This window comes from uncultured Draconibacterium sp. (assembly GCF_913063105.1).
In the GTDB taxonomy this organism is placed as follows: domain Bacteria; phylum Bacteroidota; class Bacteroidia; order Bacteroidales; family Prolixibacteraceae; genus Draconibacterium.
The window spans coordinates 57,672-115,342 of record NZ_CAJXYQ010000012.1 but is presented as its reverse complement, the minus strand read 5'-3'; the positions used below and the strand labels follow the sequence as shown (position 1 = coordinate 115,342).

At 41.0% G+C, this 57,671-nt stretch carries 36 protein-coding genes (2 of these 36 cut by a window edge); 25 read left to right on the top strand and 11 right to left on the bottom strand.

The genetic code is table 11. From position 1 onward, the window contains the following. Positions 1 to 1,332: the final stretch of a CARDB domain-containing protein gene (locus tag QZ574_RS12720; RefSeq protein WP_297090037.1), read on the top strand. Its footprint begins 8,868 nt before the window's first position; only the last 1,332 of its 10,200 coding nucleotides appear in the window; its start codon lies off the left edge, out of view; its stop codon occupies positions 1,330 to 1,332. A gap of 653 nt (positions 1,333 to 1,985) precedes the next feature. Here QZ574_RS12720 and QZ574_RS12715 read toward each other — a convergent pair. Continuing rightward, positions 1,986 to 2,306, bottom strand: coding sequence for a hypothetical protein (locus tag QZ574_RS12715; RefSeq protein WP_297090035.1), 321 nt, complete (start codon positions 2,304 to 2,306; stop codon positions 1,986 to 1,988). A gap of 475 nt (positions 2,307 to 2,781) precedes the next feature. On the opposite strand from QZ574_RS12715, the gene QZ574_RS12710 reads away from it, so the two are divergent. Next, positions 2,782 to 3,759, top strand: a complete 978-nt coding sequence (locus QZ574_RS12710) for a sugar phosphate isomerase/epimerase (protein ID WP_297090034.1) — start codon at positions 2,782 to 2,784, stop codon at positions 3,757 to 3,759. Between the two features lie 114 nt (positions 3,760 to 3,873). Here QZ574_RS12710 and QZ574_RS12705 read toward each other — a convergent pair whose 3' ends face one another. From QZ574_RS12705 to QZ574_RS12695, 3 genes are all read right to left on the bottom strand, one after another. Continuing rightward, positions 3,874 to 5,763: a S9 family peptidase gene (locus tag QZ574_RS12705; protein ID WP_297090033.1), complete on the bottom strand. Its 1,890-nt coding sequence runs from the start codon at positions 5,761 to 5,763 to the stop codon at positions 3,874 to 3,876. Positions 5,764 to 6,136: 373 nt separating this feature from the next. Continuing rightward, on the bottom strand, positions 6,137 to 7,405 hold the full coding sequence (locus QZ574_RS12700) for a replication-associated recombination protein A (RefSeq protein ID WP_297090031.1): 1,269 nt from the start codon (positions 7,403 to 7,405) through the stop codon (positions 6,137 to 6,139). Between the two features lie 209 nt (positions 7,406 to 7,614). Beyond that, on the bottom strand, positions 7,615 to 9,585 hold the full coding sequence (locus tag QZ574_RS12695) for a tetratricopeptide repeat protein (RefSeq protein WP_297090029.1): 1,971 nt from the start codon (positions 9,583 to 9,585) through the stop codon (positions 7,615 to 7,617). Positions 9,586 to 9,786: 201 nt separating this feature from the next. On the opposite strand from QZ574_RS12695, the gene QZ574_RS12690 reads away from it, so the two are divergent. The 6 genes from QZ574_RS12690 (at position 9,787) to QZ574_RS12665 (ending at position 14,918) form a co-directional block, all read left to right on the top strand. Next, complete coding sequence (locus QZ574_RS12690) at positions 9,787 to 10,368, top strand: DNA-3-methyladenine glycosylase I (RefSeq protein WP_297090027.1); 582 nt, start codon at positions 9,787 to 9,789, stop codon at positions 10,366 to 10,368. A 129-nt stretch (positions 10,369 to 10,497) separates the two neighbouring features. After that, complete coding sequence (locus QZ574_RS12685; protein WP_297090025.1) at positions 10,498 to 11,700, top strand: C1 family peptidase; 1,203 nt, start codon at positions 10,498 to 10,500, stop codon at positions 11,698 to 11,700. A gap of 163 nt (positions 11,701 to 11,863) precedes the next feature. After that, positions 11,864 to 12,763: a hypothetical protein gene (locus QZ574_RS12680; RefSeq protein WP_297090023.1), complete on the top strand. Its 900-nt coding sequence runs from the start codon at positions 11,864 to 11,866 to the stop codon at positions 12,761 to 12,763. A 112-nt stretch (positions 12,764 to 12,875) separates the two neighbouring features. Then, entirely contained in the window at positions 12,876 to 13,823 is a 948-nt protein-coding gene (locus tag QZ574_RS12675; protein ID WP_297090021.1) for a glycosyltransferase family 2 protein, read from the top strand. A 75-nt stretch (positions 13,824 to 13,898) separates the two neighbouring features. After that, a complete protein-coding gene (locus QZ574_RS12670; RefSeq protein ID WP_297090019.1) occupies positions 13,899 to 14,579 on the top strand; it encodes a TonB-dependent receptor plug domain-containing protein in 681 nt (226 codons plus the stop codon). Between the two features lie 111 nt (positions 14,580 to 14,690). After that, complete coding sequence (locus tag QZ574_RS12665) at positions 14,691 to 14,918, top strand: DUF2007 domain-containing protein (RefSeq protein ID WP_297090017.1); 228 nt, start codon at positions 14,691 to 14,693, stop codon at positions 14,916 to 14,918. A 46-nt stretch (positions 14,919 to 14,964) separates the two neighbouring features. Here the strand turns inward: QZ574_RS12665 and QZ574_RS12660 are convergent, their stop codons facing one another. The 7 genes from QZ574_RS12660 to QZ574_RS12630 form a co-directional block, all read right to left on the bottom strand. After that, positions 14,965 to 17,715: a prolyl oligopeptidase family serine peptidase gene (locus QZ574_RS12660; RefSeq protein ID WP_297090015.1), complete on the bottom strand. Its 2,751-nt coding sequence runs from the start codon at positions 17,713 to 17,715 to the stop codon at positions 14,965 to 14,967. A gap of 137 nt (positions 17,716 to 17,852) precedes the next feature. Beyond that, positions 17,853 to 18,257, bottom strand: coding sequence for a hypothetical protein (locus QZ574_RS12655; RefSeq protein WP_297090013.1), 405 nt, complete (start codon positions 18,255 to 18,257; stop codon positions 17,853 to 17,855). Positions 18,258 to 18,331: 74 nt separating this feature from the next. Then, on the bottom strand, positions 18,332 to 19,465 hold the full coding sequence (locus tag QZ574_RS12650) for a saccharopine dehydrogenase C-terminal domain-containing protein (RefSeq protein WP_297090011.1): 1,134 nt from the start codon (positions 19,463 to 19,465) through the stop codon (positions 18,332 to 18,334). A 120-nt stretch (positions 19,466 to 19,585) separates the two neighbouring features. Next, positions 19,586 to 20,233 carry a response regulator transcription factor gene (locus QZ574_RS12645; protein ID WP_297090009.1) on the bottom strand — a complete coding sequence of 216 codons (648 nt, stop codon included), beginning with the start codon at positions 20,231 to 20,233 and terminating at the stop codon, positions 19,586 to 19,588. Between the two features lie 76 nt (positions 20,234 to 20,309). Continuing rightward, positions 20,310 to 21,347 carry a response regulator gene (locus QZ574_RS12640; RefSeq protein WP_297090007.1) on the bottom strand — a complete coding sequence of 346 codons (1,038 nt, stop codon included), beginning with the start codon at positions 21,345 to 21,347 and terminating at the stop codon, positions 20,310 to 20,312. Positions 21,348 to 21,588: 241 nt separating this feature from the next. Continuing rightward, on the bottom strand, positions 21,589 to 22,191 hold the full coding sequence (locus QZ574_RS12635; RefSeq protein WP_297090005.1) for a hypothetical protein: 603 nt from the start codon (positions 22,189 to 22,191) through the stop codon (positions 21,589 to 21,591). 332 nt (positions 22,192 to 22,523) lie between these two features. Further along, the gene (locus QZ574_RS12630; RefSeq protein ID WP_297090003.1) at positions 22,524 to 23,453 is read right to left on the bottom strand and encodes an AraC family transcriptional regulator; all 930 of its coding nucleotides are present in this window, start codon (positions 23,451 to 23,453) and stop codon (positions 22,524 to 22,526) included. Between the two features lie 219 nt (positions 23,454 to 23,672). On the opposite strand from QZ574_RS12630, the gene QZ574_RS12625 reads away from it, so the two are divergent. From QZ574_RS12625 to QZ574_RS12545, 17 genes are all read left to right on the top strand, one after another. Further along, positions 23,673 to 24,302 (top strand): L-rhamnose mutarotase, encoded by a 630-nt coding sequence (locus tag QZ574_RS12625; protein WP_297090001.1) that lies wholly within the window; start codon positions 23,673 to 23,675, stop codon positions 24,300 to 24,302. Between the two features lie 41 nt (positions 24,303 to 24,343). Next, positions 24,344 to 26,629 carry an alpha-xylosidase gene (locus tag QZ574_RS12620; protein WP_297089999.1) on the top strand — a complete coding sequence of 762 codons (2,286 nt, stop codon included), beginning with the start codon at positions 24,344 to 24,346 and terminating at the stop codon, positions 26,627 to 26,629. Between the two features lie 11 nt (positions 26,630 to 26,640). Beyond that, positions 26,641 to 27,705, top strand: coding sequence for a hypothetical protein (locus QZ574_RS12615; RefSeq protein WP_297089997.1), 1,065 nt, complete (start codon positions 26,641 to 26,643; stop codon positions 27,703 to 27,705). A gap of 47 nt (positions 27,706 to 27,752) precedes the next feature. Further along, complete coding sequence (locus tag QZ574_RS12610) at positions 27,753 to 28,814, top strand: Gfo/Idh/MocA family oxidoreductase (protein ID WP_297089995.1); 1,062 nt, start codon at positions 27,753 to 27,755, stop codon at positions 28,812 to 28,814. 228 nt (positions 28,815 to 29,042) lie between these two features. Further along, positions 29,043 to 30,470 carry a DUF1593 domain-containing protein gene (locus QZ574_RS12605; protein WP_297089993.1) on the top strand — a complete coding sequence of 476 codons (1,428 nt, stop codon included), beginning with the start codon at positions 29,043 to 29,045 and terminating at the stop codon, positions 30,468 to 30,470. 42 nt (positions 30,471 to 30,512) lie between these two features. After that, positions 30,513 to 32,567, top strand: a complete 2,055-nt coding sequence (locus QZ574_RS12600; protein WP_297089991.1) for an alpha-glucuronidase — start codon at positions 30,513 to 30,515, stop codon at positions 32,565 to 32,567. A gap of 129 nt (positions 32,568 to 32,696) precedes the next feature. Beyond that, the gene (locus tag QZ574_RS12595) at positions 32,697 to 36,614 is read left to right on the top strand and encodes a two-component regulator propeller domain-containing protein (protein ID WP_297089989.1); all 3,918 of its coding nucleotides are present in this window, start codon (positions 32,697 to 32,699) and stop codon (positions 36,612 to 36,614) included. Between the two features lie 305 nt (positions 36,615 to 36,919). After that, positions 36,920 to 38,650: a glycoside hydrolase family 43 protein gene (locus QZ574_RS12590; RefSeq protein ID WP_297089987.1), complete on the top strand. Its 1,731-nt coding sequence runs from the start codon at positions 36,920 to 36,922 to the stop codon at positions 38,648 to 38,650. A 223-nt stretch (positions 38,651 to 38,873) separates the two neighbouring features. Beyond that, entirely contained in the window at positions 38,874 to 42,014 is a 3,141-nt protein-coding gene (locus QZ574_RS12585; protein ID WP_297089985.1) for a TonB-dependent receptor, read from the top strand. Between the two features lie 11 nt (positions 42,015 to 42,025). Further along, positions 42,026 to 43,927: a RagB/SusD family nutrient uptake outer membrane protein gene (locus QZ574_RS12580; protein ID WP_297089983.1), complete on the top strand. Its 1,902-nt coding sequence runs from the start codon at positions 42,026 to 42,028 to the stop codon at positions 43,925 to 43,927. Positions 43,928 to 43,983: 56 nt separating this feature from the next. After that, positions 43,984 to 46,821: a SusC/RagA family TonB-linked outer membrane protein gene (locus QZ574_RS12575; protein WP_297089980.1), complete on the top strand. Its 2,838-nt coding sequence runs from the start codon at positions 43,984 to 43,986 to the stop codon at positions 46,819 to 46,821. A 25-nt stretch (positions 46,822 to 46,846) separates the two neighbouring features. Next, positions 46,847 to 48,604, top strand: a complete 1,758-nt coding sequence (locus QZ574_RS12570) for a RagB/SusD family nutrient uptake outer membrane protein (RefSeq protein ID WP_297089978.1) — start codon at positions 46,847 to 46,849, stop codon at positions 48,602 to 48,604. Positions 48,605 to 48,624: 20 nt separating this feature from the next. Further along, positions 48,625 to 49,656 (top strand): DUF5627 domain-containing protein, encoded by a 1,032-nt coding sequence (locus QZ574_RS12565; protein ID WP_297089976.1) that lies wholly within the window; start codon positions 48,625 to 48,627, stop codon positions 49,654 to 49,656. A gap of 16 nt (positions 49,657 to 49,672) precedes the next feature. Continuing rightward, a complete protein-coding gene (locus QZ574_RS12560) occupies positions 49,673 to 51,835 on the top strand; it encodes an endo-1,4-beta-xylanase (RefSeq protein WP_297089974.1) in 2,163 nt (720 codons plus the stop codon). A 90-nt stretch (positions 51,836 to 51,925) separates the two neighbouring features. After that, entirely contained in the window at positions 51,926 to 54,799 is a 2,874-nt protein-coding gene (locus QZ574_RS12555) for a hypothetical protein (RefSeq protein ID WP_297089971.1), read from the top strand. Between the two features lie 321 nt (positions 54,800 to 55,120). After that, positions 55,121 to 56,773, top strand: a complete 1,653-nt coding sequence (locus QZ574_RS12550; RefSeq protein ID WP_297089969.1) for a hypothetical protein — start codon at positions 55,121 to 55,123, stop codon at positions 56,771 to 56,773. Between the two features lie 95 nt (positions 56,774 to 56,868). Then, positions 56,869 to 57,671: the 5' portion of a glycosyl hydrolase 115 family protein gene (locus QZ574_RS12545; RefSeq protein WP_297089965.1), read on the top strand. The gene runs 2,074 nt beyond the window's last position; only the first 803 of its 2,877 coding nucleotides appear in the window; it begins with the start codon at positions 56,869 to 56,871; its stop codon lies off the right edge, out of view.

Sequence of the window (57,671 nt, the reverse complement as noted above, 5' to 3'; positions counted from 1 at the left end):
AGCAATTTGGAAACACTTGCAAATGGAAGTACCGATAATTACGACTCATTTAGCGATCTGATTATAAGTGCCAACCCAAATCGTTTTGATTGTGATGATGCAGGAAAATCAATACCTGTTACTTTAACTGTAACCGATGGATGTGGAAATTCTTCAACTTGTATAACAAGTGTAAATGTGCTGGATAATTCAGATCCTGTTGTGAGTACAATAGCTGATGTAATTGTAAAACTTGATCCTGGTACTTGTGAAACAAAAATTAGTTATCCTCAAATTACTGCAAGTGATAATTGTTCGATAACTAAAGAACTGATTACAGGCTTAGGCAGTAATGGTACTTTCCCGATAGGTACCACAACCGAAAAATGGTCGGTAACTGACAAATCGGGAAATGAAACAATGCTTTCTTTCAAGGTTATTGTGGAACCGACCAACGACGCTCCATCAATTGATTCGATAAACGATATTGATATATTTGAAGGAGAAGGTGAGATAAATGTTGAATTACATGGTATATCTTATGGTCATGATTGTGAAAATCAATCTGTCGAGGTTTCTGCTACATGTGCGAACACTGATTTAGTTACAAATATTGATGTAAACTACTTACAAGGAGAAGAGGAAGGATCAATCGATGTCCAACTCGCCCCAAATGTTATTGGTGAAGGTAATATTACAGTGATTGTTGAAGATAGTGAAGGAGCAAAGGCTACTCAAATATTTAAGCTAGTGGTGAAAAGCCAGCCAACAATCCCGGTTGTTATCCAGTCGATTCCGGACACATCATTTTATTCGAATGAAACTGTAACCATTTCGATTAGTTCCAAACTTGGAGAATATTTTAATGATTCTGGTAGTGATTCAATTACTATTTCTGTTGTAGAACAATCAACAATGTCTTTACCTGATTGGATGTCTTATGAGAATGACTCGTTATTAATTACTCCCGGTTCTTCAGATACTTTATGTTACAACATGATTGTTACTGCAACTAATCTCTTTAGTAATTCAGTTTCTGACACTTTTACGGTTTGTATAAAATCATCAGAAATTAATGTGTCTATTGAGACAATTGAAGAAGGACTGTTTGAAGTGAGTATGTATCCTAATCCATCATCAGGTATGGTTAATATTAAATTTGGTGACGTTGGTACTAATAATATTGAGTTGTTTGTTTATAACATTAATGGAGCAAGAATATTACATAAACAATATATGCCATCAGAACTAATCAGGTTTGATTTAGCTGATAAAGTAAGCGGAATATACTTTGTAAAAATAATATCAGATGATAGAGAGGTTGTAAAAAAACTAGTACTCAAAAAGAACTAAGCAGCATTTCAAATCGTAATTCGTATTTCACTCACATTCAAAATCCCCGTTGTTTTTAACGGGGATTTTTTATAGATAATTTCGCTGTATTAGTAGTAAATACAGTGCTTTCAAGCCATGAGCGATACACTAATTCCGGCATCCCAGCAATTTTCTCCTGTTCCCAAAAGCTCCGGGTATACTCCCAGAACAGCATCCCCTTGTGGATTACTATCGTTCCCTATCCCCGAAGCCTTGGGGAATGCCCCCAAAGGACCGTACCCTTTGCCCTAAAGCCGTGGGCACACTCCCAAAGGATGCTACCCTGTTCCCGAAAGCCTTGGGAACATGCCCAAAGGCTTCGGGGGTATACCCTAGCATTAGGGGAGTTATTTGCAATTGTTATTTCGAACTTTGGTTGTTACACTTTTCATATATCACTGATTAAATTGTAAAATATTCAAATCAACTTCAATTTCATGCGTTTTGTATTGTTCTACATTGGATATTCGTTATTGTATAGTGATCATTTTTCTTGTTTTCAGAATTTGTATTTAGTTATAGATGGCAGCCTAAACTTATGCGAGACAAGAAGGAACTTTTGAGCATAAAAAAACCGTTCTTTCGGGATTTCTCCTTTCCGAACGGCTTCTCTCTTTCCCCACGTTTAACTGTTATTTACGTAACTTCTTTATTTCAAGCAGCAAGTTATCATCCTTGCCCAATAAGCCCGAAATCAGGTCGACTGTAGCTGAACCGTTTCGGTAAGCTACATCCAAAGTTTTCTGGGCTTGCTTTGTTGCATCTTTAGCTGCAGCTTTTGCCTCGGTTTGTTTTGCCTCGGCATCGTCGGCATCAGAGAGCTGTGTTCTTAATTCTTCTATTTTATTCTCAGGATTATATCCTTTGTCGCTAAACTGCTGGGCATTTTGCTCCAACAGTGTAATCATTTGCGATACAAAATCGCGTTTTTTACTTTCAGATAATGTTGCCATCTTTACTTTGTTTTAATGTTTATACTTAAATGTTATAACGGGCCACCTGTCTGCTTGCCGGCGCAGGTGGTTTTTTTATATGGGGAAATAAATTTTAAATTATCGCTTAATGCATGTCCGGATTAATTTTAATTTGTTTTAGGTATTTGTGTTTTTGATTTAATTTCTTTCAAATTACAAAAAATATAGACTTAAGTCAATAACAAGGTTTTGCAACAGAGCTCGTATTTCGGAAAATAATTCATCCAATCATAAAAACAGAGGGTTAAATAAATAAGTTATGGAAGCAGCTTCAATTCAGTAAAATCACTCTATTTTCGTGCTGTTGTCAAAAAAAGAATGTCCCTTTTTAATGTACCCAATACCCAAACGTACATCGGATAATTCAGGCCTCGCTATCGTGAGGCTTTTTTTATTGTTACTTGCACAATTGTTTTTAAATTTAAACCACAAGAACCAACTTATAAAATAAACCATGATTAAAAAGAATCAAACATCAAGACGAAATTTTATTCGAACAACAGCTGCCGGTACTACTGCATTGGCTTTCGCACCATTGGCTTTTAGTTGTACACCAAAAAATGCAGGATCAACCTTTGGTGGTGTGCCTGTTGGGGTGATTACCTACAGCTGGCGTAGTATGCCCGATTCGGTTGAAGAGATAATTGCCTATTGCAAAGCTGCCAATATTACCTCGCTTGAATTAATGGGGTATACCGCCGAAGAATGGGCAGGTGCACCGGCAACACCGCGTTGGCCCGGACGCGACGCTACCGAAGAAGAACGTATCGCTTTTAGAATAGCCAGGGAAGAAGCCACAAAAAAGCAGAAAGAGTGGCGGGCAACAGTGGATGTTGAAAAATACAATGCGCTTAAAAAGTTATTTGATGATGCAGGTATCCATGTGCATACCGTAAAGTTTGCACCTGCCAACTGGAGCGACGATGAAATTGACTACGCTTTTAAAGCGGCAAAAATACTGGGAGCCGGAGCCGTGACCAATGAGATTGGTGATGCGGCCTGCAGAAAACTGGGTAAATTTGCCGAAAAGCATGGAATGATTGCTGCCTACCATAACCACGCGCAGCCGGGAGAGCCCGGCTTTGATTTTGAGGAGTTCCTGGTACATTCCCCTGCCAATAAACTTAACCTCGACGTGGGGCATTATTTTGGTGCTACCGGTAAACACCCCAATGAATTAATTGAAAAATTGCACGACAGAATTTACAGTATTCATCTTAAGGATAAAACGGGTATAAACTCGGAGCCTGCCAATACCAACCAGGTTTGGGGCGAGGGTGAAACTCCGCTGTCCGATATTCTGGGTTTAATAAAAGAAAAAAAATGGAATATCTATGCCGATATTGAGTTAGAATATCCAATACCCGAAGGATCGGATGCTCAGCAGGAAATTGTAAAGTGTGTGGCGTTTTGCAAGAATATTTTGAGCTAATTTCAGGGAGCAAAGGGCAGATAAAAGTGTAAAAAGGGATGGCATCTTTTCTGAATTTGACCAGATGAAAGACGCCATCCTTTTTGTTGTTTGACCATAGTTTAAAGAAAGTATCTATTGCTCTGTTGTTTTTAGGTGTTCATCCAGAAACGTGATCATACTGCGATAAAAATCAAAGCGGTTTTCTTCGTTTCTAAAACCGTGTCCTTCATTTTCTTTAACCATATAGTCGACATCGATGCCACGTGCTTTTAAGGCATTAACAATCTGATCCGATTCATCAATGTTTACACGCGGGTCGTTTGCGCCCTGCGCCACAAAGAGAGGTGCTTCAATTTTATCCACATGGTAAACCGGCGAGGCTGATGCCAATAGCAAACTGTCTTCGACCGGATGTCCAACCATCTCGTAAAGCATTTCTAACATTGGTTTCCAGTAGGGAGGAATGGTGTTTAAAAACGTAAACAGATTTGAAACGCCAACATAATCTACACCTGCCGCATAAAGTTCAGGGCTAAAGCATAAGCCAGCCAGTGTTGCATAGCCACCGTAACTGCCGCCGTAAATAGCAATACGTTCCGGGTCAGCAATTCCCTGGTCGATTAACCAGTTAACACCATCAGAGATATCATTTTGCATTGTTTTCCCCCACTTTTTAAACGACGATTGCCAGAACTCTTTTCCAAATCCGGTTGATCCTCTGAAATTCATTTGAAGAACCGCATACCCATTATTAGCCAGAAATTGTACCTCCGGATTAAATCCCCAGTAATCGCGCGCCCAGGGCCCGCCGTGCGGATTAATAACTACCGGTAAATTTTTAGGTTCGTATCCTTTGGGAACAGTAAGGTAGCCATGAATGGTTAACCCGTCGCGCGAAGTATATTGTATCGGTTTCATGCTACACAATTCGTTTTCGTCTAACCACGGGCTCAATTCTGCCAATTTAGTTAGTTCATCGCTGTTTTTATCGAATAGGTAATAGGCTCCCCTCGATTTATCGCTGAAAGTGCGTATCATAAATTTATCCTCTGCTTTATTGGCACTTGCGAACCGCACCTCGTACCCAGGAAGTTGCTCTACAATTTTATTAAAAAGCGCCTCTGATTCCGCATCAAAAAAGTGAGTATTTCGAGTGGCTACGTAATAGTTGGCGGCTATTAATTTCTTTTCTTTTTTCGAATAGTCCACCCCACTAACATCGGCTTCATCGGTAGTAAAAAGAACTTCTGCCTCTTCTCCTTTGACAATATCGAATTTAACAAGGGCTTGTTTGTCTCGACCTAAATCCGACAAGGCGTAAACCATTTTATTATCAAAAGTGAAAATCACCGGATTGAGGTTTTCTTTAAAACTTGTGGTAAAAACCATTCTAAATTCATTTGCCTCGGTTTCGCGGTACAAATGCGATATGTTTACGCCATCAGATACAACCGCTAATCGTAATTTCCCTTCGTGGTCGGTCATCCAACCCACAATGTTTCCCGGATTTTCGGCCAACATTTCCATTTCTCCGGTTTCTACATTTAAGCGGTACGGATCAAATACCTGGGGGTTTCTTTTGTTTAAACCAATTAAAATCTCATCATCAATATTCTCAAGTTCGTCAATGATTTGAGTTCGTACCTTATCAAGAACAGTTAAACCGGTTAGTTTTGTGCCGTCGATATTTACGCCGTATAAATGGAAGTTTTCATCCCCGCCGGTATCTTTAAGGTATAATATCCTACCGTTGTTGGCCCATAAGTATCCAGCAATATCTCGTTCAGTTTCACTGGTAATTCTAATGGCATCGTCTTCTCCAATTTTTTGGATAAAAACATTTAAGCGCGATTCATAAGGCGCCAGATACGAGAAGTAATCACCCTTTGGTGATAATTGGAACGCAGTTTTTTCAGGATTTTTAAAAAAATCTTCGAGTGGGACAGGAGCTGATTTCTGCATTTGACTTGATTGGCAAGCCACAAAACAAAACAGAATAAGAAAATAAACGATTTTTTTCATAATGAAGTTTTTTGGAATGATGATAGTAAAACGAAAATCATAACTATAAGTTACGGATATTGGGTTATATATCAAAGTATTAGCATTGTGAAAACAATACTTGTTGTTTGAACGTTGCCCAATGAAGAGCTAATAGCTTTGTTAAAAATAACTGCTGGAGAGGTAAAAATATCAATTGTTTCAGGTTGGCGTGCCCGGTAGATTATTAGGCCGGTTTAATGAGCCGGGCAAAATAGTAGCGTATATTTCTAATTTCCCGAATGATTAATAATGGAAAAGGAACCGCATTTCAATTAGTGGATTGAAAATGAAAAGTTACAATGCTTTTTACCGAAGCTTAAAGCGGGCCGCAAAGTTGATTGCGGACGAATGACTAAAATCGATTTCCCCACCATTTACGCAAACGCTCCAATATTTTTGCTTCGGCAGCGTTATTTTGTGGCTGGTAAATGCGCTTGTTTTTAATCTCTTTGGGTAGGAAATCCTGTTCAACAAAATTACCGTCGTAGGCGTGGGCGTATTTATAATCTTTTCCGTAGCCGATTTCTTTCATCAGCTTGGTTGGAGCATTGCGGATGTGCAGGGGCACAGGCAAATCGCCGGTTTGTTTTACCAGAGCAATGGCATTGTCGATGGCTTCGTAAGCCGAATTACTTTTTGGCGAGGTAGCCAGGTAAATGGTACACTCCGAGAGGATAATGCGCGCTTCGGGCATCCCTATTTTATGCACAGCATCAAAGGTGTTCTGTGCCATCAGCAGGCCATTGGGGTTGGCCAGTCCCACATCTTCGGCGGCAAGAATCAGCAAACGGCGGGCAATAAATTTTATGTCTTCGCCACCTTCCAGCATTCGGGCAAGCCAGTACACTGCAGCTTCGGGATCGCCACCACGAATACTTTTTATAAAGGCCGAAATAATGTCGTAATGCATTTCGCCTTTTTTGTCGTAAATGGCAAGATTTTTCTGTAGCTTGTCGGTAACTTTTTTATCGGTAATTACAATATTTTTTGCATCCTCGCCCAGAGTTACCAGTTCAAGTACGTTTAGCAGTTTGCGGGCATCGCCGCCCGAGTAACGAAGAATGGCTCCATCTTCGCGAAGTGTAATTTTTTTCTCCTTAAGTACCGTATCTTTTTTTGTGGCCTGCTTAATAATTCTCAGTAAAGCAGCTTTATCCAGATGTTCAAGAATATATACCTGACAACGCGATAATAATGGCGAAATAACTTCGAACGAAGGATTTTCGGTAGTTGCACCAACCAGGGTAATAGTGCCATCTTCAACTGCTCCCAGCAGCGAATCTTGTTGCGATTTACTAAAACGATGTATCTCGTCGATAAACAGAATGGGATTGGGCCGACTGAAAAACTGTTGCTTGCGGGCTTTGTCAATCACCTCGCGAATATCTTTAACACCCGAGTTTATGGCACTTAAAGTAAAGAAAGGCCGTTCAAGTGTATTGGCAATAATACGGGCAAGGGTGGTTTTGCCAACACCCGGAGGCCCCCACAAAATTAAAGACGTGATTTTTCCCGAATCGATCATTTTGCGCAGAACAGCATCTTTACCAACAAGGTGTTCCTGACCGATATAGTCGTCTAAAGTTTTTGGTCGTAAACGTTCTGCAAGTGGTTGATTCATAATTCAAGAAAAAAGTGTAAAGGTAAAAGTAAAAAGTATAAAGTAAAAAGTGCAAGGCAAAAGTGGAAAATTGAGAACAGTTGTGCCGGGCGAATTGAAAATTGGCAGCACCATGCCCCTCCCGGCATTTTATCAGTTTTTCAATAGCCAATTAAGCAAAATCAAGCTATTTATTAGCTCTCAAAATCAGTACTTCCATTCTTCAATCCTTAATTACAATACCGTACAATAATATTATAGGCACCATGTATTCCGAGTTCTCCGGCGCGGCTCAGGTCGAGTGCGCCTCCTTCAATATCGTCGAGAAAAATTTTTGTAAGGCCCCGGTTAAAATAGGCTTCAGCAAATTCGGGTTCAAGGTCGATTGCCCGGTTTAAGTCTTCAACAGCGCTGCGGTATTCGCCCAGACGTAGTTTTATAAAAGCCCGGTTGTAATAGCCAAAAAAGAAATTCGGGTCGAGAAACAGCGTAACGGCATAGTCGTCCAAAATATCCTGGTATTCAATGGTTGATGGTTTGATGTTGCTGTTATCGTTAATTTTTCCTTCACGCAAAGTAAGTGCAGCAGGCGAGCTTGTTCCGGCAAGGAGTTCAACCTGTTCTTTTAGTTTATAACGGGTGTTGGCACGGGTATAATAGGCGATAGTTGTTTTTTCATCCAATTCAATGGCCTTGTCAAGATCGGCAAAGGCCTGGTTGTAATTTCCGGTTAAACTGTAAAATATGCCCCGGTTTAAATAGTTGTGGGCGTTTCCCTGGATGGCAATTTTTTCGTTAAAAAACAGAATAAAATTCTCGAAAACCGATTGGTAAGTGGTTACCGGTTTGTTGGTTATCGATAGCAAGGGGTCATAATTATTTAGGGCATTCAGTTCGTCAATTAGAATATTGTAATACTGAAACCGATCGTAATCAACCGAGTTTTTCTCAAAGGCCGAAATGAAAAACATAGGTTGTAAATCAATAACAATATTTTTATTCTGAATGCGTCCATCGTCAACATCCATTTCTTCTTCCTGCGGAATATCGCGGGTATCTTCAACCACTAAATCCATACGCATACGTCGTCGGCGCTTTTCTTCCTCCAGCTCTTTTTTGCGTTCTTCTTCCAGCTTCTGTGCTTTTTCTTCGGCAGATAATTCTTCTTGTTTTGGAGGTGGTGCAGCTTGTGCGGTTGGCGTTACTGTATTGTTTTGTTGACTGGCTTGCGAATTTTGGTTTTGTTGTTTTTGCTGATTTTTTTGTTGGTGCTGCTGATAGGCCAGCTTTTCTGCATCCAGGCGTCTGGCATCTAAATCAAACTGAGGATTTAGCTGGGCTGCAATCCGGTAATCTTCTTCAAAACCGGGGCGGTTTAAAATTTCGCGCGCCATAGCACGGTTAAAATACGCACTTGCCATTTCAGGATTTAACTGTACAGCCATGTCGTAATCCATAATAGCACTTTCATAATCTTCTAATTTATGTTTAACAATTCCCCGGTTATTAAAAGCCAGTGCATTTTTAGGATCAAATTTTATACTCTGGTCGTAATCGCGCAAGGCCGATGCATAATCTTCCAGCTCAAAACGTGCCAGTCCACGGTTTAAATAGGCAGCTGCATAATGTGGCCTGATAATTATTACCTCGTTCAGATCTTTAATGGCGCCTTTTATATCGCCGCTTACAATTTTTGCGTTGCTGCGGTTCATAAGGGCGTGTGTCGATTTCGGATTCACTTCCAATGCCCGGTTGTAATCTTCAACTGCTCCTTCCATATCTTTTAACGCCAGTTTGGCAATACCCCGGTTGTTGTATATCGATTCATCGCTTGCATCAAATTCCAATGCCCGGTCGTAATCTTCAATGGCCCGCTCGAAAAGTCGTAGGTTGTGGTAAGCCATGCCCCGGTTATTATAGGCACGTGGGTAATACGGTTTAATTTCAATGGCTTTGTCGTAATCGGCAATCGCACCGCGGTAATCTTCAAGCGAGTGTTTGGCTGTGCCCCGGTATAGGTATGCCTCGGCCAGGTAGGGTTTAAATTCAATAACAATATTAAAATACTCGATGGCCCCGGTGTAATTCCCAATAGAAATACGGGTTCGGCCAACCCGAATAAAGTGGTTGATGTTTAACTGAGCCTCAGCTAAAAAGCTTAGCGACAGTAGTAAGGCAAAAAGTATCGTAAGTTTCTTCATTTTTCTACAGTACAGAGCATTGAGAAAATAGCACTGAGTATTGAGATTTTTTCAGCTTTGTAACAAATCATAAGCCAGTTTCTCATTACCTACTATTTCTTTCTCATGGTCTTTTTTCTAAACAAACAAAAATAGTATTTTCATAGTTTGAAGTAATAGTTTGTTAGGTTTTTTAACGAATACCCACTCAAATCTAAAATTATGTGTAAACGATGCAACTGGGGAACAAAAAACGAGCTGATGCTCAGGTATCACGATGAAGAATGGGGTGTGCCTCTTCACGATGATAATAAACTCTTTGAGTTTTTTGTGTTGGAAGGATTTCAGGCCGGATTGAGTTGGCAAATTGTGTTAAACAAACGCGAAAACTTCCGGAAGGCCTTTGATAATTTCAATCCGCAAAAGGTTGCTGCCTACAACGAGGAAAAAATTCAGCAGCTGATTGCGGATAAGTCGATAATCCGCAATCAACAAAAAATAAGGGCTTGTGTAAATAATGCACAGTGTTTTTTGGAAATTCAGAAAAAGTATGGAAGTTTTGATGCATACATTTGGAAATTTGTGGACCACCAACCCATTCAGAATACATTTGAAACGCTTGCTGAATTGCCTGCCAAAACCAAACTTTCGGATGCAATTTCAGCCGACTTAAAACAACACGGATTTAAGTTTGTTGGCTCCACAGTTATTTATGCCCATATGCAAGCTACCGGTATGGTAAACGATCATTTGGTAAGTTGTTTTCGGTACAAACAGGTGCGGGCCTTGGTCGATGGAAATTAAGAAAGAACTGATTTTTATCAGTTTGTAACCAAAAAACCTTAACTCTGTATTAAATTTTCTTTCTGAAAAAAAATTAATTGTTAATTTTGAGATCTATTCAAAAAGAAGGGTAAAATATTATTTATTAGTATGAAGTTGCGTTTGATTTTTACCGCATTGATTGTGGTATATGCGTTTAGCGTATTTGCAGAGAGCGAGAAGAAGGAAGAGGCGAAAGGTTATGTTTTCGAAGATGAAATTGAACTGGCAGCAACGCCTGTAAAAAATCAGCACCGCTCGGGTACCTGTTGGTCGTTTTCCGGACTTTCATTTCTTGAATCGGAGATGTTGCGTTTGGGAAAACCCGAAGTTGATCTGTCGGAAATGTTTGTGGTGTGGCACACCTATTCTGAAAAAGCAAGAAAACATGTGCGCGTGCATGGAAATCTGAATTTTGCAGCAGGTGGCGCATTTCATGATGTTACCAACATGATTCGTGAATACGGAATTGTTCCGGAATCAGTTTACTCGGGCTTAAACTATGGCGAAGATCAGCATGTGCATGGCGAAATGGACAACGTTTTAAAAGAACATGTGGATGCCGTTGTACAGAATAGAAACCGCAAACTGAGCACCGTTTGGCACGAACCCATCGAGGCCACTTTAAATGCCTACCTCGGCGAATTACCACAAAAATTTGAATACGAAGGAGAACACTATACTCCGCAGCGTTTTGCCAGCGACTTTGTGGGTTTAAACATGGACGATTACGTTGAAATTTCGTCGTACACCCATCATCCGTTTTACGAAAAATTTATTTTGGAAGTGCCCGATAACTGGTCGTGGGACGAAGTGTACAATGTACCCCTTGACGAGTTTGAAGCCATTATGGATTACGCATTGGGTAACGGTTTTACCATTGCATGGGCTGCCGATGTAAGCGAAAAAGGATTTGCTACCAGCAATAAAGGTGTGGCTGTTTTGCCGGCAGCCCCCGACCAAAATATGGACGATGCGGAGATTGCAAAATGGGAAGCCCTTCCGCAAAAAGAAAAAGAAAAAGAGTTGTACAAACTGGATAAACCGGTTCCGGAACTGGTAGTATCGCAGGAAATGCGTCAAACAGCATTTGATAACTACCAAACTACCGACGACCATGGTATGCATATTATTGGCACTGCCAAAGATCAGAATGGCCATGTTTTCTACAAAGTGAAAAACTCGTGGGGCGATTACAATAAGTACAAAGGTTACTTTTACGCCTCAAAACCTTATGTGAATTACAAAACAATGTGCATTATGGTGCACAAAGACGGCATACCCCAAAGTATAAGAGAGAAACTTAAACTTTAATTTGTAAGCCCTTCAGTTTGCCTGAGGGGCTTATTTTTTTGCTATTTTTCCCGCTAAACCATTTTTTGCATGGTGTCCATAAAAATTTCGTTTACATTTGGTAGCTCCTTACTTTACTAAAGAAGGTTGTAGTTAATTACAGTACAAAAGGGCAACATTTTCCATGAAGAAAATTTTCATCCTATTTCTTTTTTTAGTGTTTATGCAGCATATTGCATTAGCACAAGAAGACTGGTCGTGGTGGAACGATACCCATGGGTGGGAAGTGGGAGACCCGGGCTGGCGAAACTGGCTGATTATATCTCCCGGATATTTAGGACCTAATGCATTGCCGGTACCCGCTGTTAAACGAGGCATACTTGAAGGGAAAACCGAACTGGAAGTTACGGCATCCGTTCATTTTCATTCGGGCGATCCAACACAGGATATCTCCGGAAGAGCTTACGTTCCGTTTGCAAAAAACCGTATTGCCATTGAAATGTACGGCGTATTATTGGAACATTACGCTTATACTACCGAAATTCGTGATGAGCGATACTCGCGCGATCGTGACGGGAAAGGTTATGCTGTAGGAGATTTCTATTTCACCACCCTGGTGCAATTGGTTAAAGATCGAAAATTTCCAAACACCTTGTTCAGGGCGCTGTTAAAAACAGCCTCGGGGTCTAATTTAAAAGGAGCTCGTTATGCCGATACCCCTGCCTATTCATTTGACTTTAGTTTCTCAAAAGATATGGGAGAAAAGGAAACAATCCTTTTAAGGCCACACCTGATGTTGGGTTTTTACAGTTGGCAAACTAACGATGAGCTAAATTTGCAAAACGATGCTTTGCTTTATGGACTGGGTACCGATATTGAAAAACAAAATTGGCGTTTTACCAGCACATGGTCGGGCTATTACGGCTACAAAAACAATGGAGACCGCCCCATGCAACTTAATTTCGAACTTCGAAAAGATTACGATAATAAAGCCTTTGCGGTTAATTATCAGCATGGTTTGCACGATTGGCTGTACAATACATTACGTTTTTCTTTTATCTGGAAACTTAATGGCGTAGAGTAAGTTCCGGTAAAACATAATTTATACCTTTGCACACGTTATTAAACATTGTTTTGAATAGTTAAGCAGCTATTTATACAATATTGATAAGCAGGATAACAGGTAAAAACAGACAATGAAAAAGCTTTCACTCGTAATTTGTGTTTGGAACGAAGAACCAAACATAAAACCATTATCAGAACAAATTAAAGCAGCCCTTGAAGGGATTGATTACGAAGCCATTTTTGTAGATGATGGGTCTACAGATAAAACTCGCGAAGAGATCAGGAAGATTAACGACGACAGGTTTTTGCTTGTTGAGTTAAAACGGAATTACGGACAAAGTTCGGCTTTGCAAGCCGGTATCGATCAGGCTGCAGGCGATTTTGTAGCATTAATTGATGGCGACCTGCAAAACGACCCGGCAGATATTCCGATGATGCTGAAAATGATTGAACAGGAAGAATGGGATATGGTTGCCGGCGTGCGGGCTAACCGAAAAGACGGTATGTTTTTACGCAAGGTTCCTTCAAAAATTGCCAATTACCTTATTCGACGTACCACCGGGATTTACATGAAAGACCTGGGTTGTACTCTAAAGATTTTTACTAAAGATACGATTAAAAGCATTCATATTTACGGCGAATTGCACCGTTACATACCTGCTCTGGTAACGCTTGAAGGCGCAACAAAAATTACACAGGTGGATGTTAATCATCGTCCGCGCGAATTTGGAAGCTCGAAATACAACCTGAGCCGTACTACACGTGTTATGAGCGATTTGGTATTGATGTTATTCTTTAAAAAGTACCTGCAACGACCCATGCACTTTTTTGGCAATATTGGCATATTTACACTCGGCATAGGAGTGCTTATTAATTTTTATCTGCTGATATTAAAAATTCTGGGTAACGATATTTGGGGGAAACCTCTATTGTTGCTTGGTATTCTGCTGGTTCTTGGAGGAATTCAGTTTATAACAACTGGTATTATTGCCGAACTTCAGATGCGTACTTATTTTGAATCGCAAAAGAAAAAACCGTACCGGGTAAAACGGGTGATAACAGCCAAAGAAACTTTATAAAGCTGGGTTTTTTCCTGTTGGCAATTTGTTGTTTTATTGTACCTTTAACTACAATAATTAACAAAAGCCATTGCGATGAAAACTAATCTTTTTACCCTGTTTGTAGTATTGTTTTTTGTTTTTGGAAGTGCCGGTGTTTCTGCACAGGAACGATATATCGACGGAATAGTAACTACCTTTGACAGCATTGCAGTAATTGGTGCCGATGTGTGGGTGAAAAGCTCGAAAACGGTAATTAAAACCGATACACTCGGACGATTTAAAGTGGCTGTTCTTCCTGGCGATAAATTAAAAATAAGTGCAAGAGGCTTTGTAAGCAGGAGTGTTAAACTGGAAGATAATACTAAAATTGTTGCCGTAAACCTAAAACTTAAGCCTGGCGACAAATCGCGTGAGTATGCTATTGGCTATGGCTATGTAAAAGACGGCGAAAAGCTGAATGCTGTAGCTCAAATGACCGACGATGATGTGGATTTTGCGCAATACTCTAACATGTATGACCTGATTAGGGGACGTTTTGCCGGAGTACAGGTTGCCGGTGGCGAAATAATTATTCGCGGCGTTAACTCAATAAACTCTAGCAGTGCAGCCTTAATAGTTGTTGATGGAATAACAGTTGATGGTAGTATTTTGGGCGTGTTGTCGCCAGTGCAGGTTAAAAGCATAAATGTGATTAAAGATGGTGGTGCTGCTATTTATGGCTCACGAGGAGCAAACGGGGTGGTAATTATCGAAACAAAAAGGGGGAACGACTAAAGTTCAAAAAAATAGTGTCAGCTTTTTCATTTAGGAAATGAGTTGATAAAACCGGTTCGGATGGATTATGGTGTTTCCATTCCCTGAGCTATAAAATGAAAAAAGAATACAATGAATAAAGCAGTAACCATAGCCACATTTACAAGTAATTTTGATGTTAAATACATGCTTTTTAAAGAAATGCTTGAAGAAGCCGGTATTAAATTTATGACGGTAAACGAAATAACAAGTACTGTTGATGGCATATTTAGTGGTAGTCCAACAAATATTGGTATTGAGATTCGGGTGATCGAAGAAAATGCCGAAGAAGCTTTGGAGATTTACAACTCGATAAAATAAGTTGACCTGCAACACCTGGTAACAGTAAAGCCAATATGTATGGCTTTTACTCCACCAAATCATATCCAAAATCAATTCCTTTTTTCACTGCAGGTAGGCCTTCGTCCATCCATTTAGGCATGGGTTTTTCTTTTAGGTAATGGTCGAAAAACTGTGCGAGACGGATTTGAAAATCATGTTTGTCTGCCAATCGGGTTGGCCAATGATCGGCCTCGTTGTAGTTTAACAGCCAGCAGGGTTTTTGTAAACGTCGCAGGCCAATAAAAAACTCAATGCCCTGGTACCACGGCACAGCCCCGTCATCGTCGTTATGCATAATTAGAATGGGGGTGGAAACTTTGTCAAGTGTAAATAGCGGCGAGTTTTCCATATACCGCAATGGTGCTTCCCAAATTGTTTTACCAATGCGGCTTTGTGTGTGTTCGTACTGAAATGAACGGTTTAAACCCGATCCCCAGCGGATACCACCGTAGGCACTGAACATATTTACCACCGGAGCTCCCGATTCAATGGCGGCAAACATATTGGTACGAGTGGCCAGATAAGCAACCTGGTAGCCGCCCCAGCTGTGGCCCTGGGCGCCAATGTGGGTTTCATCAACAAAACCTTTTGAAATAAGTAAGGTAACGCCGGGCATAACACAATTAAACGCCGATTCTCCCGGGTAGCCTTCTTTGTAATAAACATCGGGATTAAAAACGATGTAGCCATTGCTGGTGTAGTAATGGTAATCAATGGTTGAACGGTGGTTTTCAGGCATGCGGTAACTCAGCAGGTTTTGCGAACTTTTTTCGTAAAAATTCACAATCATCGGGTATTTCTTCGATGGGTCAAATCCCTCGGGTTTATGTAATGTACCTTCCAGAATTAAACCATCAAGCGATTGCCAGCTTACCAATTCGGCCGAGCCCCACAAAAAATCTTTTTGTTGTGGAGCCGCATCACTTATTTGCACCGCTTTTTTAAAGTGCAAATTTGTTGCAATCAGGTTTGGGTAAGTCTCAAAATCTTCTTTAGTAAAAACAATAAGGTCCTTGTTTTTGGCTTTTATCGGCCTTGAGAGTTTGTAATTTTCAGCATAAACTGTTTCAGGAATTTGCGTTTTCCTGAGATCAAAAGAATAGTAGGCATCTGCTCGCGTAATTTCATTATGTCCATGCAGCAATACCGTTTCTTCCGGGTCAATACCCGATTCTGGTTCCGGATTAAAGCGAACCAGGCGATAGTTGATTTTTTTCTCCCTTCCGTTTTGGGTAAGCCTTATTGGTGCTGTGCCGTTAACCGGATCAACTTTCCAAATATCATAACGGTCGTAAATCAACAGTGCTTCATCGTTTTTTAACCAGCCGGCACTGCCATATGCACCGGGCAACATAGGGCGGTCGTTTAACTCGTCAGCTGCCTGAATGAGGCAGGGGCTTGTAAGGGTGTATTCTTTTCCACTTGCAATTTCATAGGTATTCCAGGTTGTATCAATGGCATTAAACCAATATAGAAACTTTCCATCAGGAGAAACTGAAGGAGTGGCACGACAATCGGTTTTTATTTTTTCGGCCTTGCCCGAATGTATATCTATAAGAAAAAAATCGTTATGGTAAGGGCCACCTTCCCACATGCTTTGTACAGCGTATGGCCGATTACTGATGGCCAATATTTTATCAGCATCACCTTTTTTAATTTTTCTTATTTGGGTAAAATGTTCCGTTTCAAGTTGTACTGCCTTTTGCTGATCGAGATGAACTACTGCCAGTCTTGTTCTTTTCAGGTCTTTGTCTTTGTTGTTCAGCTGAACGGTTTGCAAACGTTCTTCTTTCCAGTGCCAAACATCAAGCACAGGCACTTCTTCATCAAGCCTGGTTGTGTCTTTCTCAGGAAGAATTGGTGCCGTTCCAAAAAATAACCGCGTTCCGTTATCCGAGAAAGAAAGCTTGCCGTTTTCGCTTATTTCATAGTTGTCAGGCAACCAGTTTCCCGAATGGTCTGCAACAATGTTAGTGCTGTTTTCCATATTCCGGTAATACAGTGCGTAGCATGGTTCTTCAGCGCCAGAGGTATCGGCCAGAAATGCCACCTGCTCTCCGTTATCAGTAACAGTTAGTTGTTTTACTTTTTCGGCTGTTTCAAGAATAATGCTTGCTTTGTCCGTCATTAAATCAATATGGTAAACTCCTGCTGAAAAGGAGCTGTCGCCCGCTGAAACAAAGCTCAAAAACGGCTGGTCTTTGGCCAAAATATAGTGGCTAACTGCCGGAAATGATTTAACCGCTCCAGTCTCCGGGTTTTTTATGAATAAGGGGTAAGTTTCATTTTCCGATTTTTTACTTGAATCGTTGACTGAAACAGCCTGGTAGGCTATCCATCCCGACCATTCTTCTGGTACCTTTATCGATTTTACGTTCTCAATCGCCTCGCTGGTAGAATTTTTCAAATTATAAATTACCAGTTTATTGCCGGGTAAATCCTCTTTTTTTACTTTTTGTAGTTTTAGTGTCTTAATGGAATCTGCAGGTGCCACTTCAGTAAAAACAAAGAATTTTGAATCGCTTGTAAATTGTCCTTTTGTAGCAAAATTAAACGAGACCGTTTTGTTCGCGTCAGGAGTGCTGATTTTTATTGTTGCATCTCCTTTCCATGGCTCTTCTTTCCAGGCAATGTATTGTCCGTTGTTGGAAAGGTGTTTTTCAGTAATTCGGTTCCATTTAAGTATGTCGTCAAAAGTTAAATTGCGTTTTTCAGGTTGGGCAATCAGGTTAACTGAAATAATCAATAAAATTAGTAATGACCAGTATCTCTTCATTTTTATTTGATTGAATTGAATGAATAGCGAAATGTAAATGCAGTTGTTGAAGATAAAATATTTCTTGGATGAACAGAAAAATTACCCCACTTAAAACTGCAAAAACTCAATTAAGAATGTATTGCGGTGAGGTAAAATTATGCTTCGGCCATAAGCATGCGTGCTTCGCTTTTTAAAATTGCGGGGAGTTGTATTTTTCTGCGTTCAATACTAAGTAGCCAGTAACGTATTTCGTGTGTTTGCAAGGTGTACAATACTTCTCGAAATTGTTCAATCTGCGTTGTTGTATAAGCGTTCTCGTCTATATTTTTGAATTCATCGAGTTCCTCATCGTCGTAATATTCAACAATCGATTCGTTCATTTTTATTTGGTCGAATTCGCAAATCTCGTGCGCTCCGCAACAGTCTGATGGAGGTGCTGCAGGCTCTTCTGGATTGTTATTATTGCCAGCTGCTTTTTTCTGACTTTTATTTACCCTTATTAGAACAACTATACCAACCAGGGTTAAAAAAATAAGGCCTATTCCAATTATCATTCCCATGCTGCAAAAGTAATAATTTGGAACAAATGTAAAGAAGGGCTTTGCACAAGGTTAAACTATTTTTAAGTGAATGGCTATAGCTGCTGTGTACATTGGTAATTCACCCCCCGGTCTTTTAAGTATTGCAAAATATAGCTGAAGTTCCCTTTTTGTGCACCAACAATTTCAGGCGGGTTTACTCCGGCTATTTTAAAGCTGCCATCAAGTATTAAGTTGGCAACAGCAGTGCAGGTGTAACCGGTGGTGCGGGCCATCGAAATGGTTTGCGTAGTGCGGTCGTACCTGTCGAGCAAATGGTAGGTAAACGATTTTTCGATACCATTTTCAATTCCCTTAACAACAATGCGCATAACTGTAAAATCCTCTTCTCCCGGTTTTAATTTCCATTTCGGAAAAAGTAATTTTGCTGTAAGGTCGATAGGGCGGATGGCAAGGCCGTTTATTTCAACAGCTTCATACGAGAAAAACCCCGATTCGCGCAACACTTTCAGGTACTCAACACATCCCGGGTATCGTAAGGTTTTTTCAATCATATCCGGCACATTTTTCATGGTGTGAACCAGCGAACGCAACCCGTCGGAGTTCCATGATTCAAGTGTGCCAATGCCTTCAAATTGAATAAGTTCAGGATCGGATAGTGCTTCTTTTTCGATTAACTCGTAATTCTGAATATATCGTGCCGGACGGGTGTATTCTTCAATAACATCAATAGGCGAGAATACTGCTTTGTATTCGTAGGGCCATTCGCGAATAACCGGCAGCCCCCCAACAAGGCATTCGTATGATTTAACTTCAAGTAGCTGGTTATAATGTCCTAGAATGATATTACCCATGCCCGGAGCCACACCGCAGTCGGCCACTACGCTAACTCTATGTTTTTTGGCCAGGCCGTCGAGAGTCAGAAAATCCTCGGGCATAAAAGAAATATCAACCATGTTTTTGCCGGCTTCAATAACAGCTTTCATGGTATTGTAGCCCATAAAACCCGGAACAGCGCCAATAATAAGATCAAAATCTTTAACGAGTGATTGAATAATGTTGGTCCGGCTAAGGTCTTTTTTTAAGCAGGTAATTGCAGGATATTTTGCCAGTTTATCTAATGCTTCCTGGTCGGCGTCAATACTGGTAACCTGGTAGTTTTTAGCTAAATCAATGGCAATTGCACCGCCAACCAGTCCGGCTCCCAATACTATTACTCGTTTTTTCATCTCTCTTATACTGTTCATTCTCGGCTCATCGTTACATCATAGAAAAACTACCGCAAACATTCATGGTGCAGCGGTATTATTGGTCTTGCTATACTTTATGTATAGAAAAAGAGTTGAATATTAGTCGAGCTGAATTAATCCTTTTTTCAAGGCATATTTTACGATATCCGAGTTCGTTTTTAAATCAAGCTTCTCAAGAATATTTTGTTTATGTGTACCAACTGTTTTAACGCTTATAAAAAGTTTGTCGCCAATTTCGCGTGTTGATTGTCCTTCGGCAAAAAGCAGGAATATTTCCTTCTCACGATCAGAGAGTTGTGCGTAGGCATCGTCGTCTTCAGCACGTGAATTAAGATACCCGTTAATAACAATTTCTGTGATGTCTTCGCTTAGGAATTTTTTTCCTTCGTGAACAGAAGTTACAGCGTCAGTTAACTGACGGTAGGTGCAGTTTTTAAGCAGGTAGCCATCAGCACCGGCTTCCAACATTCCCTTAACATATTGTTTGTCAGAATGCATGGATACCGCCACAATTTTAATTTCCGGCATTTTGTTTTTTAGTGTTCGGGTAACTTCTATGCCATTCATTTTTTCCATGGCAATATCAACCAGAAGTACATCTGGTTTAAATGCTTCCACTTTATCAATGGCATCTTGTCCGTTTTCAGCCTGTGCTATCACCTCAATGTTGTCGGCAGAGTGCAACAGGTTAATTAAACCTTCTCTAAAAAGCTGGTGGTCGTCAGCTACAATTACCTTTATTTTCATCTTATTAATGTTATTTCAGGTAAATAGCGAACTTAGCCTATATACACCATTTAAACCTGAATTGTTAGCTTTATTACTATACTGCAATATAAGGAATTTCTATCTCTGCAAGCGTACCTTCTTTACTTGGTTCTATTTTAAATATTCCGTTTATACTTTCAATACGTTCGGTAATGCTTAGCAGTCCAAATCCACCTTTGTCTGATGGTGGTTTTACCTCTTTTTTGTTAAGCCCAATACCATTGTCTTCAACCGAAATACAATACATCCCGTTTCGTGTAGTTTGTTTTATGGTAACTTCAGAGGCTTCAGCATGCTTAACAATGTTGGTTAGCAATTCTCCAATTGTTCGGTATAAAAATATATTGTTTTCCTTACTTAATTTTGTTTCATTCTTTTCGGTAATCAGGAATGTCTCAATTTTGTGCTCTTTTTCAAAGCGTTCGAGTTTCCATTTTATTGCAGGAACCAATCCCAGTTCGTAAAGAATTGGGGGGCTGAGGTCGTAGGTAAGTTTTCTTGATTCTTCAATTGCTTTATTTAGTAATTTTGAGGTGAACTGGATCGTATTTTTTATCTCTGGGCGGCATTCGCGTGTATCAATTGATGATAGATTCATAAATGCCAATCCTAAGGTTTGCCCTAAGCTGTCGTGAAGATTTTCAGCAATACGGCGTCTTTCACGTTCTTCAATTAAGGTAATCTCAGAATTTAATTTTTTTAATTGCAGTTGATAAGATTTGATGCGTAAGGCAACATTAATCTGTGCTTTCAGTTCAACCTGATCAAAAGGTTTTGATATAAACGAATCGGCACCGGCATTAAGTCCTTTGGTTCTTTCAACGCTATCGCGTCCCAAAGCCGATACCATGATAATAGGTATTTGTTTTGTCTTATTTTGTTCCTTCAGCAATCGGCAGGTTTCATAGCCATCAAGGTCGGGCATCATTATGTCCAGCAAAATCAGATCCGGGTTTTCACGTTGGGCAATTTCAATCCCCTCCCGACCACTAAGCGCACCAATAAAATTGAATTCAGGATAGTACAATTTTATAATTTGCGATAAAAGCTCCAGATTGATGTTATTGTCATCTATTGCCAAAATCTTCTTCATATCTTCCGTTTCAATATTGGATATTAACATAGTAAAAAAAAGTAAAGGGTTTATATTTTTACTACCATTTGGGTTAAAGTTACTAAATGCGTGGGAATGTTTGAAGGAAAAAGGGAATAAATGCTTAACAATATATCAGAAAAATGCTGATAATAGAGGAAGAATATGTGCTACGGGATCGAAGATCTTTTAATGAATGTTTCAGAAAACCATAGAAAACCTGTTACTGGCTAGTACATATTTATTGTTTAATCAATCCATACATTAATCCAATTCCAGCTCCAAAGTAGGTTTGGTTGCTGTTTACAATTACCATGGGGCCAACCGAGCAGCCAACGGTACAGCACAGGGGCATTTCTATTTTAGGGTTTACAACAAAACTTATTTTTTTACTGGCAGCAGTTTTAAAATTGTACTGGTTTGTTGATTTTAGCAGGTTAAATTCGGGCTCCCGAAATGTTGATATACCCGGCCCTGCCTGCAGCAATACCCGAATACTTCTTTTTTTATTGATATCGAATATACGACCAACCATCATGTGTAAAATCTCGGAATTCTGGAAAGGTTCTGCCGAACTGGCAGGGCTTAGGTTGGTACCCGATTTTAAAAATTCGTCGGTTGGCGAGGCAGCTGATTTAAAGGTTGCTGAATACCCCACACTAAGTGTATACCTATTATTATAAGTGTAATTTAGGCCAATATTTCCCGCTTGTTTTTCGCCAACCACATATTCGCCTGAAGAATATAAGTAGTGTTTTTGCGATGAAAGGAACCTGTATGACCATTGTGCCTGACTGGCAAGTGCTACCAAACAAAAGATGATTATGAGTACAGGTGTTTTCATTATTTTTGGTTTTGTAGGTTCTTTTATCAGCCGGGACAAAGGGTTTGTTTTTTTCGGCAGAGCAGATGAAAGAACCTTGATTGATTTAATGTAAACTATTTGTTTTGTGTCTCTAATTGTAAAATTAGGGAGTGTTGCGTGGAGAAAGGAAATATTATTGCTGAATCAGTTGGGGAGGATTAACCATATTGAGTTCAGAAATTTGGAAGTTGAACCGGGAAACATCCACTATAATATGTGCTGTTTTACTTGCTCGTAGAAAAGGTATGTATGACGATAAATGCCGTTAAGGGGTAGGAACAATCTTGTTTCCTGGGAAATGAATGGCGAATTTAGCCATTCTGTTTTCTGTTGGCTACCCTGAATTTTGCAGGCCCAATGCCAATTCGGTTGGAAAATGTGGAAGTAAAGTGTTGTAATGACGAAAAACCACAAACTAAAGCTATTTCAGAGAGGTTGTTTGTTTCGTTTTTGAGCAGTTCAATGGCCTTTTCAATTTTTAAATTTATAATAAAGCTGGCAGGAGGATAGCCAGTAAGCTTCTTTACTTCATCGGTAAATTTTGTTTTTCCCATTCCAAACTGTAGGGCCAGGTCTTCAATTATCCATTTCTTATTTAAATCGTTGGTAATTATCGTAGTTAATTCTTCCGTGAAATTATACTCTTTTTCAATTCTTTGTTTTCGGTTTGAAAGATGCCGGTACAATTCAATAAAAAAGTTGTCGATAAGGTTGCCGGCAATAATTTCGTAACCTGTTTCTTGTCCGCACAACTCATTTTTCATTTCTACGAAATACTTTTTTAGTTTTTTGGCATTGCGCAATACAATGGTATTTTCTTTAGTAAGTAAATCTCCCAGGTTTTTTTGGAAATTTTGCGATAGTTGTGTCCACGAGCCAAGTGATAAGGGGGTATTTGTTCCATACGTTTCAGGTTTTACCAGCATCCAGGTATATTCTCCAATATCCGTTTTTCCGTGCGGACTACCATATAATTGCCACGGATTGGTTATGGATAAGTCGTCAGGCAGCAGCTCCACCTCTTGCCCCTCAACACTCCACTGAAACTTACCGCTATGGATAAACCGAATGCCAATTCCAGGATGCATATGTGGGAACATGGTGTGGTCCATTCGCACTTTATAAAACTTCATGCTTCCAAACTGCAGGATGTAGGATAGGTTTTTCAGCGGTCCTCGATTTCCCGGGTGCCACCAAACACCTTTCCCTTCAACTATAGGTTTTATATTATGTCTTTCCAAAGCTAACTTATTATTTATAGTCTGCAGCTACGTTCTTTTCGGTTTGCTGAATAAATAGAATTTATATAATCGACCGAAGTATAAAACTTGCAACTTTATTCTGTAAAATTAACGAAATTTACATCAGTAGAAATTATTCAACCAATAAAACTTAAGTAAGAGATGAAGCGGTTTAAATCGATTTCATGTTTTTTAATGCTTAGCATTATTATGTTTTTTATGAGTTGTAAACAAGCACCCAAAGCGGAAAAAGAGCGGTGTATTATTGAATTTGTGGGAGACTCATTTAATCCCGGGCGTGTGCAGGAGCTCGCCAAATCGTTTGGTGCTGACAATACGCAGTTGTATCGCTGGAAAAATCATTTTGTTTTTTATTCTCAATTCTCTAATAAGCAGGCCTTTACTCAAGAAATGGCGAAGCAGTTTCCGGAACTATCAGTAAAAGTTTACGAAAAGCCCTTTTACGATTTCTCGAGGGCGCAACATTGTGGGCAGGCACAATTAGCACCCAATTGGGAGCATATTATTCTAACGGCCAATTTGGTGGAGGACAAAGAATTACAAAACGAATATATGGAGTACCACAGAACCCAGTTTGAGCAGTGGCCTGAAGTTGCCAACGGATTTTGTAATGCTGATTTTCAGCAACTACAGGTATTTCGAAACGGCCGGCAATTGATGCTTGTAATTTCCATTCCGGCCAACAAAACGCTTGATGAGTTAAATCCCAAAACAGTTGAAAATAACCCGCGTATGAATGAGTGGAACGAAATAATGGGTCAATACCAGGAAGGTATCGAAGGAACTAGCCCGGATGAAAAGTGGGTGTTTTTAACTAAATCAGAATAGAATCAATCAATTCTTCAATAAATAATCACAAAAAAAGCCAAATGAAACAAACCAATTATCAACTTTTTGATTTTTTGGATTTCAACCAGGAAATGAATGGAGAGGAATGTTTATGGAAAACATGTTCACCGGTTTCGGCAAAATCCGAAGGAGGAGATGTTGTTTTTGAGCTTCCCTTTCAAAAGCAAAAACCTGCAATCGATATCGAACCCGATGCGAGTGTTGGTCGCAAAACGTTCTTTTTGCGCATTCGTGCTTATGGCAATAAAATTATACGCACTGCCATTGGCTTTGATTCCGAAAGTATGACAGATTCAGTTATGCTGGAAATGCATGAAACGCTGAAACCTGAACCTCTTTTTGTCGAGAAAACAGAAGATGCCTGGACAGTAAAAGATTCTTCAGGATGTGTGCGTGCCCGGTTAAATCGCAGTCCTATTGCCATTGACTACTGGAGCGATCTTTTGCCCGAGCCACAGGAAACACTGGAGTTGAGTTTCTTTCCGGATGGAAAAAAGGAAGTTAAACTAAGTGCTTTTGATCAGTTTTTTCCGGCCCGGCACGATGCATTTGCTTTGGCAGTAGTTGAAAAAAATGGAAGTTTTGACCGTACAACCCTCTCGTTTAGTGTTGAGGCTGATGAGAAGTTTGTTGGCACAGGCGAACGTTTTTCAAAAATGGATCTTTCGGGGCGCACTTTTCAATTAAAAAACCAGGACGGGCAGGGCGTAAACAATAGGCGTACCTACAAGAACGTACCTTTTTTACTGTCGAGCCGCATGTATGGGGTGTTTTTACATACCGCAGCTTACGGAAAAATATCGGTGGCCGACCATTCGGCGCGTTCGCTACAATTTCTGGTAGAAGAACCAGCCATTGATCTCTTCCTGTTAGGAGGAGAAACACCCGAAGATGTGCTGAAAGGTTATCGGAGTTTAACCGGTTTTCCGGGAATGTTACCCAAGTGGAGCTTTGGTACCTGGATGAGCCGAATGACCTATTTCTCGGAAGAAGAGGTGAAAACGATATGCACCCGCCTGCGAAAAGAAGATTTCCCGTGTGATGTTATTCACCTGGACACGGGATGGTTTGAAACAGACTGGCTTTGCGAGTGGAAGTTTAACAAAGAACGATTTCCGGACCCCGAAAGGTTTGTAAAGCAACTGCGGCAAAATGGCTACAAGGTAAGCTTGTGGCAGTTGCCCTATATTTCACGCAATGCCGAGCAAGAGCAGGAAGCCAGCGAAAATAATTACATCTGCAAAGTAACAGAAGTCGGACAACAGTCTGATTCTAATTTTTCGGCCCTCGACTACGTCGGCACCATTGATTTTACTTATCCAAAAGCAACTGAATGGTACAAGGGCCTGTTGAAAAACTTGCTCGATATGGGGGTGGTTTGTATTAAAACTGATTTTGGAGAAGAAATACATATGGAGGCTGAATACCATGCCATGCATCCTGAAAAACTCAACAATATTTATGGCCTGTTATACCAGAAGGCGGCTTACGAAATTACAAAAGAGGTTAGTGGCGACGGAATTGTATGGGCGCGTGCCGGTTGGGCGGGTTGCCAGCGTTATCCGTTGCATTGGGGAGGCGATTCTGCATGTTCGTGGGATGGGATGGCAGGGTCGTTAAAAGGTGGCTTGCACATTGGTTTATCCGGATTTGGTTTTTGGAGCCACGATGTGCCGGGTTTCCACGGTGTGCCTAACTTTATGAACTCTGTTATACCCAATGATTTATACGTAAGATGGACACAGTTTGGTGTATTCTCCTCACATCTGAGGTACCATGGAACCTCGAAACGAGAACCGTACGAGTATCCTGAGATTGCCGGAATTGTGCGCAAGTGGTTAAAACTCCGGTATGCCTTAATTCCTTATTTGATGAAGCAAAGCGAAAAAACAACCCAAAGCGGTTACCCTGTGCTGCGGGCAATGATTTTTCATCATCCAAAAGATAAAATGTGTTGGCATATTGACGATCAGTACTTCTTTGGCGACGATTTTCTGGTTGCTCCGATAATGAATAGCCATAATACGCGCGATGTGTATTTGCCTGAAGGCGAATGGATTAATTTATTCACGGGCGAATGGGTGAATGGTAAACAGTGGTTATATAATGTAGAGTGTATATTGGAAGAAATGCCGGTATGGGTACGAAAAGGGGCAAAAATACCGGTTTATCCACTGCATGTAAGCAACACCGATGAAATTGATCTGGAAAAAACGGTAACACTTGATTTTTCTGACAATTACGAGGGCTTAGCCAAAAGTATTTTAGGTGGTATATGGAATAAGGATGTAAAAACAAAATCTTAAAGTGCGATAAAATGAAAACGTGGAAAACTAATCTCGAGGAATCAAAAAAACGATATGTCGACTGGTGGGATGGAAAAGGTATTGTTTTAACCATGTGGGAGCACTTGCAAAAAAATGTTAGCCCACACGCAACGGTTGCACAACCTTTGCCTCCAAAAGATTTAAACCAGTTTTGGTTCGATCCTGAGTGGCGTGCACAAAACATAAATTATCAATTATCGCGAAGTTCTTTTAAGGCCGATATTATGCCGGTTGCCAATACGCATTTGGGCCCCGGATCGTTAGCTGCTTTGCTGGGTGCCGAACTGGATGGTGGAGAAGATACCATCTGGATTCGCCACATGGGAAACACCGAAATTGCGTTGGAATACAATACCCAAAATCCGATGTTAAAACTACATCTTGATTTATTAAAAGCGTGCAAAGAGAAAGCAGAAGAGAATTACTTTGTTGGTTGTCCTGATTTATGCGAAGGTCTTGATGTTTTGGCCAGTTTAAAAGGTACCCAGGAAACTTTAATGGATATGATTATGCAGCCGGACGAACTCCTCAGTCAATTGCAAAAAATTAATGATATCTTCTTTAAAGTTTTCGATCAAATTTACGACATTATCAACGTGAATGGAGAAATGGCTTTCTGTTATTTTTCTATTTGGGGCCCGGGAAAAGTATCTAAATTACAATCAGATATTTCGATTATGTTTTCGGAAGATGACTTTAGAACGTTTGTCCAACCTTTTATTCGCGAACAAGCCCAGAAAATAGATTACACGCTCTATCATCTTGATGGGGTTGATGCACAAAGGCACCTCGATGCTTTGCTTGAAATTGATGAACTAAATGCCATACAGTGGACGCCCGGAGTTGGTGAACCACAAGGTGGAGATTCGCGTTGGTATGGTTTGTATAAACGAATATTGGCAGGAGGAAAATCAATAATGGCCAATTGGGTAAGTCTAAACGAACTGGAACCCCTCATTGATAATCTTGGCCCCGACGGATTACACATCAACGTTGATTTTAAAACAGAGAAAGATATTGAAACCGCATTGAAAATAGTGGAAAAATACAGGTAGAAATTCGCTGAAAAGGCTCGCAATTAGTAAAATTTAATACCGGTAATATGTTACGATTAGGAATAGTTGGATTAGGCGAAGGAAGAAGTACCATGTCTGCTGCTTTGAAAAGTGAAAAATGGGAGCTTAAAATGATATGCGACCGGAACGAAGAGTTGTGCAAACAACGGGCAAAAGAATTTAACTTCAAGCACTATACAAGCAGCTATGAAACGATGCTAAACAATCCGGAAATTGATGTTATTGGTATTTACACACCCGATCATTTACACGCCCAACACATTAAAATGGCCTTGTTGCACAACAAACATGTAGTTTGCACCAAACCTTTGATAAACGATTTGGCCGATGCCGCCGAGCTGTTAAAACTTAGCAACGACACAGGGAAGAAGGTGTTTGTTGGGCAAAGTTCGCGCTTTTTTGAACCCATGAAAAAGCAACGAGAAGATTTTGAGCGTGGAGAAATTGGAGAATTGGTAACTGTTGAAACCCATTACAACGCCGATCATCGTTGGTTTTTAGGAAAAGGCTGGTCTTTACAAGATTCGTTTAAATGGTTGTATGGTGGTTTAAGTCATCCGGTTGACCTGGTACGCTGGTATCTGCCACACATAGAAGAAGTGATGGGTTACGGAATGCTTAGCCCAAACGGTAAAGCAGGTGGGTTAAAAAACGAAGATACCATGCATTTTATATTTAAAGCTGTTGATGGTAGAATTGCTCGCGTTAGCGGGGCGTACTCGGGTCCGGTGCAACCCGAAATTCGCGAGAGCGAAATGACCTGTATTTTGCGTGGAACAGAAGGATGCAGCCAAGGTGACTATATGGATTTGAGGTACGCAATTACAGCAAAAAACGGCGAACAAAAATTGGTAAGTTTCGACCAAAAAGCCAACTATTATTTTCGTTTCGAGGGGAGGTCGCACCATGCCGGTGAGTACCAAAACTATTACGAATATTTTGCCGACTGCTTGCAAAGTGGAAAAACAGCTCTGCCTGATTTGAGAGAAGGAATTGGTACCATTGCCATTTTAAAAGCCATGGAAGAATCGCTAAAACTGGGTAAGCCGGTAAAAATTGAACAGGTGATTGGCGGGATTCTCGATTAGGGGCTTGCCTTTATCGTATCACAAGAGTTTCGGCTTTTATCTAAATTCACAAACTCAATATCTAAATTTACAAAACAGATACTTACGCATCATTTAGTTTTGAAAAATGAAGCAAAGTAAGCATGAATGCGATAATCTTTGCTACAGATTAAAGTTGTTATTGGAGGCTTAAATAATAATAGCTACTTTAACCATAAACCTTTTATCAAATCGAAAAACTAAACGCTAATGCTTAAAAAGATCCTTTTCGTTTTTTTATTCAGTTTTATAATAAATGCTGCTTTTGCGCAGGATATGGCAAAAAATCGGGTAATTATTTTAACCGATATTGAAGCCGACCCGGATGATACACAATCGCTGGTTCGATTGCTGTTGTATGCTAATCAGGTTGATATTGAGGGAATTGTAGCAACTACCTCGTGCTGGCATACTTCGCAGGTTAATCCCGAATCGGTAAAACGGGTAATAAAGGCCTACGAAAAAGTACAACCAAATTTATTAAAACACGAAAAAGGATTTCCTGAGGCGGAGAAGCTGCTGAAACTGGTAAAATCGGGACTGCCCAAATATGGAATGGAAGGCGTTGGAAAAGGGATGGACTCCGAAGGGTCGGATTGGATAATTAAGGTGCTGGAAGAAGATGACGACCGCCCCTTGTGGATATCTACCTGGGGAGGCGTAAATACCCTGGCCCAGGCTTTGTATAAAATCGAAAAAACAAAACGAAAAAAGGAAGCCCGCCGTTTAATTGCTAAATTACGGGTTTACACCATTTCCGATCAGGATGACAGTGGAATCTGGATTCGCAATAATTTTCCGGAGCTGTTTTATGTTGTTAGTCCGGGCGACGATTACGAAACTGCAACATGGACCGGCATAAATACGGTGGTTGAAGATATTGATAATACCACCATAAGTAATACCTGGATAAGCGAAAATATTCAGCAAAACCATGGACCGCTTGGCGCAGTATACCCCGATGTAGCCTGGGGAGTGGAAGGCGATACTCCTGCATTTTTATCACTAATCCCAAATGGATTAAATGAGGCCGAACATCCCGAATGGGGAGGATGGGGAGGCCGTTACGAGCTGTACAAACCCGATTTTTCAAAAACGAAAGATGGTAGTTCAATAGTGGAAATTGCCCCGGAGACCCGCGAAATATGGACCAATGCCAACGATAACTATACACCATACGTACCCAACAGCTTTGGGCGTGCCGTAAAAAAAGCTCAAAAATCTTTTGATGGCTACAAGGTTACACTTTGGCGCTGGCGAGACGAATTTCAGAACGATTTTGCTGCCCGAATGGATTGGTGCCAAAAAGACGTGGATGAGGCCAACCATCCTCCGGTTCCGGTTTTAAGTCATTCTAACCAAATTACTGTTAAATCAGGCGAATATTGTGCATTGGATGCTTTTGATTCGTTTGATCCGGATGGCGACAGCTTTAGTTTCTTATGGTTTCATTACCCCGAAGCCGGCAGCTACAAGCAAACCATAAACTTTGTTCCGGAGAATGCACACAATACCGGTTTTACAGCACCCAGAGTAGAAAAACCGGAAACAGCCCATATTATATTAAAAGTAAGCGATAAGGGAGAACCAAACTTAACGCGATATAAACGGATAATTGTAACCATTTTACCCCGATAGCTTTAATTCGATTTTTAAAATAAACAGCTAAAAAATAGAAATATGAGAAGCCTGATTTTATTTACAGTACTTTTTTTTGTAGTTCAAAGCAACGTGCAAGCCGAAGACGGGCATAAGCTCTGGTTAAGAAACCAGTTTTCGGGAGAGGTAAATGTTGTTTGTGCCGGAAAATCAGAAATTATTGATTTGGCCAAAAAGGAACTTAAAAACAATTGGAATGGTATTGATGGAGCCACCATTCAGTTGCTGGTAAAAAAGAATAACGAAGTTAAAGGCGATGGTTTTATCCTTGAAGAAAATAAAATTCAGGCAAATACTGAGCTTGGTCTTCTTTATGGCGTTTTTGAGCTTCTTCGCCAACAACAGTGCGGACAAAAGGTAAATGAAAAAACTTATAATCCATCCTACGAGCTTCGTTTGTTAAACCACTGGGACAACCTAAATGGCTCGGTGGAGCGCGGTTACGCAGGTGCATCAATTTTTTGGAAAAAAGGTGGAAGCGATTTAACTGTTTCTGATTATGATAAAAAGTTATGGCATGAATATGCCCGGGCAAATGCATCGGTTGGAATTAACGGTACCGTTATTAATAATGTAAACGCATCGCCAAATGTGTTAAAAGCAGAAACTTTACAGCGGGTAAAAGCAATTGCCGATGTGCTTCGACCTTTCGGTATTAAAGTTTTTGTATCCATTAATTTTTCGTCGCCGGCACTTGTTGGCGGATTAAAAACTTCCGATCCGCTAAACACCGAAGTAATAAACTGGTGGCAGGCCAAAGCAAAAGAAATTTACTCGCTAATACCCGACTTTGGTGGCTTTTTGGTAAAAGCCAGTAGCGAGGGGCAACCCGGTCCGCACGACTATGGGCGTAGCCATGTTGACGGAGCAAATATGCTTGCTGATGCCTTAAAACCTCACGGGGGAATAGTAATGTGGCGTGCTTTTGTTTACAGTGCAAAAGAAGACGACCGGGCAGAGCAGGCTTACGCCGAGTTTTTTCCGTTTGATGGGCAATTTCGCGACAACGTAATCATTCAGGTAAAGAATGGCCCCATTGACTTTATGCCGCGCGAACCATTTAGTCCGCTTTTTGGCGCTATGAAAAATACACCCTTGATGCCCGAATTGCAAATAACCCAGGAATACCTTGGGCATTCCATTCATTTGGTATTTCTAGCAACCATGTGGGAAGAGTTTTTTAAAAGCGACACCCACCAGGAAGGCCCCGGAAGTACCGTTGCAAAATGTACTGATGGAACAATTTTTAAACAAAAAACGGCAATTGCCGGAGTGGCAAATATTGGAACCGATGCCAACTGGTGCGGTCACGATTTTGCACAAGCCAACTGGTATGCCTTTGGCAGGCTGGCCTGGAACAACCAACTGTCGAGCGAACAAATTGCCGACGAATGGATTAAACTTACCTTTAATCCTGATGTAAACGGTAAAGTAAATTTCTCAGAAAACTGGACAGAAAATTTTATGAAACCCGTAAAAAAGATGATGTTAGATAGCCGGGAAGCAGCTGTGAATTACATGATGCCGCTGGGTTTACATCATATTATGCAGGCGCATCATCACTACGGTCCTGGTCCCTGGTGGGAAATTGAAGGCGTACGGAAAGACTGGACCATGCCTTATTATCATCAGGCCGATTCTTTTGGAGTAGGTTTTAATCGTACCAAAACCGGAAGTAATGCCCTGGCACAATACCATCCAACAGTAGCTGAAAATTTTGGCGATTTACGTACCTGCCCCGAGGAATATTTATTGTGGTTTCACCATGTTTCGTGGAACCATAAAATGAATAGTGGAAAAACGCTGTGGGATGAAATGTGTTACCGTTATGATTATGGCGTGCAGCAGGTTCGTGGTTTCCAGGTAAGCTGGGATAAAGTTCAGAACTTTGTTGATGCCGGGCGTTTTACCGCTGTGCAACGAAAATTACGTAAGCAGGCGCAAAACGCGCAGGTGTGGAAAGATGCTTGTTTGCTCTATTTTCAACAATTTAGTAAGCAAATAATTCCTTTCGATATTGAACGGCCAATCCATAATCTCGATGATATCAGAAAAAACGACATGGACAGACCTTAAGGGGTAACCTGAAAAGCGTTGTACAAGATGTAGTAAAAACAAACTATTGTTTACTACGTTTGAGGCTTAGGGTAAAGTTTTTTGTTTATTGTTAAGGAATGTGTATTTTTTACGTCATTATAAATTAAAATGAGAAGGAAATTATATACTGTTTTTCTGTTCTTGTCCCTGAGCTGTGTTTATGCGGTTAATGCAGTAAACCCAGATAATACCGTTCATTTTCGGAACCTGAATGATGAGTATGGATTGTCAATTAGAGGAACAAACAGTGTTTGCGGCGATTATAATGGTTTTATCTGGATTTCCTCAAAAATGGAGATAATGAGGTATGCTGCCAACGATGTGCGAACCTACCAATTACCCTACGAATCGTTGAACGTTATTACCACCAGATTAACATTTTACGATGGTAGTTTATTTGCCTACACCAATAATGGTCAGATATTTTACTACGATGAACTTAAAGACCGATTTGTATTGTGGGTAAATCTCGCCAAAGATTTACGATATGCCAATCTGACGGTTTCAAAAGTACTTGTTGATACCCAACAACGCTTATGGATTTCGTCAACAGTAGGATTGTTTTGTTTCGATAAACAAAATGGCTTGAAATCTATGGCTCCAAATGGCTACATCTATCATATGGATTGGTACGAAAAGGATAAATTATTACTGGCAGTTAATAGTGGAGAGTTATTACTATTTGATGTGGCTGATAATTCTACTGAACTATATTACACCTTCACCGATGAATGGTATAAAAGTTTGTGTCGGATTCATGTTGACAAAAAATATGGTATGGTGTGGATTGGTACCATGGAATACGGGCTATTCGCATTAACAACCGGAGCCGAAAAAGAATTAATAGAACTGGAAGAGGTTCCGAATCAACCTGTTTTAGCCCTGCAAAGTTATCTTGATTCAACCTTGTTAGTAGGGATAGATGGACAGGGGGTTTGGCAAATTAACAAGAATAACCTCGGACTTCTCTCGGTAATGAAGGAAGATGCAGATAACCCCAATTCTTTAAAAGGAAATGGGGTATATGATATTTACACTGCTCCGGATAACAGGGTTTGGGTGTGTACGTACAGCGGGGGAGTATCGTATTTTGATAAGAAAGATCCTGGAATTACAAAACTAAGCCACGAGATTAACAATCCGAATTCATTGATAAACAACGATGTTAACAGTGTATTGGAAGACGCTAACGGTAACCTATGGTTTGCCACAAATGATGGGATTAGTTTTTTTAACAGAAAAGCCAACAGGTGGAACAGTTATTTTCATCAATTAAATGAAGGCTCGCAGGTGTTTCTGGATTTGCTGGAAGACTCGAAGGGGCGAATTTGGGCCAGTACGTATTCATCAGGTATATATATTCTTGATAAAAATAGCGGTAGGCTGTTAAAACGACTTAGCCAGGAGCATACCCAGGGCGATTTTAGTGGCGATTTTGTTTTTGAACTGTTTGAAGACGAAGACCATAATGTGTGGATAAGTGGTGTGCGCGGAAACCTCATTTGTTATAATGTTGAGACCGATACCTATAAAAACTACGACCGGCTGGCAGCTTTCGTCACTAAAAACTACGGAAGAAACAACCTTCTTCTGGGAACCAATTCTGAGCTGATACTTTTTAATAAAAATACCGGAGAGGCAGAGGTCTTGCTCGATGGTGTTTCTTTTAACGATTTTTACGTTGACAATGAAAAAGTATGGATGGCAACAACCGGAAATGGGCTTCTTCTGTTCGATATTAATACAAAAGCCATAAAAAACTTCACTACTGCGTCGGGGCTTTTAAGCAACTATGTAAATAGCCTGAAATATCACGATCAATCTTTATGGATAGGTACCGAACAGGGTTTAAATAAACTAAACCTGAAAGATACAATTATACAGTCGTATAACTCGCTTTTAAACCTGGGCGAGGTTGCCTTTAACCCGCGTTCGCACTGCACCTTAAAAAACGGGAAATTGTTAATGGGTACCAACAAGGGTGCCTTAATTTTTGATCCTGAAACCTTAAGTATAAAGTCAGAAGCGGGAAGCATTTTTATTCAGGATATTTCTGTTTCGGGCAGGTCAATTCGTGAAATTAAGGAACTTGAACCACAGGTTCCTATCGATAAACTGGAGCACTTAACATTAAAATACTACCAAAACACCATAAGTCTCGAACTGATTCCAATTGGTTTAATCACCTCAGGAGCCAAGTTCTCGTGGCTGTTGGACGGTATTGATGAACATTGGAGTACGCCGGTAAACAGTAAATTTTTATCCTATTCTAACATCCCTGCAGGAAATTACACCTTGCGCGTAAAAATGTTTGATGGTGCAAACTCTAATGTAATTGCCAGTAGGGTCATTCAGTTAACCATGGTGCCGCCGTTTTGGGCTACATGGTGGTTTCGCTTACTGGTAGTTTCATTTGTAGTTGGAATTACCTTGTTTATAATGTTCTATTATATCGACCATATTAAAAAGCTGCATTCCGACGAAAAAATTCGGTTTTTTGCCAATACTGCTCATGACATTCGCACTTCGTTAACCCTTATAAATGGCCCCATTGAAGAATTGAACAAAGAGTCGGGGCTCTCCGGAAAGGGGCACCATTACCTGCATTTAGCTACCGAACAAACCCAGCGTTTACTAAAAGTGGTAACACAGCTAATGGATTTTCAGAAAGCTGATATTGGAAAAGAAAAACTTGCGCTCGAAAAAGTTGATATTGTTAAAATGATTGCCGATAGGGTAATGATGTTCGAATCATACGCATCCAATAACGCTGTTGATTTGAGTTTTAATTCGAATTTAAACGAATATTATACCCGTATTGATGAAAACCTGATTGAAAAAGTTGTGGATAATCTGATTTCAAATGCCATTAAATATTCGCACCCCAACACAACAGTGCAGGTGCAATTGCAATGTACTGCTACCAAATGGTTATTCGAGGTTAAAGACCAGGGCATTGGCATAAGCAAAAAGGCACAACGCCAGTTATTCAAAGAATATTACCGGGCCGAAAACGTGGTAAACAGTAAAATTGTTGGTTCGGGTATTGGCTTATTATTGGTAAAAAATTATGTAAATCTCCACGGAGGTAAAATAACCTGCTCAAGCCAGTTAAACGTGGGGGCAACATTTCAGGTGGTCATACCAACCGTAAATGCAGATGGTGAAGCAAAAGAAATTACTGCCGAAGGAAAATCAATATCAACCAGTCAGCAAAAACAGGAAACAAAGTTGCCGGGGGTAGAAATTGCCGGAGAATCGGGTAGGGCAAAAATGAAAGTTCTGATAGCTGAAGACAATGAATACCTAAGAGATTTTCTTCAACTCTCAATGAGCGACCAGTTTGAAATATTGCTGACGAAAAATGGAGCGGAAGCCTGGAAAACCATTCAGAATATGATGCCAGACCTGGTGGTTTCGGATATAATAATGCCCGAAATGGATGGGTTTGAGTTGTGTGAAAAAATTAAAACAACCTACGAAACTTCCCACCTTCCGGTTATCCTGTTAACCTCGCTTTCAGGGAAAAGTGAGCAAATTCATGGCTTTGGTTATGGTGCCGACGATTACCTTACCAAACCCTTTGATGTTTCGCTACTGCAGCAACGCATAAAAACCTTAATTAAAAACCGCGAAATAATTCGTGAAAAAGCATTAAAGTTAATTCGAAGAGAGGATGATGGTGAGGCTGCTCTTCTGGAAAATGAATTAAACGATAAGTTTCTGAAACGAATGATTGAAGTTGTAAATGAAAACCTCTCGAATACGCAATTTTCTAAAAGCGACTTTGCTGCCGAGATGAATGTAAGCTCATCGCTATTGTACAAAAAAACAAAATCACTAACCAATCAATCGCCAACTGATTTTATAAAAACTATTCGTTTAGATCAGGCCATTAAACTTATTCAATCTAAAAAATACACCATAACCGAAGTAAGCGAACTTTGTGGTTTTGCAAGTGTGGGGTATTTTAGTACGGTTTTCCGAAAACACTTTGGAAAATCTCCTTCACAGATTCTTGATTAAGGTTTTACGCCGAACCAATGCACAGGCATCTTCGTTCAGCAAGCCTTAAAATGTGTAAAATTGGATTCAAACATTTTAAAATTAGATATTTTTCTTGGTTTTAAAATGTTTGAAATATACAGTAATGTGCAGTTTTATAGTTGTTTATGGTGGTTGTTGAAACAGTGTCCTATTTTTAAAATCTAATATCTATTCTTAAACTCCTTGGTGGCAAGCTAATTCTATTTTTGATTTTGTAGAAGGTATCAACATACCGATGCGAAACCAAATTATTTAAAAACTAGTCACCTAAAGTTGAATTAAACATGAAAAGAAGGGCTTTAACGCAAGTTCTGAGCACAGCATTTTTTTTGGTAGGAGTATTATCTTTTCAGTCCTGTACCAATTCATCATATTCAAATGGTAACACTTTTTTATCCGATAGCCTGGTAGCTCATTTCGATTATTTTACCTACACAGGCAACGACGATTTTTATCGTGAGAATCCGCTTCCGGGTGAAGATTATTTTTACAATCCGATATTGCCCGGTTGGTATTCCGACCCGAGCATTTGTACCAACGGAGAAGACTATTTTATGGTTACCTCCACTTTTTCATATTTTCCGGGTGTTCCCCTGTTTCATAGCACCGATTTGGTGAACTGGAAACAAATAGGCAATGTTTTAAACCGCCGCGAGCAACTGCCATTACAAGGACAACGAGTGAGCCAGGGAATATTTGCTCCGGCAATTAGTTACAATCCGCATAACCAAACCTATTACATGATTACCACGAATATTAAAGGTGGTAATTTTTACGTTAAAACAACCGATCCATTTGGAGATTGGTCCGATCCGGTTTGGCTTCCTGCGGTTGGGGGTATCGATCCATCATTTCTTTTTGATGATGATGGAAAAGCATATATCGTAAACAACGATGTACCCGATGGCGGATCAACCTACGAGGGTCACCGCGCCATTCGAATGATTGAATTTGACGTGGAGAACGATACCACCAGGGGCGAAAGTATAATGCTGGTTAACGGAGGTGTTAACCTGGAAGAAAAACCTATTTGGATTGAAGGCCCGCACCTGTACAATATAAACGGAAAGTATTTTTTAATGTGTGCCGAGGGTGGTACAAGTGTCGATCACCGCGAAGTCATTTTTCGCGGTGATTCTCCTTTTGGCCCTTTTAAACCCTGGAAAAAGAACCCAATACTAACGCAAAAACATTTGGACAAAAACAGGGAACTTCCCGTTACATGCACCGGCCATGCCGATTTGTTTAAAAAAGACAATGGCGAATGGTGGGCCGTATTTTTGGCGTGCCGCCCCATTGAAAATCAATTCGAAAATCTGGGGCGCGAAACGTTTATGATGCCAGTTAGCTGGAGCAAAGATGGATTTCCGTACATCACCAGGGACAATGAGGTGGTACCCCGAATCGTCCAAATGAAAGGGACAAAAAGGGCTGCTGAAACAACCTTTGGCAATTTTGAAAAACACGATGATTTTGATGATCGACAGTTGGGATTGGAGTGGTTAACCTTGAGAGGACCCGCTTCTGATTTTTACTCACTAAGCGAAAATCCGGGGTACTTATCCTTGCAGGCAGCAAATGTTGCTTCAAACGAATTAAAATCGCCGGCATTTGTTTGCCGCCGCTTACAACACCATAAATTCGAATGCACAACCAGCATGCATTTTCAGCCCCAAAGTAATAACGAAATGGCAGGTATGCTGTTAATGAAAGACGAAACGCATCAATACATGCTAGTGGTGCAACGCGAAAATGAACAAACTAAAGTTTGTCTCAAAAAGCTAGGCACAGAAAAGCTTGAAACATTACAAGCAAACCCAATCGAATTAAGCGAAAAGCCTGTACAGTTAAAGATAGTTTCTGATGGGAAAACATTTAGCTTCTATTATGGTGGCAAACCCGACCAATGGACTTTACTGGCCGATAAGGTAGATGCTTCTTATCTGTCAACGGCCAACTCGTGGGGATTTACAGGTACAACAGTGGGTTTGTTTGCCACCCAAAAGCCTTATTAACAGTAGAATAAAAGATGCGAAAAGAATAAATACCTATTAATTAATAATTTAAAAAAACACTTATGAATAGAACATTTACGAATAAGAGTTCGCTTACTTCTGATCTTCTTATTCCGGTTTTCAAAAGAGCTTGCACCAAGAGGTTCTGTGTTTCCATAACTGCAGGAAGCAACCTAACGACCTGAGATAAATGCTCTTATGCTAACTTAAATTTGAGAACAAAATGAGAAATCCAATTTATTATTTAAACAAAAAACAATCCTTATTTACAAAGTACAGGATTGAAGTATCGAGAGTTGTCGTGTTACTACTTCTCATGGTGATTTACACTGCTGCTGCTGCCCAGGATACAAGGCAGGTTAGTGGGGTAATTTCAGATGAAAGCGGAGAACCCGTTGTAGGCGCAACTGTAATTTTAAAGGGAGCATCGGGCGTTGGTGTTGTTTCAAATATCGACGGAGAGTTCTCTTTAAACATTCCTGCCGGAGAGCAATTTCTGGTAATCTCTTTTATTGGTTTGGAAACACAGGAAATTGATGTTACCAATACTTCAACAATTGAGGTTACACTGGCAGAAAGTAGTTTAATGTTGGGCGAAACCGTAGTTATTGGTTATGGTCAGCAAAAAAAGGAGAGTGTTGTTGGTGCAATAACACAAACAACCGGAGAAGTGCTGGAACGCACCGGTGGTGTTACCAACGTTGGAGCGGCCCTTACCGGACAGTTGCCAGGTGTAATTACCTATTCTTCAAACGGACAACCGGGGTCTGAAGACCCCAAAATTGTTATTCGTACGCAAACATCGTGGAACAACAGTAGTCCCCTAATTTTGGTTGACGGTATCGAGCGTTCGATGAATGATGTTGATATTTCGTCAGTTGAAAGCGTATCGGTATTAAAAGATGCTTCGGCCACTGCCGTTTATGGTGTGCGTGGTGCAAACGGGGTTATTCTTATTACCACAAAACGGGGTAGAGAAGGTAAGGCAAATATTCAGGTACGTGCCAACTCAACCATGAAAATTCCTTCAAAACTTCCTGAAAAGTATGATTCATACGATGCATTGTTTTTACGTAACCGTGCCATCGAGCGCGAAATGGGCGTTTCACCTATAAGCTGGGAAGATTACACACCTGCCGATATTATTAATAAATATCGTTATCCTGCAGACATTACCGAGTACGAAAGATACCCGAATATTAACTGGGAAGAAGAATTGCTTAAAGACTATGCAATGGCATACAACGTTAGTACCAACGTATCAGGTGGTACTAAGTTTGTAAAATATTTTGCAGCGGTTGATTTCTTGCACGAAGGCGACTTGTTTGACGCCATTGATAATGGTCAGGGGTACGAGCCCGGTTTTGGATACAACCGTGTAAATGTTCGTTCAAACCTCGATTTTCAGTTAACAAAAACAACCAAATTTAGTGCAAACCTGTTTGGCTCAAACGGGGTAAAACAATCATCGGATTCTTCGCCATGGCAGGCGGCTTATTACACAGCCCCTGATGCAATGATTCCGGTTTACTCAAACGGCATTTGGGGATATTACGAACCACATGACGCCGCACAGCCAAACTCGGTTAAAAATTTGGCGCGTAACGGAATTGACAAGCAAACACAAACAAAAATTACCACCGACTTTATGTTGAAACAAGACCTGAAGTTTATTACCGACGGTTTAACTTTTGAAGGAACATATTCAAACGATAATACATTCCTGGAAACTGGCCGTGGTGTAAATGATCCTTCATGGGGGCAGGTTCAGCGCGTATGGGTTGACCCCGATACCGGCGTTGAAATCTACGAATTCCCGATTGATGCATCAACACAGTTTGATTTTGTTGATCAGGTAATTTGGAGCAGCCAGGCCGGCTCGGTAAATACCGGAAAAACATTCAGAAGACAATATTTCTCAGGCCGTATAAATTATGCCCGCGAGTTTGGTCAGCACAATGTTACCGGTTTGGCCTTGTTTAGCCGCGAAAAATATGCGACAGGTAGCGAATTCTCGCACTATCGCGAAGACTGGGTATTCCGTGGAACCTACAGCTTTAAAAACAAATACTTTTTCGAGTTTAACGGTGCCTACAACGGTTCTGAAAAGTTTGGTCCCGATTACCGTTTCGCATTCTTCCCATCGCTGTCAGCAGGATGGATGTTGTCGGAAGAAGCTTTTATGGAATCTGCCGAATTTATGGATATGTTTAAAATCCGTGGTTCGTGGGGTAGAATTGGTGACGATGCCGTTGGTGGACGTTGGTTGTATGCCGATCAGTGGACCTATGGCAATAACTCGCTACTGGGTTCAACCGCACAAAACGAATCGCCTTATACTTACTACCGAAACGCATCAATTGGTAACCCCGATATCTCGTGGGAAACGGTTGAGAAAAGAAACATTGGTTTTGATTATGCCTTTTTAGATGGTTTGGTTGCTGGTTCATTCGACTACTTTAACGACCACAGAACCGACATTCTTGTAAGTGGTTCATCGCGTGCAATACCTTCGTTTTTTGGTGGCGCTGCGCCAACAGGAAACCTGGGTGAAGTGAAAAGTTCGGGCTACGAATTTGAAATCAGGTTAAGTAAAAACTTAAACCGTAACCTCCGACTTTGGGCCAATATTAATATGACACATGCTACCAACGAAGTAGTATTTGCCGACGACCCTCCATTATATCCAAACTACCAGCGTGATGCCGGATACGCCATTGGGCAGGTTACCTCGTATATTGATGACGGTTACCTGGCAAGCTGGGACGACGTACTCGGAAGTACAGTTCGTCAAAATAACGACAACGTAAAGTTGGCTGGCGACTACAACATCATCGACTTTAACGGCGATGGACTTATTGACAGTTACGATCAGGCGCCTTATGGCTATACCGGGGTACCACAAAATACTTACAGTACAACCGTTGGTGTTGATTGGAAAGGTTTGAACTTCTCAATGCAGTTTTACGGTGTTTCTAACGTAAGCCGCGAGGTGCTGTTCCCAACTTTCCACGAAAGTAAAGACAATGCCTATGTGGAAGGATCCTACTGGACCGTGGACGAAGGTGGCGATGTGCCATTGCCAAGATGGCTTGCCGTACCTAATGCCGATGCAAGAGGTACCAGATACTGGTACGACGGATCGTACCTGCGACTAAAAACTGCCGAGCTGGGCTACACCTTTACCGATGGATGGACCAATAGCCTGGGCATGAAATCGTGTAAGTTTTATTTAAGTGGTAATAACCTGTTTTTGTGGACAGATATGCCAGATGATAGGGAAAGCAACTTTGGAGGAAGTTCAAGAGGTGGTGCTTACCCAACTATGAGCCGTGTTACTTTCGGTATTGACATAACATTCTAATAACTATAGCAATGAATTTAAAGAAATATATAAAAACATCTGTTTATGCCTTGCTTTTGGCAGGTATATTAGGATTAGTTTCCTGCGAAGAGTATTTGGATAAGGCTCCTAATAGTGATATTAGTTCAACTGAACCATTTGAAAATTTCAGAAACTTTCAGGGATTTACCGAGGAGCTGTACAACTGTATTCCTTGTTATACCGCTTATGCCTGGCATAACTCGTTTAATCTCGGAGAAGAAGTTTTTTGGGATCCATCGGCAAAATCAGAATTTGCTTACGATGTTGACCGCGGAAACTATTGGGACTGGAACGCTTATGCTTCGCCATTCCGTGCCGGTTACTCCAATACAACATCAACCGATTCAAAGAATAAAGGTTACTTGTGGGGCTTTGCCTGGTATGCTATCCGTAAAGCAAATATTGGCCTGGAAAACCTGGAGTTGCTTACCGATGCAACACAGGAAGAAAAAGATCTGATTGCCGGTCAACTTTACTTTTTCAGAGCCTGGTTTCATCTCGAGTTAATGAAATACTGGGGTGGTCTTCCATATCTTGATGAGGCACTTCCGGCCAATGAACCCATTCGTACTCCACGCTTAAGTTACCAGGAAACAGCCGATAAAGTATCGGAAGATTTCAGAATGGCAGCACAATTGCTACCCGTTGATTGGGACCAAACAACTGCCGGTAAAGCTACCTTAGGTAATAACATGCAGCGAGCCAATAAAATTATGGCTTTGGCCTTTTTGGGTAAAAACCTGCTTTACGCCGGTAGCCCTTTAATGAACGAAGCTTCAGGTGGTTCAGCAACATACAACCAGGCGTATTGCAAAGAAGCAGCCGATGTTTTTGGCGAAGTGTTGGCTTTGTCGGAATCAACAGGCCGTTACGAACTGGCTAGTTTCAACAATTACTCGCAACTGTTTTATACACAAAACAACAACGGTAAAATTCCCGGACTAAAAGAAACTATTTTCTGGGAAAATACGGTTGGAGCTGCTACCCGTTTCAGATGGAACCAGATTAACGATTACATTCAGAAAGACCTGAGTCGTGGAGGATATTACATCAGTCCTACAGCAAACTATGCTTTCTTTAACTACGGTATGGCCAATGGCTTGCCAATAAACGATAGCGAAGATATTACTGTGGCTGATGCCGAATCAGGATACGACCCTGAATATCCGTGGAAAGACAGAGACCCAAGATTCTATAACGATTTTGTGCTGGATGGAGAAAGAACAAGTACAAAGGAAGATTTGCAGGAAGATATTCAGTTTGCCAGTTATTACAGTGGCGGTCGTTTTAGAACTGTAAATGGTGGTCGTTCAAATTTAACCGGGTTGGCACTTACAAAATTTCGCCCTCGTTTGGCTGAAAAGAACACTGAAAGTACTACGATGAGTAACAACTGTGTTGTGTTAAGCTTACTGCGTTTGGCCGATGTATACTTAATGTATGCCGAAGCTACTGCCATTGGTTATGGTGTAAGTAGCAGTGCAAGTACCTACTCAATGACAGCGGTTGATGCCGTAAATACCATCAGAGACCGTGCAGGTGTTGGCCACGTGGCTGATAAATACCTCTCATCGGTTGACGCATTTATGAGCGAAGTACGCAGAGAGCGTGCTGTAGAGCTGGCTTTCGAAGGCCTGCGTTTTTGCGACTTGCGCCGCTGGAAACTATTGGATAAAAAACCTTATACCTTAAAGTGTTCACTTGAATTTGAAAGAGACCCTGACGGTTTAACAGGAGCTGCACTGGCCGATGGTTATAAAGACGCCAAAGTGCTGAACTTAACCATGGAAACCTTATTTGAACGACAATATACATCAAAGCATTACTGGTTCCCATTTAATCTTGATGATGTGAATATTTATCCTGAATTCAATCAAAACCCGGGATGGTAAATCGATTAATCATGGTAAAGTTTTTAGCGATATATCAAACTTTAATTTGCAATGAAATGAAGAAATTATATAAAAAATTCTGCATTGCCATTTCCGCCCTGTTGTTTTTATCCGGGGTAGGTGTTCAAGCGCAGGAACAAGTAGATACTGTTCTATTGCAGAACAATACAGATATGGTTAATGTTGCATTCGGAACGCAGCAAAAGAAAGATGTTCTTGGCGCTGTTTCAAGTGTAAATGTTACCGATTTACTGAAGAAAAACTACCAAAGCTACACGCTCGACGGCATTCGTAGTTTTGTTGGAGGATACACCGGAAATATATGGGGGCAAGATCCATTAATTCTTATTGATGGCGTACCCCGTGATGCATCAGACCTTAATGCTACCGAGGTAGAATCAATAACTGTACTAAAAGGAGCAAGTGCGGTTGTGCTTTATGGTAGCAGGGCAGCAAAAGGTGTTGTTTTAATTACTACAAAACGCGGTAAAATTCAGCCTTTAACTATTGAGGCACGTGCCAACGGTGGCATGTATGTACCGAAAAGTTACCCGAGATACCTCGATGCAACTTCGTACATGACCCTGTACAACGAAGCTTCTGACAACGACGGAATTGCCCGCATTTACGACGATGCTACCATCTACAATACCCAGATGGGAACAAATCCGTACAAGTACCCCAACAACAACTATTTTTCTTCGGAGTACTTAAAAGAAGTTTATTACAAAACCGATGCTACGGTTGAAATTTCGGGTGGCGACCAAAAGACCCGTTATTATACCAACTTTGGTATGAGTTATAACGACGATATTATTAAATATGGAGAGCAAAGCAATAACGAAGACCTGAATTTCAGGGTACGCGGTAATGTTGATATGCAGCTTACCAGCTGGCTTTCGGCACAAACCGATGTTTCGGTAATTTTTAACAACAATTACATTGGGCGTGGTGAATTTTGGGGCGAAAGCTCAAAAATGCGACCAAACTGGTATTCAGCATTTGTACCTATTGATATGTTCGATCCATACAATTCAGACTTGCTGAGTGTGGTTGAAAACAGTAACAACGTTATCGATGGTAAATATTTACTGGGTGGTAACAACGCTGTTCAAACAAATGCTTTGGCCGATATGCTGGCAGCTGGTTACATTCGTTACAAAGACCGTGTTTTTCAGTTTAAAGTAAGCGCAACTGCCGATTTAAGCGGAATTACAGAAGGACTTTCGTTTACCAATGCTTTTAGTATTGATTATAATAACTATTACTCTGAAGCCTACAAAGTTGGTTATGCAACTTACGAGCCAACATGGTCAAACATGAATGGCGAAGATGTGATTATCGGTCTTACAAAATATGGCGATGACGACCCGTCTACCAACGAGTACATTGGCGACTCAAAGTACAAACAAACCATGTCGTTCTATTCGCAGTTTAATTACGAAAGAACTTTTAATTCAACCCACAATGTAACCGGAAATTTAATTGGATGGGGATACCAGTCGCGCAACTCGGTAGACAGCGGACACGATGGAAGTGACTACCATAAACTAAGCAATGCCAACTTAGGTTTGCAAATGGCTTATAATTATGCTCAAAAATACTATATCGATTTTTCAGGTGCTTATGTGCATTCAGCAAAATTACCCGAAGGAAACCGAGATGCTTTTTCGCCTTCGGTAACTGTAGGCTGGAGAATGAGTGATGAAAATTTTATGGACAACGTTTCGTTTGTTGATAATTTAAAATTTAGCGCTTCATACGCCAAACTTAATCAGGATATTGATATTGAAGAGTTTTACATGTACCAGGGCTATTACGACGACAGCGGCTGGTACCGCTGGAGAGACGGTGTAATGGGTGGTAACACAGTATTATCAGAACGGGGTTCAAACCCTAACCTGGGTTTTGTTACCGAAGAAGAAATAAGAGTAGGCCTTGAAGCTGCATTGTTTAGCAACAAGCTGGTATTTGATGTGAACTACTTTAACCGCGAAACTGATGGTTTGCTCACGCAAGGTGAAAGTACTATTTACCCATCGTACTACGAAAGGTATGACTACTCTTACCTGCCGTACATTAACTACAACCAAGACAAACGTTCAGGATTTGATTTTGCTGTTTCACACAACAATAAATTTGGCGATTTTGAATACAACCTCGGATTTGTAGGAATGGTGTACAGCTCAGAAGCAGGTGTAAGAGACGAAGTATACCAGGATGATTACCAATACCGCGCCGGCAAACCTATTGATGCTTCGTTTGGCTATATAAGCGAAGGATTTTTTGCCGACCAAACCGATATTGATAACCACGCAACACAAACGTTTGGCGATGTAAAACCCGGCGATATAAAATACAAAGATGTAAATGGCGATGGCGTAGTTGACTCGCGCGACCAGGTTGAACTGGGAAAAAGTGGTTCATCAGCTTCGCCTTTTACCTACGGTGTAAACCTTACATTGAAATACAAAAACTGGTCGCTATTTGCGATGGGCCAGGGCCAGTCGGGGGCTATTTCATACAAAAGCTCCGAATACTACTGGGTATACGGCAACCGTAAATATTCAGAAGTAGTATTAGACCGATGGACTCCAGAGACTGCAACTACTGCAACTTACCCTCGATTAACCACTACATCGAATACCAACAACTTCCGGAATTCAACTTTCTGGCAGTACGACAATACGCGTTTCGATTTAACAAAGGTGCAGCTTACCTACGACTTTGCCGATGAAATGTTTAGCGACAATTCATTGCTCAGTCAGTTAAGCCTTTATGTAAGTGGCCAAAATCTTTTGACAATCTCAAAAGAAAAAGAATTGATGGAAATGAATATTGGAAAAGCTCCACAGTACCGGTTTTTTAACATCGGTGTAAAAGCTACTTTCTAATCTAAATTTTAAAAAAATGATGACAATGAAAAAAAATATTTTATTTCTTCTGGTCAGTTTATTAGTTTTATCGGGCTGCGAAGATATGTTCGACCCGGCCATCGAGAACTTTAAGGATCTCGACCTGATGTATTCTGACCCGGTTTATGCCCAGGGCATATTAACAACTACTTACAGGTATTTGCCAAATACTTACAACAATACCGAATACGCAACCGACGATGCAGTTACAAACGACAAAGACAATTCATACTTAAAAATGGCCACTGGCTCGTGGACAGCGTCGGAAAACCCGGTTAATATGTGGGTTGACGGATATGGCGCGATTCAGTATATTAATACATTTTTGGCCCGATGCGACGATGTCCCATGGGCAAAAGATCCTGAAGCGAACCAGCTTTTCACCATCCGAATGAAAGGTGAAGCCTACGGTTTAAGAGGCGTATTTTTATACTACCTTCTAAGAAACCATGGCGGCTATGCTGAAAACGGCGAGTTATTGGGCGTACCAATCCTGAAACAGTTTCAGGATGCAAATGCTGATTTTAATATTCCACGTGCAACCTATCAGCAATGCGTTGACCAGATTATCAGCGACTTGGATAGCGCTATTTATTTGCTGCCGCTGGAATACGAAGATGCCGGCTCTTTAAGCGAAGTTCCCGATAAATTTCAAGGAATGGTTTCGCTGTCGAGCACCTACAACAGGGCAATGGGTAGTTTGTTTAAACAATTGCTTGATGGTAGAATTGCAATGGCCTACCGCTCTAAAGTAGCCTTGATGGCTGCAAGTCCTGCCTATCAAACTTCTGCTTCGTGGGAAGAAGCAGCAACTTATTCGGCCGAGGTACTGGAGCAAATCGGTGGTGTATCGGGAATTGATGCAACCGGTAATACCTATTTTGCCAATACCGACGAAATTGATGCCTTGGTTGAAGGAAATAACCCGGATGAGATTCTGTGGAGAACAGGTATTTCTACCTTAACCTCGTCGCAGGAATCAAACCACTTTCCTCCGTCTATATTCGGAGAAGGACAAATGAATCCTACACACAACCTGGTAGAATCATTTCCAATGAGCAACGGGTATCCAATTGATCATCCGTCAAGTGGTTTTGACGCAGAAAATCCTTACCTAAACAGAGACCCTCGTTTATCGAATAACATTGTGTACGACGGAAGTACCGTTGGTGTTTATGATACGCCAATTTATACCGGGAGTGCATCGGAAACCGATGACGGTATTAACAAACGCGAAACATCAACACGTACCGGTTACTACATGAAAAAACGCCTTCGTATGGATGTTAACTACGACAATGCAAGTGGATCGTGGCAAGGGCAGGATAATTATACTCCGCGTATTCGTTACACCGAGATTTTCCTGAACTATGCCGAGGCAGCCAACGAAGCTTACGGGCCAACAGGTTCGGCTCCAAATGCAAGTTATTCGGCGGTTGATGTAATTCGGGCTATTCGCGAAAGAGCGCTGGGAACATCAGAAGACCCCTACCTGGATGAATGTGCCGGCGACCAGGAAAAAATGCGACAGCTAATCCGTAACGAAAGAAGACTTGAGCTTTGTTTCGAAGGATTCCGTTTCTGGGACCTGCGCCGTTGGGAAGCAGACTTAACCGAAACAGCAAAGGGCTTCGATGTAAGTACCGGCGAGACATTTGATGTTGAACTGCGTTCTTACAGCAACTACATGACTTATGGACCAATTCCATTTAGCGAGATTCTAAAATACAGCAACCTCTTGCAAAACAAGGGATGGAAATAGAAAAAATAAAAATTACGGATATGAAAGTTAACAAGATATTATTGGTGATTTTTTTGGCAGGACTTTTATTCTCCTGCGAAAATAATGACGTTACTTATCCTGATTTCGATTATACAACAGTATACTTCGCCAATCAGTATCCAATGAGAACGCTCGAGTTGGGAGACGACCCTGAGGTGGATAACTCGCTCGATAACGAGAAAAAAGTAAAGATTACCGCCACAATGGGAGGTGTTTACTCCAACTCAGAATACCGAACAATCGACTTTGTTATTGATGAGTCGTTGTGCGATGGTGTAAGCTTTGAAAATGGTAATGAATTAAAACCATTACCAACGAACTATTATACGCTTGAAAGTAACCAAATTACTATTGAGCCGGGAAGTGTACTTGGTGGTGTTACCGTTAGTCTTACCGATGCATTTTTTGCCGATTCGCTAACCATTGGCGACAGGTATGTAATACCGGTTTTAATGACAGGTGTTGAAAATGCCGACAGTATCCTGTCGGGAAAACCGTCGGTTGATAGTCCGGAAAAACTGGTAAGTACCGATTGGGTAATTTCACCCAAAGACTATGTGCTTTACGGTATTAAATATGTAAATCCTTACCATGCATTTTACCTGCGTCGCGGCGTTGACCAAATTAGCGGAGGAGGGAACAGTATAACCGATGTTCGCCGTAAAGAATATGTGGAATACGACGAGGTGGTAAATGTTTCAACGGTATCGTTAAAAGAATGTTTATTACCCATAACCATTTACGAAGATGATGATTTAACGTCAAGAGCATCGGTTGATTTGATACTAACTTTTGATGATAACAACAACTGTACAGTTTCTGCCAACTCGGATTCTTACCAGGTTAGCGGAACAGGTAAATTTGTTACCGACGGCGAAAAAAACAGTATGGGTGGATTAGACCGTGATGGTTTATATCTTGATTATACCGTTGAGCTTACCGACCTGGGGTATACCTACGTCACCAAAGATACACTGGTGTGCCGAAACAGAGGCATTGCCCCTGAATATTATAGCATAACAGTACAGTAGAATAAAATCAAAAGTTATGAGAAGATTTAGTAAAAATTATATAGCAATATTAGCGGCAGCCACTTTGTTGTTTTCTTGTACCGAGCTTGATGATGTAGTGGATACAGGCATAGAAATTCAAAAACCAACAAGTGTTATTGATGTCGAGGAACTCAATGCATACGAAGTTCTGAGAACATACTCCGGAGATTTGGTTTTAGGTGCAAATGCAGCTGCAGGCAACATTTCGGGAACAAACCCGGCATCTACGCTGCTCGAGACAAATTTCGAACAGGTAACACCGGTAACCGAACTTAATCAGAATGTGATAATGGCTGACGATGGTACAACCGACTTTTCGTCTATTGAAAGCTACATTAGCAAGGCTCAGGAGAGAGGTTTGTCGGTGTACGGAGGTACTCTTGTTTCAAGTACAAATCAAAACGATGTTTATTTGAAGGGACTTGTCGAGCCATTCTCTTTTTATACGCCACTGTTTCCTAACATGGTAATTCATGGTCCGTTAAACGACGGAACTTTTACCAATTGGGTAACCAACGGAAATGTAACGGCTGAAGACTATCTGGGACAAGCATCTGTAAAAATGGTTACCGGAGCTACTGCCGGTGCCGGCGATGCTACTTCTTTGCAATCACCTTCGTACATTGTTGAAGATGGCGCCAAGTTTGAAATGACGTTTTACCTGCTGGCAAACAAAGTAGCCGAAGGCCGTGTTGTTTTTAGCGGATTAAACAATAACGAGCCGGAATTAGACTGGTTCGGCGACGGAACAGGTGCCAGTCCTACTTTTACCACAAAAGTGGGTTGGAATACCATTAAAATTCAAACCGATGATTTTGATGGAAGCGGACAGTTTTCGTTTAGAATTGAGTTGGGAAATACACCAAACGTTACCTATTACTTAAACATAAAAGGACTTTCGGTTGTAAACCTGAACGGTTCGGTTGATAACCCGGATGAAATTTTCCTGGAATGTGAAGATGCCCAGCAAATTGGAGCATTCATGATATTGAATACCGACAGCGAAGCCGCAGTATCAGGAGGAAAATATTTAGAAGGTATTATAGACGGCGACAGAGGTACTTACGATACCGGCACCGGTTTACCGTCTGACGCTGTAAATACCGATATGCAGTTTGTCTATACATTTAACGTGCGCACAACCGGTACATACTATATCTGGTTGCGACACCGTTGTCATGAAGCTTATGGTGGCGACGATTCATGGTTCTTTAGTGTTGATGGCAATCAATATTATTATCCGAATGGTATTGAAAACCAAAACAGTGATACCTGGTCATGGTCGAAACATTTTGATGGAAACGGAGATGCTTTCGATTTAGAAGCCGGTGAGCATACCATTGCCTTTAAAATTAGGGAAAGTGGTCATTATTTCGATAAAATCTACATTACAATGACCGTTAACGAGCCTACTGGCCTTGGTACTGCTGCAATTGCACAGGAAGAGGTTTTGCTTGATGTTTCAAAGGAAGAGAAACAACAGATTATTGGCGAAGCCTTAAATTCATGGGTGTCAGGCGTATTTAATGCTTGTAAAGATAATATTACTGCATGGGATGTAGTAAAAAACCCGATGGATGATTACAATCCACAGGAGCTAAAAACCGGAAAGAATAAAGAGCAGGAAAGTGGCGAATTCTATTGGCAGGATTACCTGGGGGCAAAGTATGCCGTTGATGCGTTTACTTATGCACGCGAAAATGCAAATACAGGAGACTTGCTGTTTATTAGTGATTATGGCCTGGAAAGTAACCTGGTAAAATGTAGGGGATTGATAGCCTACATTAATTACCTCGACAGCCAGGGCGCTCCAATCGATGGTATTACAACACAAATGCACCTTACCCTCGAGTCGGATATGGATAAGGTGGCAACCATGTTTGAGTTACTGGCTGCCACAGGAAAAATCATCAGAATTGCCGACCTGAAAGTTTCCCTGGATACTTCAGACCCAACAGTTGAAATGCTACAGGAACAAACCGCCATGTACAAATCGGTAATCGAAATGTACAAGAGTTATGTGCCTACAGCGCAACAATATGGAATTTCTCTGATGGGAGCAAACGACTCGAATGACGAAAAATATGGACTATGGCATGCAAATTATAATCGCAAACCTGCATATGCCGGTTTCGCCGATGGTTTGTCTGGTAATTAATAATACAAACGGAAGTGAATGGTTATTCCATTCGCTTCCCTTTAAAACACCAGATGTTAAGCTTGATTAGATTAATAAAATTCTGAAATTATGAGAAAAATAAATACTTTACTAATACTTTTTTTGTTGTCTGTTTCGGCAGCATTTGCACAGCCTGAACTGCCTAGCGGTTATGTTTCTGTATACTCGATAAACTCAGAAACCGAACTGGCACCTTTAGCTGTTGAGGGGGGAGCAAGTACCCAATTGTTAGGTCCCGCAAGTGGTTGGGGAGAAGCTACTGATTACGATTTTTCAGACTACACCAAGTTAGCTGTAAAAATAACATTCGACCCCGCTGATGCAGGGCACGATATAGCTATTCGCTTCTCGGTTAATGCCACAGGAGCAAAATTACACAAGTTTACCTTGCCCAATGAGGGAACATCGTTTGTTGCTGAAATCGACCTGGCTGAATATGCCGATGAGGCAGGAAAAGTGCTTTTCGGTGGGATTGTTTTTTACAATGGTGCCAGCCACTGGAGTTTTACATACGATGGCACGGCCGCCACGCAGGCCTGTACAATTGAGTATGTTGCGCTTCAGGAAAAGCTAAAACTGCCTGCAGGTTATGTTTCGGTATACTCAATCAATGACGAAACCGAAAAAGCACCAATAGGAATCGACGGCGGCGCAAGCTATCAATTATTAGGACCTGCCCAGGGGTGGGGAGAATCAACAGATTACGATTTTTCAGACTACGAGAAATTAGCTGTAAAAATAACGTTTGACGCTGCCGATGCAGGGCACGATATAGCTATTCGCTTCTCGGTTAATGCTACAGGAGCAAAGTTACACAAGTTTACCTTGCCAAGTGAAGGAACTTCATTTGTTGCAGAAATTGACCTGGCAGAATACGCCAATGAAGAAGGACAAGTTCTTTTCGGCGGTATTGTTTTTTACAATGGTGCCAGCCACTGGAGTTTTTCGTACGATGGCACAGCTGCCACGCAGGCTTGTACAGTTGATTATGTTGCGCTTAAAGAGAAGTTGAAACTCCCTGAAGGGTATGTTTCAGTTTATTCGATAAATGACGAAACCGAAAAAGCACCATTAAGCATTGATGGCGGTGCCAGTTACCAGTTGTTAGGGCCTGCCAGTGGTTGGGGAGAATCAACAGATTACGATTTCTCGAACTACGAGAAATTAGCCGTAAAAGTAACTTTTGACCCGGCCGATGCAGGGCACGACTTTGCAATTCGTTTTTCGGTGAATGCCACCGGAGCAAAATTGCATAAGTTTACCTTACCAAACGAAGGAAATACATTTGTTGCAGAAATTGATTTGGCCGAATACGCTGATGATGCAGGAAAAGTTCTTTTTGGAGGAATTGTATTTTACAACGGTGCAAGCCACTGGAGCTTTTCGTACGATGGCACGGCTGCCACAAAGGCTTGTACGATCGATTATGTTGCGCTTCAAGAGAAAGGCTCAAGCATACCACTTCCTCAAGGCTATGTTTCTTATTATTCTATTAATGCGGAAGAGGAACGAGCTCCTGTTGTGATAGAAGGCGGTGCTGCTCTTCAGCTTGGCGGACCAGCTGATTGGGGAAATTCTACCCAGTACGATTTATCAAACTATGACGCATTGGCTTTCAAGATTAGTTACGACCCTGCTGATGCAGGTAATCAGCTGGCTATTCGTTTTAATATTAACGGGAGTGTAAAATTACACATAGTAACACTTCCTGCAGAAGACACTAGCGTGGTTGAGGTGATTGATATTACACAATATGCTGACGAAGATGGAACTGCCATTAACGGAGGGATCTTTTTTTACAATGGAGCTACACACTGGAGCTTCGCTTATGATGGCACTGCGGCCACCCAGGCTTGTAGAATCGATTATATTGCACTTAAAGAGAAACTGAAACTGCCGGAGGGCTACGTTTCAGTGTACTCAATTAATGAAGAATCTGAAAGGGCTCCAATAAGTATTGACGGCGGAGCCAGCCTCCAGTTGATAGGGCCCGCCAACGGTTGGGGAGAAGCAACCGATTACGATTTCTCAAATTTCGAGAAGTTGGTGTTTAATATAACCTTTGATCCTGCTGATGCAGGTAACGACATTGCCATTCGCTTTTCGGTGAACAATACAGGTGCGAAACTTCATAAGTTTACATTACCCACCGAAGGAACAGAGTTCATTGCTGAGATTGACCTGGCCGAATATGCCGATGGTGATGGCAACATTCTTTTTGGTGGAATTGTATTCTACAATGGTGCCAGCCACTGGAGTTTCTCTTACGACGGTACAGCTGCTACACAGGCTTGTACAATCAACTATGTTGCATTAAAAGAAAAACCAGAGATAGATCCCCGCCAGATTCCTGAAGGTTACATTTCAATTTATTCGTTAAAAGCAGAAACAGAACTGGCACCCCGTGATTTGGCTGCAGGTGAAAGCTTTCAGTTGCTGGGTTCGGCTGATAACTGGGGCTCAAGCATGGATTACGATTTAACCAATTACGAAACACTTGCCGTACAGGTAGCTTACGACTCTATAAATGCCGGTAAAGAAGTGGCCTTGCGTTTTTCGGTAGATGGATGGACCTACCTTCATTTGTTCACCCTACCGGTAGAAGGCGATTTAGTAATGGAAGAGATTTATTTGGCAGATTATGCAAATGCTAACGGAGAGGTTCTGTTGGGCGGAATTGTTTTCTACAACGGAGCAAGTCACTGGAGTTTCTTGTACACCGAGCCATCAACCGAAGCGGTTACTATCGATTTCGTTGCACTGAAACCATCTATTCTTACCGGTATTCCAATGGTTCGAACGAAAGATCCAAATGCGCTGGTGAATGTATACAGCATAACTGGTGCTGCCATTCGTCTTAATGTAAAACGCTCGGAGGCAACCCGTGGATTAAAACAGGGACTCTACCTTGTTGGGCGCGAAAAAGTTTATGTTACCCATTAATTTGGGAGATATAAAGTCTGTAAATCGTGTTGTCTGAATAAAGACAATAAATGGGAGTTAAAAATCGGGGAATAATCCAAATTCTGTTACGGGATTTGGGATCCCGAATAAAAATATATTTGTATAGATTTTAGTAGTTAGTTTAGGTTAAAAGACCTTTGCAAAGCCCGCAATATGGGCTTTGTGAAGGTTTCTTTTTAAAATAGGATGTTGAGTTTTTACTCCCTTTGAACAACCAGTGCTGCGCCTAATTGATTAACATTAAAAGTAATGTACGCTAGATTTTTTCCGTTTAAAAAAGATAGTTTAAACAAGAAACAAATGAACAAAAAAATTATTTACCTGGCATTGCTCTTCTTTGTAAGTGCAATTTTCTCCTGTTCAGAATCAGGCGAAGAACCCATAGTGGAAGAAGGCGAGTCTTCGGTACAATTTGTAAAAACCGAAATAAGCATATCGGGAAAAGCCGGGCAAAGAAGCGTTATTTTGGCATGGGAAAATGTTGAATGGGAAATTGAAACCAGTGGTGGAGAAAGTTTTATATCCAATATTTCACCTTTGACAGGTGGTCAAAAAGGTAAAAGTGGTTATACTACCATTTATTTTAATGTGTCGGAAAATATATTGTTAGACGAGCGGCTGGATGAACTTTTTGTGGTAAACAAGGCTAGCGGAAAAAAGGTTAAACTGCAAATTACACAAGAAACCTTGCCCTTTGTTACCGTAAATGCTGCTGCAAAACATCAGGAAGTTGTTGGCTTTGGAGGAATGTACAATCCTGCCATTTGGTTATCGGCAGATAACCGGATTGATGCGAGCGAATTAGCTACAATGTACGCCCCTGATGGCGACTTGCAATATTCAATTTTGCGATTAATGATATACCCCGACAAAACAAAATGGGAAACAGATGTTGCAGGTGCTTTGCAGGCCCTGGAATACGGGGCGATTGTTTTTGCCTGTCCTTGGGATTGTACCGATGCCCTGGCCGATTACATTGATAAGGATGGCGATGGTGATTCAGACAAACATTTACCCGAGAAAAATTATGAGGCTTATGCCGACCACCTCATTGAATACATTCAGTTTATGAAATCGAAAGGTGTGGATATCTATTCCATTTCCGTTCAAAATGAACCCGACATGCATTTTACCTACTGGACACCTCAGGAAGTGGCAAACTTTACCGCCAGTTACGGGGCAAAAATACGGGCCACCGGTGTTAAATTAATGACGCCTGAAGCTTGTGGTTTCTCGCCCGATTATACCAATGCGATACTCAATTCGGCTGAAGCCTTTGCAAATACCGATATTGTTGCCGGGCATACCTACCAGGGATTTACCAATTTGTCGAGCAACTACGTAAAAGGACGACACGACTATGTTGAAAGTTTGTATGCAAGCCATTTAAAACCGGCAGGCAAAGGTGGCTGGTGGATGACCGAAAAACTTTTTGGAAGTTATGGCTACGACCTCGAAAGTGGCGACTACAAAACATGGGCGTATAATTTTGATAAACTTGGGCTGGAAATGCACATGTGCATGGAAGCCTATTGCAGTGCATACCTGTATTGGTACTTAAAACGCTTTTATGGCATGATAGGCGACAACAATACGGAGCACGGTTACGTTGCCGAAGGCGAAGTCATGAAAAATGGTTACATCATGGCACATTATTCGGCCTATGCTACCGGAACTACACGAATTGATATTGATGTGCCCAACGAAAATGTACTGGCCACAGCGTATCTTAACGAAACTGAAAATGAAATTAGCATTGTTGCCTTGAACAGGGGAGATAGTGCCTTTGAAACATTTGTAGAACTGCCGGAAAAAGTAACAGCACACAAAGCGGTAGAAACCACGCAACATTACAATATGAAAACGGTTGAAACCGAATTGAGTAACGAACAAAAACATGTGAAAATCAGCATTTCACCACAAAGCATCTATTCCCTCAAGGTTCGCTTTTAGTTAAGGGGTTGCGCTATATCCTAAATTAAAAATCAAATATCCATTATTAAAAAACACCCGGCTGGGGACTTACTACATTTGAAAAAATGACCAACATGATTAGGACCTATATTTTATTATTTATTTTACTGCCCTTTACGGCCTTATCGCAATTAAAAATTAGCACCGATTTCGATAAACGTAGTAATGCTTTTACCATTGTTTCTTCTGATGAAATAACCAGTATTTATTACGAAGCTTCAGAAAATATTCTGGTACAAAAAGCAGCCAGTTTTCTGGCTTCCGATATTGAGAAAGTAAGCGGCAAAAAACCGGCTGTTCTAACTTCTGACGAAGAACTGGACAGCAAAATAATAGTAGTTGGAACTCTGGGGAACAATCCTTTAATTGACCGTTTAATCAGTAACAAAAAGCTCGATGTTTCGCCAATAAAAAATAAATGGGAAGGCTTCATCATCGAAACGGTTAAAAATCCATTCGATGGAGTTAAAGAGGCGCTGGTAATAGTTGGTAGCGACCGCCGTGGTACTGCTTATGGCATATTTACCCTCTCGCAGGAAATGGGTGTTTCGCCCTGGTATTGGTGGGCCGATGTGCCGGTTAAAAAGAAAGAACGGATTTACCTCGCCAACGGCCGCTTTGTTTCCGAAGGGCCGGCGGTTAAGTATCGCGGAATATTTATTAACGACGAAGCACCGGCGTTTAGAAACTGGGCCGAGGAAAAATTTGGCGGGCCCAACCACAAATGTTACGAAACCATTTTCGAACTGCTTTTAAGAAATAAAGCCAACTATTTGTGGCCGGCCATGTGGTTGCCCACCATGTTTAATGTTGACGACCCCTTAAATCCAAAAGTGGCCGATGAGTATGGAATTGTAATGTCAACCAGTCACCACGA

Coding starts and splice junctions, on each gene's coding strand:
- QZ574_RS12715 (WP_297090035.1), bottom strand. CDS start 2,306: ATGGCAACATTATCTGAAAGTAAAAAACGCGATTTTGTATCGCAAATG.
- QZ574_RS12710 (WP_297090034.1), top strand. CDS start 2,782: ATGATTAAAAAGAATCAAACATCAAGACGAAATTTTATTCGAACAACA.
- QZ574_RS12705 (WP_297090033.1), bottom strand. CDS start 5,763: ATGAAAAAAATCGTTTATTTTCTTATTCTGTTTTGTTTTGTGGCTTGC.
- QZ574_RS12700 (WP_297090031.1), bottom strand. CDS start 7,405: ATGAATCAACCACTTGCAGAACGTTTACGACCAAAAACTTTAGACGAC.
- QZ574_RS12695 (WP_297090029.1), bottom strand. CDS start 9,585: ATGAAGAAACTTACGATACTTTTTGCCTTACTACTGTCGCTAAGCTTT.
- QZ574_RS12690 (WP_297090027.1), top strand. CDS start 9,787: ATGTGTAAACGATGCAACTGGGGAACAAAAAACGAGCTGATGCTCAGG.
- QZ574_RS12685 (WP_297090025.1), top strand. CDS start 10,498: ATGAAGTTGCGTTTGATTTTTACCGCATTGATTGTGGTATATGCGTTT.
- QZ574_RS12680 (WP_297090023.1), top strand. CDS start 11,864: ATGAAGAAAATTTTCATCCTATTTCTTTTTTTAGTGTTTATGCAGCAT.
- QZ574_RS12675 (WP_297090021.1), top strand. CDS start 12,876: ATGAAAAAGCTTTCACTCGTAATTTGTGTTTGGAACGAAGAACCAAAC.
- QZ574_RS12670 (WP_297090019.1), top strand. CDS start 13,899: ATGAAAACTAATCTTTTTACCCTGTTTGTAGTATTGTTTTTTGTTTTT.
- QZ574_RS12665 (WP_297090017.1), top strand. CDS start 14,691: ATGAATAAAGCAGTAACCATAGCCACATTTACAAGTAATTTTGATGTT.
- QZ574_RS12660 (WP_297090015.1), bottom strand. CDS start 17,715: ATGAAGAGATACTGGTCATTACTAATTTTATTGATTATTTCAGTTAAC.
- QZ574_RS12655 (WP_297090013.1), bottom strand. CDS start 18,257: ATGGGAATGATAATTGGAATAGGCCTTATTTTTTTAACCCTGGTTGGT.
- QZ574_RS12650 (WP_297090011.1), bottom strand. CDS start 19,465: ATGAAAAAACGAGTAATAGTATTGGGAGCCGGACTGGTTGGCGGTGCA.
- QZ574_RS12645 (WP_297090009.1), bottom strand. CDS start 20,233: ATGAAAATAAAGGTAATTGTAGCTGACGACCACCAGCTTTTTAGAGAA.
- QZ574_RS12640 (WP_297090007.1), bottom strand. CDS start 21,347: ATGAAGAAGATTTTGGCAATAGATGACAATAACATCAATCTGGAGCTT.
- QZ574_RS12635 (WP_297090005.1), bottom strand. CDS start 22,191: ATGAAAACACCTGTACTCATAATCATCTTTTGTTTGGTAGCACTTGCC.
- QZ574_RS12625 (WP_297090001.1), top strand. CDS start 23,673: ATGAGTTGTAAACAAGCACCCAAAGCGGAAAAAGAGCGGTGTATTATT.
- QZ574_RS12620 (WP_297089999.1), top strand. CDS start 24,344: ATGAAACAAACCAATTATCAACTTTTTGATTTTTTGGATTTCAACCAG.
- QZ574_RS12615 (WP_297089997.1), top strand. CDS start 26,641: ATGAAAACGTGGAAAACTAATCTCGAGGAATCAAAAAAACGATATGTC.
- QZ574_RS12610 (WP_297089995.1), top strand. CDS start 27,753: ATGTTACGATTAGGAATAGTTGGATTAGGCGAAGGAAGAAGTACCATG.
- QZ574_RS12605 (WP_297089993.1), top strand. CDS start 29,043: ATGCTTAAAAAGATCCTTTTCGTTTTTTTATTCAGTTTTATAATAAAT.
- QZ574_RS12600 (WP_297089991.1), top strand. CDS start 30,513: ATGAGAAGCCTGATTTTATTTACAGTACTTTTTTTTGTAGTTCAAAGC.
- QZ574_RS12595 (WP_297089989.1), top strand. CDS start 32,697: ATGAGAAGGAAATTATATACTGTTTTTCTGTTCTTGTCCCTGAGCTGT.
- QZ574_RS12590 (WP_297089987.1), top strand. CDS start 36,920: ATGAAAAGAAGGGCTTTAACGCAAGTTCTGAGCACAGCATTTTTTTTG.
- QZ574_RS12585 (WP_297089985.1), top strand. CDS start 38,874: ATGAGAAATCCAATTTATTATTTAAACAAAAAACAATCCTTATTTACA.
- QZ574_RS12580 (WP_297089983.1), top strand. CDS start 42,026: ATGAATTTAAAGAAATATATAAAAACATCTGTTTATGCCTTGCTTTTG.
- QZ574_RS12575 (WP_297089980.1), top strand. CDS start 43,984: ATGAAGAAATTATATAAAAAATTCTGCATTGCCATTTCCGCCCTGTTG.
- QZ574_RS12570 (WP_297089978.1), top strand. CDS start 46,847: ATGAAAAAAAATATTTTATTTCTTCTGGTCAGTTTATTAGTTTTATCG.
- QZ574_RS12565 (WP_297089976.1), top strand. CDS start 48,625: ATGAAAGTTAACAAGATATTATTGGTGATTTTTTTGGCAGGACTTTTA.
- QZ574_RS12560 (WP_297089974.1), top strand. CDS start 49,673: ATGAGAAGATTTAGTAAAAATTATATAGCAATATTAGCGGCAGCCACT.
- QZ574_RS12555 (WP_297089971.1), top strand. CDS start 51,926: ATGAGAAAAATAAATACTTTACTAATACTTTTTTTGTTGTCTGTTTCG.
- QZ574_RS12550 (WP_297089969.1), top strand. CDS start 55,121: ATGAACAAAAAAATTATTTACCTGGCATTGCTCTTCTTTGTAAGTGCA.